We start from the raw sequence: 57,671 nt of genomic DNA, 5'->3' as shown, positions 1-57,671 counted from the left end.
AAGTCGCCGCGCGCGATCTCGGCGAATGCCGATCTGTCGATTCTCTTCATGATGGTCTCCTCCCTCTTCGCTTATTCGCTCAGCTCGTCGAGAACCTGCTGGGCGCTTCTGAAGCTGTCGATCGCCGCCGGCACGCCGCAATAGATGGCGACCTGAAGGAAGATTTCGGTGATCTCGTCGCGGCTGAGGCCGTTGTTCAGCGCACCGCGGACATGGGTGCGAAGCTCGTGCTGGCGGTTGAGGGCCGAGATCATGCCGAGGTTGAGGATCGATCGCTCGCGGCGGCCGAGGCCCGGGCGGTTCCAGATCTCGTCCCAGCAATATTCGGTGACCAGCTTCTGCATCGGCCAGCTGAAGGCGGTGGCCTTGTCCAGGGAGGCATCCACGTAGGAATCTCCCAGCACCTCGCGCCGCGTCTTCAGACCGCGGTCGAACGCTTCGCTGCGTTCGCGCGCGCCTTCCCCTTCGAAGTGGCGATCATCGCCCGCCCCGTTTGGCATGCCTGTTCCTCCGTTTAGGTGTTTTCCGGCTGGCCGAAGCTAGCCGACCTGCCTTTTGAGATAATCGTAGAAGCGGGTGTGATCGACGGCGCCGCCGAGCGTGCGCGCCGCATCGTCCCAGAGATCGGCGGTCTGCGTCAGCCCCTGCTGACTGAGCCCGAGAGAAACCGAAAGATTGGCCGCGGTGCGGATGTCCTTCGCCATCAGCCCGAGCGCAAAGCCCGAACCGAAGGTGCCGGAGAGGATGAACTGGTTCATCTTGACCTCCGTGGCGTTGTTCTTTCCGCTGGATGCGTTGAGCACCTCGACGACCTTCGCCTCGTCCAGCCCGAAGGCATTGCCCAGCAGGACGGCCTCCACGGCCGCGATGACGCCGGCGCCCGAAACATAGTTGTTGATCGCCTTCATCGCATGGCCGGCACCGACCGGGCCGCAATGGAAGATCCTGGCCGACATGGCTTCGAGCACCGGCCTGGCAGCCGAGAAATCGGCGTCGGCGCCGCCTGCCATGACCGCGAGCGTGCCATCGACGGCGCGCTTGACGCCGCCCGATACCGGGGCATCCACCACGCGCAGATGACCGGAAACGGCCTGCGCCAGCGATCGGGTTTCCTCCGGCGCGGAAGAACTCATTTCAAGAAGAAGCGCGCCCTTCGGCGCCTGGCGGTAGGCCTCGCCCTCGGTGAGGACATTGCGGACGACCTTGCCGTTGGACAGCATGGTGATGACGACGTCGCTGCCCGCCATGGCATCGGCGGCGCTCTTCGCGGCCTGACCGCCCTCGTCTACCAGTTTCTGCAGGGCGTCCGCGGACAGGTCGAAGCCGGCAACCTCGTAGCCGGCCTTCAGCAGATTGGTCGCCATCGGCAAACCCATCTGTCCAAGCCCGATAAAGGCGATACGCGCTGCCGTCTGCATCAAAACCAGTCCTCCCTGCTGCTGGAATTCTGATTAGCAGATTGTCTGACAAACTGTCAAAGAAAAATTTGAGCCGATACCCCCTCCTCCCGAGGTCACAGCCGTGAAATCAGCAGGCACGAAGCGGCTTTTGTGTCACGAAATCTCGATTATTGCCGCAAAAACAGCATCATACAAACCTGCCGAGTTTTTCCGCCATGCGGACGCCCGCAACCGCGCATTTGTGACGGCCTTGCACCGGCCGGCGACTCGCATTAGCTTTGAATCAGACAATCGTACCGCTTCGCTTGAATTCGATCGGCAAGGCTGATTAGTATGGGGCGACAACGACACAGGACTGACAATGGCAGATTCGGAACTGCAGATTGCACGACAGAGCGCGTCACTGCGGATACAGGTGGAAGACAGGATCAGGCAGGCCATCGCCAATGGCCGTTTCAAACCCGGCCAAAGGCTCGTCGAGCGCGAGCTCTGCGAAATGATCGGCGTCGGGCGGACCTCCGTTCGCGAGGCGCTGCGGCAGCTCGAGGCGGAAGGGCTGATCACCAGCTACCCGCACAAGGGCCCCGTCGTCAGCACCATCACCTATGACGAGGCGGCGCAGCTCTATACGGTGCGCGCATTGCTGGAAAGCTTCGCAGGCCAGCAGTTTGCCGAGAACGGCACCTATGAGGACATGGCCACGCTGCAGGCGGCGGTCACCGAGTTCGAGGCCGCGGCCGAAAGCGGCGTGGGAAGCCGGCTGATCGAGGCGAAGAACGCCTTCTACGACTGTCTCATGGACGGCAGCAAGAACGTGTTCGTGCGCCAGATGCTGACGTCGCTGCACAACCGGATCAACCTCTTGCGCATGACCACCATGACCCAGCCGGGCCGCCTTCGCCACAGCATCGCCGAGATCAAGGAGATCGCCGACGCGATCCTCCAGCGAAACGGGCCACGCGCCGCGGCCGCCTGCAAGCACCATATCGACATGGCCGCCAAGGTCGCCCTCGCCTACCTGCGCGACAACCCGCCGGCGGACGCGACGCAGGGGTGATTGTCTGATTATCCTACAACGCAGGCGAGCCCTGCCCGCCGCTTCCCGCGACTTGCAGGCACGCGATCCTATCGGCCTTGCAAAAGCGCCGTGAGCGCGGAAACGATCGTGTTGCGGCTGTAGGGCTTGCGCACGATCGGCACGCCGGCAAGGTCCTCCGGAAGCTGCGCATTTTCGCCGTAACCGGTCGCAAAGACGAAGGGAACGGCACGTTTGCGGAGCTCGGCCGCCACGGAGAAGGAGGTGGTCGGCCCGAGATTGATGTCGAGGATGGCAAGTTCCGGCGCCTGCACCTCGATCTGGGCCATCGCCTGGCGGGCAGAGCTGGTGGTGATCACTCTCGACAGGCCTTCATCCGCGAGCATGGCCTCGAGATCGAGGGCGATCAGGATCTGGTCTTCCAGAATGAGGACGGAAGGATCGGCTGCGCCCAATGCGTTCGCCGGGGCAGGCGCGCGCACCGCCGCCTGCGCCGTCGTCCTTGGTTTCGATGACGTCAGCTTCACATGCGCCGGCGGAATTCTGAAGGTCGCCACGAGCCCCGAAGGCTCGAACCGGATGATGCTTTCGCCACCGAGGTCATAGGGAACGCTGCGATCGATCAGCGCGCTGCCGAAGCCGCTGCGCGCGGGAACGCTGACGAGAGGGCCGCCCCGCTCGCGCCAGACGATCTGGCATAGGCCCGTGTCCGTCATCTCCCACGTGATCGCCACCTCGCCCGTCGGCACGGAGAGCGCACCATATTTGGCGGCATTGGTCGCAAGTTCATGGAAGACCAGCGCCATGACGGAGAACGCGCGACTGTCCAGCCAGACCGGCGGCCCGTCGAGAGCGACCGTGGATGCCTTGGCCCGGTAGGGCTGGAGCTCGGCTTCCAGGAGCTCGGCAAGTATGCCGCCGCCATCGCCGCGGACCACCTGGTCATGCGCGATGGACAGGGCTTCGATGCGGCCCTGCAGGGTCGCGACATACGCCTCCAGCGTGCTCTTGTGATGCTGGGGGCTCGTCACCAGGGACTTGATGACCGCCAGGATGTTTTTCACCCGATGGCTCAGTTCCTGGTTCAGCATGCGCTGGCGCACTTCGGACTTGCGCCTTTCGTCGGCCATGAGTTCGTTCTGCCGGAGCACGATCTCGACGATCGCGACACGGATGATCTCGGCGATCTCCCGTTCGGACTCGGTCCAGGACTGGGCCTGCGCCTTGACCGTCTCCTTCCAGATCGCAAAGCTCTTGCGCGGCGTGAGCCGGTCGCCGAGCGGCCCGACCTCGTAGGTCTTGTCCGGGTTGCCCGCCCAGTCGAGGGTCTGGACGAGTTCCTTGCGGAAGAAGAGAAGGCAGTCCGATCCCGTCTGCGAAAGCGGAACGGCAAGGACGCCGGAAACACGGTCGCTATAGGCCGCGGCCTCCGGCATCTTCTGCGACAGCGCATGGGTCGCCCAGATGCGGCCCTCCCCGACGCCCTGCACGAAATCGAGAAGAGCGGGCAGCGCGTCATCCGGCGGCGTGACGCCGATGCCGATCCACCGTCCATCGAACATCACGCCGATACCGTCGTTGGGAAGCAGGCTGGAAAACTCGTGAAGGCTCTGGCGCAGCAGTTCGCCGACATCCTCGTGGTGGGACGAAAGGATAAGGAAGCGATCGAGCGCCTCGCGGGTGCCGGCAACGGCCGCCACGCGCCGGCGCTCCTTCAGCGATTTCAGATGGAGGGAGAAAAACTCGCCGAAGATCTCCATGGCGACGCGCTGCGCCATGGGCAGCACGCGCGGCGAATAGTGGTGGCAGGCGATCAGGCCCCAGAGCTGGCCGTCGAGAACGATCGAGATGGACATGGAGGCGGCAACACCCATGTTGCGCAGATATTCGCAATGGATGGGCGACACGCTGCGCAGATGCGCGAAGCTGAGGTCGAGCGGCTCGCCCGATGCATCCAGCACCGGTTCGACCGGAACGCGGCTGCCGCTTGCGTCGGCAATGACGCGGATCGTGTTCTTCAGGTAGAGCGCACGCGCCTGCTGGGGGATGTCGCTCGCCGGAAAATACTGCCCGAGAAAGCTCTCCAGGTCCGCCCGCCTGGTTTCGCTCACCACTTTTCCCGAACCGTCGTGCTCGAAGCGGTAGACCATCACGCGGTCATAGCCGGTGGCGCCGGCAACGATCCGCCCCGCGCGCTGCACAAGGCGTTCGACCTCGGTGACATCGCTGATCCGGCCGATCATCTCGCGGGCGATATGCAGAGGCTGGCCGATGGAGGGCGCCGGCTCGAACTCGATGATGACCGCGGACCTGTAGTGATGGATGGCGATGTCCAGCACGCGTTCGCCGATGGCGACGTCCAGCATGAGCGCGGGCCGTGACGCCGAGCTGGTCGCAGCCATTGCGTTGCGCAGGTCATGCAGCAGCTTCGCGCCCAGGACGTCCGCGATGGCGCGACCGACAAGCCCTCCCGGATGACCCAGCATGCCGGCCGCATTCGCGGAGGCACGCTCGATCCTCGACAGGCTGATGTCGCAGGCGAGAAGGCACCCATGCGGCTGGATGGTGCCGGGGATGTGGATCGGCTCCCGGTCGCAGGTGCTGAGGTTTACACGGTCACTGGCAAACAACACGATCACTTTCAAAGCATCGCAGGGCAAGGTCGAAGACCTCGTTGGCCGACGCGGCCGCGCGTTCGATATCGAAATCCCGAGCTTCGTCCAACAATAATAGGAACGACTGCCATTGCGCGATATCATTTGACATAAGGGCGAGATGTCTTGCGCCGAAGTCGTCCCGCATCCCGAGCGCGGCGGCGCGCTGGCGCAGCACGCGCGCCCCGAGGGTGGATCCCTCCAGCACATAAAGGGCGCCGAGCAGCGCGCTCGGCTCGCCGAGGTCCATACCCGCCTTCATGGGACGCGTTGCCGCCAGGCCGAGATCGTCGGCATCCTGCGCCAAAGCTGCCGATACGACAGTCGGCCGCCAGGCCCATCCGGCGGGCCAGGCGGCGCCGGACACCTGCCCGTCCATCGTGGAGCGAAACGCGCCCAGCAAGCCGACATAGCGGCGATAGGAGGCCAGCGTATCGAACACGCCCACCGCTGCATCCAATTGTTCGTGGCCGTCGCGCGTGCGGTCTCTCAGTTCAAAGCGTCTTTTGCTGTAGGTCATCGGTCTCGTTCATCGGGATATGGAAATTGCCCTGCCGGATCGGGTTAACCGGGGCTTGAGGACAAAAAGTGGCGGCTACGCTTCACCGCCGATCAAATCCTTCACGCGCCGCGCGAGCGTTTCAGCGGTGAACGGCTTCGTGACGACCTGCATGCCACGCTCGAGATGACCGTGGTTGAGCACGGCGTTCTCCGCATATCCCGTGACGAAAAGCACGTTGAGATCGGGCCTTTTTCCCCGGACGACATCGGCAAGCTGGCGGCCGTTCATGCCGTTCGGCAAGCCGACATCGGTGACGAGAAGGCTGATTTCGGGGCGCGCTTCGAGGATCTTGAGCGCCGAAGGCCCGTCGCCGGCCTCGAGCACGACATAGCCGAGCTCCTCCAGCATATCGACAGCGACCATCCTGACGAGCGGCTCGTCGTCGACGACGAGGATGGTGTCCTGCGCGGCGGACATCGGCACGGCATCATTTTCCAAGGGCGGTTCCTCGTCCTGCTGTTCTGCGGCATGGCGCGGGAGATAGATGCAGACCATCGTCCCCCTGCCGACCTCCGAATATATGCGCACCGCGCCGCCGGACTGACCGGCGAAGCCGTAGACCATCGACAGCCCGAGGCCGGTTCCCTGGCCGATCGGCTTGGTGGTAAAGAACGGATCGAAGACCCGGGCGACGATCTCCGGGGACATGCCGGCCCCCGTGTCGCTGACGCAGAGGGAAACGTATTGTCCCGGCGACACGCCCCGCTGTGCCGCGGCCCGCTCGTCAAGCCATCGGTTTCCCGTCTCGATCGTCAGGCGCCCGCCATCCGGCATGGCGTCGCGGGCATTGATGCACAGGTTCAAAAGCGCGTTCTCAAGCTGGCCGACATCCACGAACGCCATCCAAAGCCCGCCGGCGGCAACGGTTTCCACCGCCACGCCCGGCCCGACGCTTCGGCTTATCAACTCCTGCATGCCCGCCACGATCCGGTTGATGTCGGAGGCCTTGGGATCGAGCGTCTGCCGGCGTGAAAAGGCAAGCAGGCGCTGGGTCAGCGCCGCCGCGCGCTTCACCGCCCCCTGAGCGCCGGCCAGATAGCGATCGATCTCGCCTATGCGCCCCTGCGCCAGGCGCGTCTTCATCAGGTCGAGGCTGCCGCTGACGCCGGCAAGGATATTGTTGAAGTCATGCGCCAGGCCACCGGTCAACTGGCCGACGGCTTCCATCTTCTGGGCCTGTCGAAGCGCTGCCTCGGTTTGCATCAGCGCCGTCGTCCGCTCCTCGACGCGCTGCTCCAGCGTATCGTTGAGGCCGCGCAACGCCGCCAGCGCACGGTCGCGCTCGGCCTCGACGGCGCGCCGGCCCTCAATGTCGATCACGACGCCGGGGAACTTCAGCGCCCTGCCGTCGGGACCGTGCTCGACGCGCCCGTTCGCCTCCAGCCAGTAATATTTCCCGTCCGCCCTGCGCGTGCGGAACTGGTGGGCATAGGCGCCGCCTTTCGAAAGCGCGTCCCGGATGGCGCAGACGAGCGGCTTGCGGTCGTCGGGGTGAACCGTCTCGGTAACATCGGCGAGGCTGAGGCCGGTATGGCCTTTTTCCGGATCGAGGCCGAAGGCTGCGGCGAAACCTTCATCGACCGTGAACCGATCGGACGGCACATCCCAGAACCATGTGCCGATGATGGCGCCCGCAGCCATTGCGAGCTGGACGCGCTGCACGTTGTCGCGCGCGCGGCTCTCGCTTTCCCGCAGCGCCGCTTCGGCCAGCCTGCGTGCCGTGACGTCGCGGAAAAGCACTGCGACCTGGCAAAGGGATTCCGGCTCGATGCGGGTGGCGGAGACCTCGATGAAGCGCCCGACAGCCTTGAATTCCTGCTCGAAACGAACCGGCTGGCCCGTGCGAAGCACGCCGCCATAGATTTCCAGCCAGACATCGGCATTGGCCGGCTCGATCTCCCGCAGGCGCTTTCCGACGATATCCGAAATTCCCGTGTGCCGCTCATAGCCGGTATTGGCCTCCACATGCACATAGTCGCTCAGGGGACCATGCGGCCCGTCCATGAAGCCGATGATGCAGAAGCCGTCGTCGATCGCCTCGAAGAGGGCGCGGTATCGCGCATGCGCGCGCAGCGCGTCCGCCTGCATGCCTTCGGCTTCCGCGTCGGCCTGCAGGCCGCGAAGCCGGGCGACCTCCCGCTCGAGCTCATCGCGAGACAACGACTTCAAATCCATGGACAAAACCTGCCTTCCGTGCACCGCTGCGCATAACATAGGACCCGTCCCCGAAATGCCAACGGCCCCGACGGTCGCCAAAACGACTTTCCTGGCGACATGGGCGGCGCCGGAAGCACGCCGCGCGTTGCGCTACGCCGAATCGCCCGGGACGGAGGCGGATGCCGGCAAGGCCGTGCTCCCCCGAAGCGCGCGACCCCGCCCTTGCGCAACGCCGGCGGGCCGAGCCGCTCGCAAAAGCGTCCTCGACCGCGGGAACCGGAATACAGGTCCCGCTGCGAAGCCGCGGAGTGGCAGGCGAGTCCGGCCCCGGAGGGACTGCCGCGCTTCGCCCACCAGAGGCAGGGCGGCTTGGGCGAAGCCGCCGCCGGCCGTGCGTCGCCGCTAGACGAGGCCGCGGCGCACGGCCTCGACCGCCGCTTCGGCGCGAGAGGAAATGTTCAGCTTGCCGTAGAGCGCCTTCACATGGTCGCGCGCCGTGTGCACGCTGATGCCCATCTCGCGGCCGACGTCCTGGATGCGCATGCCGAGCCCCAGCAGCGCCAGAGCCCGGGTTTCCTGCTGCGTCAGCTCCACGCTGCTCGGCGTCCCGATGTCGCGAAAATGCGCGATCATCCGCCGTGCGACGGCGGGAGAGAGCGGCGGCTCGCCGCGCCGGATGCGCTGGAGGTTGCTTTCGATCGCCTCGGGGTCGTCGTCCTTGAGCAGGTAGCCCTGCGCGCCGGCGGCGATGGCGTCGAAGAGCCGCCGGTCGTCGCCGTAGATCGTGACGACGACCGGCAGCGTCCCCGGATGATGAAGCGACAGCTCGCGGATGAGATCGATGCCCGAGCCGTCGGGCAGGCCGAGATCGACCAGCGCGAAGGCCAGCTCCGTTTCCTCGCAGCGGAGCCTGCGCAGGAAGGTCCGCGCCGACGCGAGATCGCAGCATGCCGTGACGGCGACATCCGGGAAGACGCGCGCGCAGACCCCGGCCAGCCAGTCGCGGACGGCGGAAAGATCCTCGACGATCATGCCCGCGACCCTCATGACGCGGCCTCCGCCAGCGGAAGCACGAGCTCGACGCGCGCGCCCCCATGCCGCGAGGCGCCGAGCGCCATCTCGCCGTCGAGCGCCGACACCCGCCGGCGCACATTCGCAAGTCCGCTTCCCCTCCCGCTCGCCGGACCCGTGCCGAACCCCGCGCCATCGTCCTCGAAGACGAGGCGCAGGCGGCCATCCTCGCGCGCGACCGTGATTTCGAGCCTGCGGGCCCCGGCATGGCGGATGACGTTGCTGACCAGCTCGCGATGGGCCGAAACGAGGTTCCGGTAGGTACGATAGACAAGGAACGGATCGCTCGCGCCGTCGTGCCGTTCGCTCCAGGCGAGGTCTATGCCCGCCTGGTCGAGCCGCTGGCCGGCCTCGTGCCGCAGGTCGGCCAGAACCAGCCCCAGCGCCTGCCTGTCGCCGGAGAGCCCGACGGCGATGGTCCTGACATCGGCCATCGCCTCGCGCAGCGCCTGCTTGATCTCGCCGGGCTCCTCCCGATGAAGCCCTGTCAGCAGGCGCGCGCCGACATCGTCGTGCAGGTCGGCCGCGATGCGGCGGCGTTCCTCCACCGCACCGCGTTCATAGGCGTCGCGGCTCGCCTCGACATGGCGCATGACGCCGACCAGCTGGGCCGCCACCTCGGCGTCGTTCGGTCCGAACAGCCCGCGCCCGCCCCGCGGGCGGCGCAGCAGCAGCGCCGGCGCGCCGGCAACCGCCGGCACGGCCAGCTCGAGCCCCTCGTGACGGATCGCCGCCGCGGCCACGGGCCGGTCGGCCGCCGCGCAGTCGAGCGGGTCGAACAGCCGCCCGAGCAGGCCCTGCCAGCGGGCGGCGCGCTCGCCGTCCGAGGAACCGAAGGCGACGTCGACCACCGCACGCAGCAGCGTGTGCCGGTCGAGCGTGCTGCGCGCGGCAAAGCGCCGGGCAAGACCGTCGCGCAGCGGCAGGTAGAGGAACGCCACCAGCAGCAGCGCCGCGCCGAGCGCGGGCGCGCGGTCGAGCGAGACGACATAGACCAGCAGCGCGTCGAGGCCGAGGAGCAGCACGGCGCCGAACGTGTAGAACAGGATGCGGAAGGCCCAGGCATCGAGTTCGAACAGCCGGTAGCGGACGACCGCCACCACGAGGCCGCCGTTCAGGAGGAGCGCGAAGGCGTAGGTGAGCACCTGCGGCGCACCGGCGGGCCGGCCCGCGAGCGCCGGCACGGCATTGGCGAGCACATACATGACGACGCCGATGGAAAGCGAGATGCCGAACCATTTGAGCGCCGTCCGGGCCAGGGGATCGCCGCGCGCGCGAAGATACTGGATGCCCGCCGCGACGAGGCTCCCGGCCAGCAGCAGCATGATGACCAGGTAGCGCTGGGTTGCCGGCGTTTCGAGGCCGATGCGAAGCACGTCGGCCAGCCAGGCCGCGGCCGGAACCGCCGCGACCAGCAGCACGGCCGCGCGCGGGACGAGCCGCCGCGGATGGATCAGGAACAGCACGAGGATCGATCCGGCAAAACCGAGCGCGCCGGCAAGGTTGAGCGAGGACAGGACGTGGATCACCCGGCCGTCGAGCGCCAGCTCGCGATAGATGAAGATGGCCGACGCCCAGGCCGTGACAACCGAGGCCGCGCTGGCAAGCGCCATCACCCGGACCGCGGGATCGCGGGGCTTGAGGCAATAGGCCCAGGTTCCGACGAGAAGACAGGCAAGGCCGATGAACTCCTGCAGCCAGAAGGCCGGCGGAAGGCTTGCAAGGGGGCGCGAGGCCGCCGGACGGACGGCAAGGACGGCACCGTCGGCCGCCGTCAGCCGGACCTCGCCTCCATCAAGCAGCCCCGCGATGCGGCTCTGCCGGTCGAGGAAATCATCGAAAGCGGCATAGGTGGGCGCGGTGTCCGGGTCTTCGACCATGTCGAAGGGCTCCAGCGGCACGAAAACGCCGGCCGGGTTTCCAATGGCGGTCAGAACCGTATCCGGGCGGATGCCGGCCGAAGGCCCGCCGGGAAACACGCCCACCACGCGGATACCCCGCTCGACCGATGCGTCGAGCTGAAGGCCGAGCCAGGGTTGCCGGAGCAGAAACGCCGCCGACGCCGCGATGAGGGCGATGCCGCACGCGAGCGCCGTCAGCATGACAACGGCTGGAGACGCGCTGCGCCTCAAATCAGGCCCCTTCTTCCCCACTCGAGCGGCGCAAGGCAGCCCCGCCCGCCGGTCCCCTCGCCGGGGAATTACGGCCGGCTTCCCGAAACGCTGCCCCAGACCGGCCAGAAATATTCCCCGAGACTATAGCCCGCCGGCAGGCCGAGGGCAAACCGGCGCTGCAGGATCCCAGCCGTATCCGCAGGCCGGACGGCGACCGGCCCTAGAACTTCATGCGCCAGTTTGCGGCGAGCCAGGCTTTCGTGCCCTGCGACCGGGAGGTGACATTGCCCATCAGCGACAGGGTGGAGCCGGCGATATCGGCCTCGAAGCCGGCGCCGGCGCGCAACCAGTTCTGCTTGTAGGCGACGCTGCCGAGATCGAAGGCATAAAGACCCGGCACCGCGCCGGTCACGTTGGCGCTCCTGCCCTCGAAGCGATGCACGCCTTCCAGCGTGCCGATGAGGCGGAACTCGCTCGACAGGGGATAGGCGACATCGAAGCCGTAGCGCAGCTCGGTCGACCCGTCGCACAGCTTGCCGAAGGAGGCCGGGAAGCCGCCGCCGGTCTCGCTATAGGCGTCGAAGCATCCCCGGACATAGGAGAGATCCGCATAGGGCGAAACGTAGTCGACCGCGTTTTCCCATTGCAGCCGGCCGCGCAGCCCGTAGCCGGAGGTGTCCGTGGAGCCGTAGGAGGTGTCGACCAGGCCACCGTTCAGATAGTTGCGCTCCATGTCCGCATGGCCCCACATGGCCGATGCGGTGACGGCGCCCCACAGACCGCCATTGCCCGTCGCATAGAGCTGCGCAAGCGCTTCCGCCTTCACGTAGCCGGCGGAAAGCTCCGCCTTGCCGCCGAGCGCCATCGCCTGGTCGAAGCGGCTGAAGCCGGCCACCGCGTTGATCTGCAGGCCGCCGAAATTGTGGCCGGCGCCGATCTCGCCGAGGCCGATGTCGCCGTCATCGAGGCCGCCCCAGTCGCCGCCGAGCCAGGTGATGGAGCGGCCGGGATCGGCACGGCGGTCGAGCGGCCGGCTTCCCGCGCCGTTGAGCAGCAGGTTGACATTGCCGAGCATGGCGGTGTTCGCCGCCCCGGCATCGGCCAGCGTTGCGTTGAATTCGTCGACGACGATGACGCCCACGCCGCCGGGATTCTGGCCGCCGGGGTTCTGGCCGCCCGGCGTCTCGCCGCCGGGATTTTCACCGCCCGGGTTTTCACCACCCGGATCCTCCCCGGCGGGGCTGCCGGCCATGCGGCAATCGTTCGGGCCGGTGCCGGTGCCGCGGGCGATGAACAGGGCACTCGGCGGTGCGCCCACCAGGCCATGGACGATGCCCGTCTCGCCCACCACGACGCTACCGTCGCAGTTGGCCGAGCGGGCGAGATAGGTCATGTCGGCGGCGATCACCGCGCCGCTGTCGCGCAGCCAGTCCTCCACGCTCTGCATCCCGGTCCCTTCCGTCCAGCGGAAGCCGCGATACGGGTCGTTGACAGCCGGCCCGGTGGAGGCCATGCCGACGATCACCTCTCCGTTGCCGGAAACGCCGTAGGCCACGGAAGCGGCCCTGTCGCTGCTGGCGCCGAGGTGGCCGAGCGAAAAGACCCCGGCATCGGTCCAGCGCACCGCCTGGATGCCCGTCCAGCCGACGATGACCGCGCCGTCGTCGGAGACGTCGAACGCCGCGGACGAGGCGGTATCCGGCAACAGCGGCAGAACCTCCGTTCCGAGGCCCTTCTTCCAGCGAATGGCCATGATGTCGGGATAGGTTCTCGTGCCGACGACGACCGACCCGTCATAGCTGGTGGCCATGGGATGCTGGTCGGCGAAATTACCGGGCAGCGCCTGCATGCCCAGCCCCTCCTCCCAGCGGAAACCCGTCATCGCATAGGCGCCGCCGCTGCTGCCGACCACGACCCTGCCGTTGCCGGAAATGGCCTTGCCCCTGCTCTCGTTGCCGGGCAGCAGGGCGCCGAGATCCTCGAAGCCGCCCGCCGCACTCCAGCGATAGGCGCGCGCCGACATGGCGCTCTCGCCCGAAACGAGCATGTCGGCCGTGGCGCTGCCGACGATATAGGCGCCGTCATTGGAGACACCGGTCGCCATGAAGCGGCCGAACAGTCCGGGATCGGCGAAAACGCTCATCCCGCCCGCCTGCGTCCACAGGAAGCCGCGCCCGTCGACATTGGCCGGATTGACGTGAGGATTGATCGTGCCGACGATCGCCGAGCCGTCGGCCGAGATGCCCCCGACGATGACGCTCTTGTCGCCCGGCCCCGCCACGCGCTCGATCTCCGCGGCAAGGGTCGGCGTCACCGCAGCGCCTGAAAGCATGGTACAGGCGAGCAGCCGGGCGACGATATGGCAGTTCATGGTTCCCCCTGTCGGAATGCGCAACGGGCGCGATGCCGCAAATCGGGAGCAATCTAAAGGGCCGGCGGAACGGCACCATCCCACGTTCGAGGGGGTACCGGCCCGGCTTGCGGGCGGAACGCGCGCCGTGCAGCGGTGCCCGCATCGGTGGTCGAGAGCGAAGGCATGCCCGACAATGGCCGGCAGCGCATCTTGCGGCCGACCCCGCTGCTTCTTGAGGAAGTCGGATGCTCCTGCATGGGTTTCCTGGAATCCGACGATGCCGTGCGCGACACCACCCGCGCGCAGCAGGTCCGGGTATCCGCCGACCAGCTCGCCTCTTCCCGGCGGTCCCGGCCATGGCGCAGTTCGATTGCGGCTATCCGATGGTTGGATTTCGAAAGATCGGACTTTGGATTCAGTGAAGGATCTGGCTGAGGAAGAGCTTGGTGCGCTCGTGCTGCGGGTTGTCGAAGAACGCGGCCGGCGCGTTCTCCTCGACGATCTGGCCCTGGTCCATGAAGATCACCCGGTTGGCGACCTGGCGGGCAAAGCCCATTTCGTGCGTCACGCACAGCATGGTCATGCCTTCCTCGGCGAGCGAGACCATGGTGTCGAGCACTTCCTTCACCATTTCCGGGTCGAGCGCCGAGGTCGGCTCGTCGAACAGCATGATCTTCGGCTTCATGCAGAGCGAGCGGGCGATCGCCACGCGCTGCTGCTGGCCGCCCGAGAGCTGGCCGGGATATTTGTGCGCCTGCTCGGGGATCTTGACGCGCTTCAAGTAGTGCATCGCGACCTCCTCGGCGTCCTTCTTCGGGATCTTGCGCACCCAGATCGGGGCGAGTGTGCAGTTTTCGAGGATCGTCAGATGCGGGAAGAGGTTGAAGTGCTGGAACACCATGCCGACCTCGCGGCGCACCTCGTCGATCTTCTTCAGGTCGTTGGTGAGCTCGATGCCGTCGACGAGAATCTGGCCCTTCTGGTGCTCCTCCAGCCGGTTTATGCAGCGGATCAAGGTCGATTTCCCCGAGCCGGAGGGTCCGCAGATGACGATGCGCTCGCCCTTCATGACCTTGAGGTTGATGTCGCGCAGCACATGGAATTCGCCGTACCACTTGCTGACCTTGATCATCTCGATGGCGATGTCGGTGCCGATGGCAGGCGCCTTGGCGGTTTGAGCGGACATCTGTAACTCAGGTGTCGGAACGTTTATTCGGCAAGCGCCGCGATTATGTCGTTCGCCGTCTGGATGACGGCGGGCGCCAGGCCGGTAATCCGGCCATCGGGCATCCGCTCCGCAGGTCCGGATACGCTGACGGCCGCGAAGACGCGACCGGAGGAATCGCGCACCGGCGCACCGACGCAGCGCAGGCCGAGCTCGATCTCCTCGTCATCAATGGCGAAGCCCTGGGCGCGCACCTTGGCGAGTTCGGCTGCGAGATCGTCGGCGTTGACGATGGTGTTCGCCGTGTAGGCGTGCAGGCCCTCGGCGACGATGCGGCGCACCAGTTCCTGATCCTGGAAGGCAAGGAAGGCCTTGCCGACGCTGGTACAGTAAGTCGGGGCGGCCTGGACGATGGTGCGGCTGGAGGCGACCATCTCCTCATGCTCGACGCAGACCATCTGGCTGCCGTCGAACATGTGGAAATGGATCACCTCGCCTGTGAGCTGCTGCAGCTTGGCGATGTGCGGATGGGCCCGCGTCGCGGTATCGAGGTTCGCAAGGACGCTGCTGCCGTAATAGAACAGCTTCAACCCGAGGCGGTATCCCTGCCGGCGACCGTCCTGGTCGAGCAGGCCGACCTCCCGCAGCGACGTGACGATCCGGTGCACCGTCGCCTTCGGCAGGCCGGTGGCGTCCGACATTTCCGCGATCGTCATCGTCGGCCGGGCGCGCGAGAAGCTGTCGAGGACGGCGGCCATCTTGCGCAGGGACTTCGCGCCGCCGTCGCGGCCTTCGCTCGCGCTGGAGATTTCGTCCCGTTCTGCAATCGATGCCATTGGATCTGCTTTCATGTTCTTTCCGATCTCACTGCCCCGAGAGAATCCGCCGGGCACGTCCCTCCAATTGGCGCGCGAACAGTTCTAGCAGAAAACACACGACAAAGTAGGTAAGCGCCAGCAGCGTGAACACCACGAAGGGCTCGTTGGTGCGGATCACGACCTCGCGGCCGAGCCGGGTGATCTCGCTGATCCCGACCACGGAAACAAGCGATGTATCCTTGATGATCAGGATCGACTGGCCGAGCAGCGACGGGATGATCGCCATCAGGGCCTGCGGCAGGGTGATATCCTTCAACCGGTGGAAGAGGCCGAAGCCGAGCGCGACCGCCGCCTCGCCCTGCCCCTTGTCCAGCCCGCGCAATCCGCCACGGATGATCTCGGTCATATAGGCGCCGTGCGACAGCGACAAGGCGATGATCGCCGTCGTCACCGGCCCGATGTCGATGTCGTATTGCGGCAAGCCGTAATAGACAAGGAAGATGAACATCAGGAAGGGCGTGCTGCGGAAAACATAGACATAGACGCTGACGAGGAGGCGGACGAGCCGGAACCGGGAGGAGGCCAGCAGTCCGCCGACGATGCCGATGAACAGGGCCGGAAAGAAGGCCGCCACCGTCAGCATCAGCACGATCGGCAGTCCGGTGATGATGAGCCCCAGTGCGTCGCGGGCGACGGATATGATGTCGATCATGGTCAGGCTCGCTGGTGTCTGGAAAAGCCGGCACGGCTTTCGTAGAGGTCGACGATCAGGTTCAGGACGATGCAGACCGCCACATAAATGGCGCAGCTCACCATGTAGGCCGGCAGGAACTGGTAGGTCTCGTTGCCGACGTCGTCGGCGGCCTTGGTGATTTCCAGGACCGAGATCGTATAGAGCAGCGACGTGTCCTTGATCAGTTGCACGAACTGCCCGGTGACGGCCGGCAGGATGGTTGGCCCGGCCTGCGGCAGCAGCACCTTCCACAACACCACCCTTTGGCGAAGCCCGAGCGACATCGCCGCTTCCGTCTGGCCCCGCGGAATGGCGTTCAGGCCACCGCGCACCATTTCGGCGATATAGGCGCCGGAATTGAAGGTCAGCGCGATCACGCCGGTCCAGAAGGCGCTAAGCGTCACGCCCATCGCCGGCAGGCCGAAATAGATGAAATAGACCTGCACCAGAAGCGGCGTGTTACGCACGAACGAGACATAGACGGCAACGGCACGGCCGATGAGGCCGCCTCTCGAGGCGTAGCGCGTGACACCGGCCAGCATGCCGACGACGAGCGCCATGCAAAGGCCGAAGGCGGCTGCCGTCAGCGCGTTGCGCAGGCCCTCCATATAGGTGTCTTCATATTGCCAGAAGAGATCGTAAGCGTCTGAGAACATGACGATGCCGCCTAGTGCCGGAGGATCTGGTCGAGAAAGGCCCGTGTGCGCGCCTCTTTCGGATGGGAAAAGAATTCGGCCGGCGGCCCCTTCTCGATGAGCTGGCCGCTTTCGAGGAACACGACCTCGCTGGCCAGTTCCCGGGCAAAACCCATCTCGTGGGTCACGACCATCATGGTCATGCCGGAGGTGACCAGCTCGCGCATGACCTGCAGCACCTCGCCGACCATTTCCGGGTCGAGCGCCGAGGTCGGCTCGTCGAAGAGGAGAAGCTCGGGATCCATGGCGAGCGCCCGGCAGATCGCCACGCGCTGCTGCTGGCCGCCGGAAAGCTGCACCGGATAGGCGGCGGCCTTTTCGCCGAGCCCCACCCTTTCCAGAAGCGCCATCGCCCGCTCGTTGGCTTCCTTACGGCTCCTGCCCAGCGCACGGCGCTGCGGCAGGGCGATGTTGTCGAGAACAGACAGATGCTGGAAGAGGTTGAAGCGCTGGAACACCATGCCGACCTTGCGATAGAGCTCCTTCGAGCGCATCGTCGAAAGGCTCCTGCCTTCGAGCTTGATGTCGCCGCTGGTCAGCGGGCCGGCAAGCCGGTTGATCGTCCGGATGAAGGTGCTCTTGCCCGATCCCGACGGTCCGCAGATGACCAGCACGTCCGACTTCTCGAACGCCAGCGAAATATCGCGCAGCGCATGGTGCTTGCCGAAATGGAAGTTGACGTCCCGCGCCTCGAAGAATGGCATCCCGAACCCCTCTTGTTTCAACCGGACCGACCCGGGCCATCCATCCGCGATGGCGGCCCGGATGGGTATCCCTTACTGCAGGGTGTGGCGCGTGCCGTTGTTTTCGGGGACATAGGCACCGATGCCGAGCAGCTCGACCAGCTTCTTGCGGTCTTCCGAGACGCCGCTGTTCTTCTCCAGGAAGTCCTTCTTCCAGGCCTCGCCGTCGACCCAGTATTTCTTCAGGGCGTCGAGCTCACCGCTTTCCTGGATCTTGGCCAGGAAGAAATTGAGATACTGCCAGGTGTAGATGTCGCCCGGGCGGACGGCAAAGCCCCAGGTATCGGCCGTGATCAACTGGCGCGGCTCCGACAGGGCCTCGAAATCATACTCGGCCTTGACGACGCCGAGCACGGCGAGGTCGTTGAGCGAGGCATCGACGCGGCCGGTCTTGAGGGCCTGGTAGGTGTCGACGTCGTTCGGATAGCTCTGCACGTCGGCCTGCGGGAAGAACTGCTTGGCAGCGTCCACCGCGTTTGTGCCGGCCTTGACGGCAAGGCGCTTGCCGGGCTGGTTCAGCTCTTCCCAGGACTTGTCCTTGTCTTCCGCCTTCACGATCGCCACGACGCCCGTCGAATACCAGCTTCCGGTCGTGAACAGGATCTGCTGGGCGCGCTTGAAGGTCGTGGACATGCTGGTCGCCAGGATGTCGGACTTGCGGCTGAGCAGGCCCGGAATGAGGCCGGCCCATTCGACGTTGCGCATTTCCAGGTCGACGTCGAGCTTGGCTGCGATCAGGCGGTCGAGGTCGACCGAAAAGCCGGCCGGGTTGCCGTTGGCGTCGCGGAACTGCCACGGCGCCGCCGACAGGTCGTTCATGATGACGATCTTCTTCGCCTTGAGGATTTCGCCGATCGTGCCGCGCGGATCGTCGGCCGCCGAAACGACGGTCGTGGCTGCCATCAGCAGGGCGCCTGCCCAGATTATCAGTTTTCTCATTCTTACGCGCTCCCATCCTGTTTTAATTCCGCAATGCGGATTATTTTGATATGACGAGGCGATCTACACACAATCTGAGAGAAACCGCAACCTTTCTGTTGACTGTTCCGAAATAATTTCATTATGTGGATGCAACACGGATCTTTATTCCATATTGCGGAATATGTAGTCCGTATAGCCGCCGGCGGGACACGCGGGATCGCCGGCCGCGCCTTGGGAGCATCGTGAGGGAGACATACATGGACTACAAGGATCCTGAATGGCCGATCGCCGGCACGCCGGAGCGCATCAGCCGGATCGAACTGAACCAGATCTGCGACATTGCCGACCTCGCGCGCGAAGACCCCGATGTCATCAAGCTGTGGATCGGTGAAGGCGACCTGCCGACGCCGGACTTCATCAAGGACGCCGCGGTCGCCGCCATGCAGGCCGGCCATACCCGTTACACCTATTCGCACGGCGTGCCGGCGCTGCGCGCGGCACTCGACCGCTACCATAAGCGCCACTGGAACGTGGATGTCGGCCCGAACCGCTTCAGCGTCACGGCCGGCGGCGTCCAGGCCATCATGCAGGCCTTCCAGGCGATCATCAGCCCCGGCGACGAGGTGATCGTTCCGGTTCCCGCCTGGCCGAACCTCGTCGAGATCATCGGCATCCTCGGCGGCACGGTCGTGCCCGTGCCCTATCGCACCACCGGCAGCGGCGGCTTCACGCTGGACCTCGACGACGTCTATGCCGCCGTCACCCCGAGGACCCGCGCGATCGCCATCAATTCCCCTTCCAATCCGACCGGATGGATCATGCCGAAGGAGCAGATGGTCGAGGTGCGCGATTTCGCCCGCGAGCGCGGCCTGTGGATCGTCTCCGACGAGGTCTATTGCCACTTCACCTATGACGGCACCATCGCGCCCTCCTTCCTCGAAGTCACCGAACCGACCGACCGCCTGCTGATCACCAACACCTTCTCGAAGAACTGGTGCATGACGGGCTGGCGCATCGGCTGGCTGATCTATCCCGAGGGCATGTCGACGGTGTTCGACAATCTCAGCCAGTACAACACCACCAGCGTCTCCACGTTCAGCCAGTATGCGGCGGTTGCGGCCCTCGATCAGGGCGACGACTTCATCCGCCAGCTCGTGGAACGTTCGGCGCGCGGCCGCGCGATCATCTGCGCGACGCTGGACAAGCTCCCGAACGTCAAGGTCTTCTGGCCGCAGGGCACCTTCTACTTCTTCTTTTCGGTGCGCGGCATGAACAGCGGCTATGAAATGGCCCGCCGCATCCTCAGGGAAGCCGGCGTCGGGGTGGCGCCCGGCTCCGCCTTCGGCCCGGGCGGCGAGCAATACCTGCGCGTCTGCTTCGCCGTCGATCCCGCGCTGATCGCCGAAGGCGCCTCGCGCCTCGAGGCCTTCCTGCGCGCCCAGGACAGCGAGGCGGCGTGATGAAGAAGCTGATCAACAGGACCGCCGACATCGTTCGCGAAATGCTGGAAGGCACCGTCGGCCTCAATCCCGGCCTCGCTCTCCTCGACACCGAAAACGTCGTCATCCGGGCAGGCCTGCCGGCTCCGGCCGATCGCCCGGTTGCCCTGATCTCCGGCGGCGGGGCGGGCCACGAGCCGGCCCATGCCGGCTATGTCGGCCACGGCATGCTGACGGCGGCGGTGACCGGCGAGGTCTTCACCTCGCCGAGCGTCGATGCGGTGCTTGCCGCGATCCGCGCCACGGCGGGGCCGGCCGGCGCGCTGCTGATCGTCAAGAACTATACGGGCGACCGCCTGAACTTCGGCCTCGCCGGCGAACTGGCGGCGGTCGAAGGCATCCCGACCGAACTCGTCGTCGTCGCCGACGACGTGGCGCTGGCCGGTCTCGTCCCCCGCGACCGGCGTCGCGGCATTGCCGGGACAGTCTTCGTCCACAAGATCGCCGGGGCGGCCGCCGAAAGCGGCAAGTCTTTGCAGGAGGTCGCGGCCATCGCCCGCGCCGCCGCCGCCCGCATCGGCACGATGGGCGTGGCGCTCGGCGCCTGCACCGTGCCGGCGGCAGGCAAGCCCGGCTTCGAACTGGCCGAGGACGAGATCGAACTCGGGCTCGGCATCCATGGCGAAAAGGGCGTCGAACGGACCGGCATCATGTCCGCCGACGCGCTGGTCGACCGGCTGGTCGAGACCATCGTCACCGACATGAAGATCGGGCGCGGCGCCCGTGTCGCGCTGCTGGTCAACGGACTTGGCGCGACCCCGCCGATGGAGCTGGCAATCGTCGCCCGCCGGGCGCTGGCCGTGCTGCGCGAAAAGGGCATCACTGTCGAACGCGCCTGGAGCGGCGATTTTCTGACGGCGATCGAAATGCCAGGCTGCTCGATTTCGCTCCTGCCGCTGCAGGACGGCGATGCCGAACTGCTCGACGCGCCGACCGGCGCGACGGCCTGGCCGGGTGGCGGCAAGGTGCCGGACGCCGCCACGGTCGTGAAGACGGATAACGTCAACGAGGACGAGTCCGCGCTCTGCGAGGGCGTGCCGTTCGACGCCGTCAGGCTGAAGGCGGTCGCGCTTGCCGTCGCCGCCGCGCTGGAGGGGGCGGAAGCCTATCTCACCGATCTCGACAGCCGCGCCGGCGACGGCGACCTCGGCGCCAGCATGTTGCGCGGCGCCCAGGCCGTGCGCGGACTGCCGGACACGGCCTGGGCCAATCCCGCCCATGCCTTCGTTTCGATCGGCCACGCGCTGCGCCGTGCGATCGCCGGCAGTTCCGGTCCCTTCTACGCCATCGCGCTGACCCGTGCCGGCCGGCACCTTGCCGGCGATCCGGATTTCGCGCCGGAGACCTTCATCGAGGCGCTGGAGATCGCGGTGGCCGCGATCAGCCAGATCGGCGGCGCCAGGCCGGGCGACCGCACCATGCTCGACGCGCTCCACCCGGCGCTGGAAGCCGCGCGCGCGGCCGCCGGCAGCGATCCGAAGTCGGCCTGGCGCGCCGCCGCCAAGGCGGCCGAGGATGGCGCCAGGGCGACCGAGACGATGAGCCCGAAGCTCGGGCGTGCCGCCTATCTCGGCGACCGCGCCGTGGGCGTCCCGGATGGCGGCGCAGCCGCCGTCGCGATCTGGATGCGGGCGCTGGCCGAAGCGCTCTGAAGCGATCCCCTTTTTTCAACCCGTTCACGGCGCCGGAGGCGGCGCCCTGGAATCACAGAACCGAACAGAACTCACAACAGGAGCATTGAAATGAACCTCGACCACGTCAACGGCATCATCCCGCCCATCGTCACGCCCTTCACCAAGGAAGGCGAGATCGACGAGGCGGCCTTCCGCAACATCGTCAAGTTCAACCTTTCCAAGAACGTCCATGGCGTCTGCGTCGGCGGCAGCTCGGGCGAAGGCCACACGCTGACCATCGAGGAATTCACCCGCCTCATGGAAATCTGCGTCGAGGAGGTCAACGGCAGGATCCCGGTTCTCGCCGGCATCATCGCCAACTCGACCCGCGAAGCCATCCGCCGCGCCAAGGCGATCTCGCACCTGTCGATCCAAGGCCTGCAGGTCACCCCGGTCCACTACGTCTTCAAGCCGGATGACGAAGCCACCTTCGCCCACTTCAAGGCGCTGACCGAAGCGACCGACATACCTGTTATCATCTACAACGTCGTGCCGTGGAACTATCTCAGCCCGGCGCTGCTCGTTCGCCTGATGAAGGAGCTGCCGGGCGTGCAGGGCGTCAAGCAGAGCGCCGGCGACCTCAAGCTGATGGCCGACCTCATGCTGAACGTTCCGGAAGGCTGCAAGGTCTATTCGGCGATCGACGCCCTGCTCTATCCGTCCTTCGCCATCGGCTGCCACGGCACCATCGCCGCCAATCCGGCGGCCGTTCCGGGCGTCTGCATCACGCTGTGGAACGCCGTGCAGCGCGGCGACCACAAGCTCGCCAGGGAAATCCACGAAGCCCTGCTGCGCTTCTGGAACACCATCTATGCCGACAACCTGCCGGCCAACATCAAGACCGCGATCCGCCTGCAGGGCACCGAAGCCGGCCTGCCGCGCATGCCGATGCCGGCGACGAGCGCTGCCCAGCTCGCCAATATCGAGCGCGAGCTGAAGAACATCCTGCGCTACGAGGACGTCTCGCAGTCGGCAGCCGCCTGACGCGCTTTGCGGGCGCCATGTCACGGCGCCCGCGTTTTGCGAAAATCCTCCCAGGCAAAAGCCCCGGCCTCGTTCAGGCCGGGGCTTTTGCCGTCGTGCGGGCCGTCACGCAGCCCTTGAAAGCGCGGGATCGAAGCGAAGCAGCGCTTCGAGGGCCGGCTTGATCTTCTCCTTCTGCGCCTGCGAGGCGGCGGGCATCGGATGGCGCGGCAGGCCGACATCGCCGCCCTGGAGCTCGAGGCAGTACTTGACGAGGGCGGGCAGGTTCTCGTGGCCCATCAGGTGCCAGAAGATCACCAGCTTGTCGTGGATCTGCTGCGCAAGCTCATGGTTGCCGGCCTTCACCGCATCCCACAGCGCAACGCACGGGCCGGGCGCCGCCGTCGGCGAGGCGGCCAGCGTGCCCTGGGCGCCGAACATGAAGCAGGGGTACAGCAGGTCGTCGATCGCCGCCAGGATCGACTTGCCCTTCGGCGCGCGGATGACCAGCTCGGCCGCCCGCGAAATGTTGCCCTGGCTCTGCTTGATGCCGATCACGCCCGGGATTTCCTCCATCATGCGGATGACGAGGTCGGCGCTCAAAAGGTTCCAGGGGATGACGTTGTAGATGACGAGCGGAATGCCGGTCTCCTCCCAGATCCGCTTGAAATATTCGAACATGGCGTCTTCGCCATAGTTGAATACGTAGTAGGTCGGCGTCACCTGCAGGGCCGCGACGCCGAGGTCCTTCAGGGCATCGGCCCGCTCCAGGACTTCACGGGTGGAATTGGCGATGATGCCGGCGACGACCGGCACCTTGCCGTTAACCTCCTCCAGCGTGGCCGCCGTGAGACGGCGAAGCTCCTGCGGGCTGAACGTATAGCCTTCGCCCGTGCTGCCGCCGAGGCAGACGCCATGGACCTTCTTGCCCAGAATGAAACGGGTATGGGCGCGAAATTTCTCTTCGTTGATATCGCCATTGGCGTCGAACGGCGTCACCAGGGCGGGGATGATCCCCATCAGTTCGTTTTTCATGTCGAGATGCTTCCTAAAACAGGCTGGTCGATCGGGCGTCTTCTGCGGGAGGCGGCACCTGGGCGCCGCCTCCCCGGGTTGCTATTCCAGCGTCATACGCGTGCCGCCGGTCTCGGCCGTGTAGTCCTGGATGCCGAGAAGGTTGACGAGGTCCTTGCGCTGCTGGGACACGCCGTCGTTCTTCTTCATGAAGTCCGCCTGCCACTGCTCGCCGGTGACCCAGTACTTGTAGAGGGCGTCGAGCTCGCCGCTTTCGTGGATCTTGGTCAGGAAGAAATCGAGATACTGCCAGGTGTAAACATCGCCCGGCCTGACCGCGAAGGCCCAGGTGTCCGTGCTGATCAGTTCGCGCGGCTCCTTCAGCGTGTCGAAGCCGTAGGAATCCTTGATCGCATTCAGGGCCGCCAGGTCGTTGAGGGCCGCATCGACACGGCCGCCCTTCAGCACCTGGTAGAGATCGATATCCGACGGATAGCTCTGGATCTTGGCATCGGGAAAGAACTGCTTGGCGACATCGACGCCGCTGGTGCCGGCCTTGATGGCGATCGTCCTGTCCGGCTTGTTGAGGTCTTCCCACGAGGTGACGCCGACGTCAGGCTTGACGATGGCGACCACGCCCGTCTTGTACCAGGTGCCGTTGGTGAACAGCACCTGTTGCGCCCGCTTGAAGGTCGTCGACATCGAGCTTGCGACGAAATCCGTCTTGCGCGACAGCAGGCCCGGAATGAGGCCGGCCCATTCCGTGTTGATCAGATGCAGGTCGACGCCGAGGCGGGCCGCGATCATCCGGTCGAGATCGATCGAGAAGCCGGCGGCATTGCCGTTGGCGTCGCGGAACTGCCAGGGCGCCGACGACAGGTCGTTCATCAGGACGACACGCTTGGCCGACAGGATCTCGCCGATCGTGCCGCGATTGTCGTCCGCGCCGGCGGCGATGCCCGCCGCCATGAGAATACCCGCCGCGGCGAGTGCGATTTTCCGAAATAACAACTCCCAGTCCTCCCTTGAAAGGATGTTACGATGAATGAATCGACCGCCAGCCGCCCCGGACGTCGCGTTGCCCGGAGGGTCCCAAACTGTATCGGCAAGAGAAAAGCGGTTACGATGCAGGCCCGATTATAGGAGCCGTGCAAAACGCCGCAAATTTTAAATACTATTTATAATCAATAGCTTGAATTTTTCGCATTGCGATATCGTCCCATTTTCCGGGACGTGCCGGCGAGAATTCTTGCGGCCCTCCGAGAATTCCGACACAGTCGCGAGATGGGGAGGCATGACGATGACGGACGTTTCGGAGAAGGGCAGCAGCGCGCCCGAAAAGATGTTGCGCGTGCTCGACTGCTTCACCCTGAAGGAAGGCCAGCTGACGCTCTCGGACATATCCGAACTGACCGGAATGCCCCGTTCCACGGTGCATCGCTGGGTCAGCGTGCTGAGAAGCACCGGGCTTCTCGACCAGGACTGCAACGGCGAGCGCTATCGGCTTGGCGTGCGGCTGATCCATCTCGGCAACAGCGCTCTTGCCAGCATGGACATCGCGCGTGACGCAAGGCACGTGCTGGAAGCGCTCAGCCGCAGCGCCGGTGCGCGCAGCCACCTCTGCATCTTCGACGGAAACCAGATGATCTTCGTCACCCGCACGATCGGCGGGCGCGCCGGGCGGTTCAATTCCACCACGACGATGGAAAGCTCGCCCTGCTATTGCACCAGCGTCGGCAAGGCCGCCCTTGCCTTTCAGCCGGAGGAAACGATCGAGCGGATCATCCAGCAGGGCCTGAAACCCTATACCGTCAACACGATCACCGACCCGGAGCGCCTACGAAGGGACCTGCGCCTGACCCGCGAGCGAGGCTACGCCGTCAACAATGGCGAAATGGAGCTGAGCGAACGCTGCATCGGCGCCCCGGTGCGCAACGCGGCCGGCAGGGTGATCGCCGGCCTGAGCATCACCGACGGCCATCGCAAGATCACCGACGAAAAGATACCCCATTACGCACAGCTCGTCGTTCGGCATGCGGACCTGCTGTCAATCCAGCTCGGCTATGCACTCCGGTTCTAGAAGGAGAACGGAGCGGTCGGAAATCCGCCCCGTTGATGTCAGGATAACCGCATTGGGCGGAATACCGAAAAGGCGCCAACGTCTGCCGCCCGCCGTCAAGCGGTGGCATTCTCGGCCCGGCCCGGAAATCCTCCGACGGCGAGCAGCGCCCCCGTGCCGTTGACGGGTGCGTGAACAAGTGATCGAATTCGGCTCGCCTCTGCGCTGCGGAACACGCACGGACGTTACGAGCCGGACGCCAGCCTGCGCGTCGTCCGTCTTCGCTTGTGATCCCACGGCGAAAGCCTCTTGATCCTCGCGCGGGGATACCAAGCGTATCATTCACGAATGGAAAACCTGGCCTCGAAACCGTCCTGACGCCCTTCCCGCGGAGAGAACAGTTCGAGCCGGCCGCCCGTGCCGGCGGCGATCGTCTTTGCAATGGCGAGGCCGAGGCCTGCCCCCTTCGTCAGGGATTGGCCTCGTTCGAAGGGTTGGCTGATCCGCGCAAGCGTCTCGTCAGGAACGCCCGGGCCGGCATTCGCGACCCGCAGGATGCGCTGTTCCGACAATGTCACGCGAACCGGCTCGTCTTTCGATCCGTGCTTGAGGGCGTTTTCGATAAGGTTGCGCGCCAGGATGGCGAACGCATCCGCATCGATCATCGTGAATACCGGCGCATCGGGCAGTTCCAGCTCGATGCGGCCCGTGGGGGCGGCGTATCCACCGAAATCGCCGGCGACCATGCGAAGAATGGCGCCGATATCCACCGGCCTTTCCGCAAGCAGGCGGCCGCCTTCGGCCCTTGCCAGTTGCATCAGCTTTTCCGTCAGGCGGGAAAGGCGCAGCAGGGCGATCTGCATGTCCTCTGCGCGTTCGCGCGTGGCCTCATCCGGCGCCTCGGCGATCATCCGCTGTGCTTGTGCAAGCGCCGCCGCCACCGGTGTCCGCAGTTCATGAGCCGATTTCGCCGCCAGGCTGCGTTCGGCCTCAAGCGTTCTTTTCAGCCGATCCAGCAGGCGGTTGATGGCCCTGGCCACCGGGCCGATCTCCGAGGGCAGATCATCCGCGGCAATGGGTGCGAGATCGCCCCCGCCCCGCGCCTCGATCTGCGACCGGAAGATCCGCACAGGCGTCATGGAGAGGCGAATGACCGCCCATGTGCCGGCCAGGCTCAGGGGAATGATCGCAAGCAGCGGCAGGCCGAGCCCCAAAAGGATGTGCGCGGCAGTCATGCGGCGATGCGCCACCGGTTCCGCGATCGTGATGGTGAGGTTCCCCTGGAGGGCGGCATCCGAATAGAGGCGGTGGGTCGGGGTGTTTGCGAACCCCATGCCCGAAAACGGCGGAAATATCGCGAGATCGGCGCTGTGGGAGCGCAGCAGCACTTTGCCGGATGCGTCGCGCACGACATAGGTGAAGTATTCGTCATGCTGGCGCAGCGTTGCCACGCGCTGTTCAGTATCCTCGCCGTCGCGGTCGATTATATCGAGTGCCGCCAGGGGGAGGATGCGTTGCGCCGTCTCCTCGAGCGCGCTGTCGAACACCTCATCCATTTCCTGGCGCAGCATCTGCACCGTGATGATGGCGGCCATCGCCCACAGCAGGGTCATGCCCAGTCCAAGCCACAGGGAAAGACGCCATTGCAGGCTTCGCGGCCGTATCACCTGGCGCTCCCGAGCCGGTATCCGATGCCGCGGACCGTATCGACCACGCGATAGCCGAGCTTTTTCCGCAATCTGCTCACATGAACTTCGATCGTGTTGCTCTCCACCTCGTCGCCGAACGCGTAAATATGGTCCTCAAGCTGCGACTTGGTCATCGCGACCCCCGGCCGCTGGAGGAACGCCTCGAGCAAGGTCCATTCCCGCCCCGTGAGATCGACAGGCCGGCCACCCCGCATCACGGTCCTGGCGGCGAGATCGATGCGCAGATCGCCGACCTCGACAAGGGGATTGGGATTGCCGCTGTAGCGCCGTGCCACGGCGTTCAGGCGCGAGGACAGTTCCAGGAGATCGAATGGCTTGACCATATAGTCGTCGGCGCCCGCATCGAGGCCCTCGATGCGGTCCGAAATCTGGTCGAGCGCCGTCAGAATGATGACGGGCGTCACGCTGCCCTCCGCCCTCAGTTTTCTCAGAAAGCCTATTCCCAACCCGTCGGGAAGCATCAGGTCCAGGAGGACCAGGTCGTAAGCCACGCTCCGCAGGTGCTCGCGGGCCGCGTCCAGCCGCGTCACCCAGTCAACGCAATGGCTGCCGGCGATCTGCTCGCGCACGGCCTTTCCGAGAATCGCGTCGTCTTCGATCAGCAACACTCTCATTCAGGGACCACCAAGCCTCTCGCCTGCTCTGCCTATCGACCGAAGCTGTCGGTTTGCTGAAGCCATGCCCGGCATCGCTTCAGGCATTCGTCAGGAAAGATTGCCATGGTCCCGCCGAGAGCACGTTGACCGGGAGCAATCGGATGATGAAGCACATCGCGGCCGGAATGATCACCCTGGCGCTGGCCGGGCATGGTGTCGCGCAGGCTGACGACGATTGTCACGTTTCGATGGACCGGTGGCAGCCGCGCGAGGCGGTCGAGACGATGGCCGCGGCGCGGAACTGGACGGTCACCCGGATCAGGATCGACGACGGCTGCTATGAAATCCGCGGGACGGATGAGTCCGGCCGCGCCTTCAAGGCGAAGATCGACCCGGCCACGCTCGAAATCGTCAGGTTCAGGCACCGGGACAGCGATGACGACCGCCGCGGCAGGCACGCCATCACGCACGGATGAGGGCGGCGCTCGGCAAGACACTTTCAAGCATCCTGTCCGGGACGACCGCCGAAGGCTGTCCCGAAACAGATCGCACCACATCGCCGCGATCAGACGACGCGGATATCCCAAGGAGCTTTCGTCAATGTCCAGCAATCCCGCCCGCTATTCCAAAGGCATGATCGTCATCCACTGGCTCAGCGCCCTCCTGGTTTTCGGGGCATGGCTGACATCCACGGGTGGCCGGCACATGGCTGAAAACCCGCCCTTGCTGCATTTTTCGCTCGGACTGGCGGTGCTTTTGCTCGTCCTGCCGCGGCTGGTCCTGCGGGTTGCGGGAGGAGTGCCGGAAGTGGTGCAGCCCGGCGGGTGGCTTGCCGTTGCAGCCAGGTTCGGACATGCCGTGTTCTACCTGTTCCTGATCTGTCTGCCGCTGAGCGGCTGGTATGCGGCCTCGCGGCTCGGCGTTCCGGTCTCGTTCTTCGGCATCCCGCTTCCAGCCATCGCCGAACGCGTCCAGGGCGCCCCGGGCCCTGTCGCGGAACTCCATGAGAATGCGGGCACGATCATCCTCTATCTGGCCGGCCTGCATGCCGCCATCGCCGTCTGGCACCAGTTCAAGCTGCGCGACGGCACGCTTCAGCGCATGTCCCTGCGCTGAACGGCGATATACGCACCACCTGAGGCTCGCTCGACAGAAACAGGTCACCCATCACGGCTTCCTTCACCGCAAACCGTGAATCACGCGACGATCCAGATTGATGGGTCCCAAGCCTCGGCCGCTGGCCTGCCCATGGACAAAACGGGAGGGATGGTTATTTCTGCCCTGAAGAACAATGGTGCGACGAGCAGTCCTGATGAGCCAGAACGCCGAAGAATTTGCCCTCAGACTGCAGGATGTCAGCCGCGCCTTCGGGCAGACCCCTGCCGTCTCCGGCATATCGCTCGACATTCGCCGCGGCGAGGTGGTCTCGCTGGTCGGCCATTCCGGCTGCGGGAAGTCCACCTTGCTGCGCATCGTCGCGGGTGTCGAAACGGCAGATGGCGGGCAGATCTTTCTCGGCAACCGCCAGGTCAACGGTCCGCGCACCTTCGTCGAGCCCGAGGCGCGAAACGTCGGCTTCGTCTTCCAGGACTACGCGCTCTTTCCGCACATGACCGCGCGCGACAACATCTTTTTCGGCCTCAAGCGGCTGCCACGGCAATTGGCAGAGGCCCGCTTCGCCGAAGTGGTCGAGCGCGTGGGAATCCAGCACCTCGTCCATCGCTTCCCGCATACCCTTTCGGGCGGTGAGCAGCAGCGCGTCGCGCTCGCGCGTGCCCTTGCGCCACGCCCCGCCATCGTCTTGATGGACGAGCCGTTCTCCAATCTCGACCAGGGCCTGAGGGAGAAGGTGCGCACGGAAACGCTGGCGCTTCTGAAATCGCTCGGGACGACCGTGATCATGGTGACGCACGACCCGCAGGAAGCGCTTTCGGCGGGCGATCGCGTCGTGCTGATGCGGTCCGGCAGGATCGTCCAGGAGGGGTCGGCCCATGACCTGCACGACCGTCCGAACAGCGCCTATGCGGCCGAGTTCTTCTGTGCCTTCAACAAGGTTCCCGGCGTCTATCGGGACGGAAGGCTCACCACCGCGATCGGCAGCTTCCCGCAACAGCTCGACCTGCGGCCGGATAGCGCCGCGACGCTGTTCATCCGCCCCCAGTCGATTGCGGTATCGCTGCACGACGGCGACCTGCCTGCGCGGATCGAGCAGCGCGTCTTCCACGGCGAGATCGAGCAGCTTGTCCTTCGCGTCCAGGGGCTGGAGGCGCCGCTCAAGGTCCGCACGATGGAGCGCTTGCCCGACGGCGTGTCGGACGTGCGGATTTCCGTGCAGGCCGACCGCGTTCTGACCTTCTGACGGCGCGGGCCGGACGATCACGGCCCATCAAGTTTGCGTGATCTCGGCAATAAATTCCTCGGGAAACTTGACTAATCAAATCAGGAAATGATGCAAGGGTGTCGCGTTCCTAAAGGAGGGTCTTATGAACTCGCACGCCGCCCTGGCATCCACGTTTCTCGCAGCTTCGCTTCTGGCCGTTCCATCCGTTGCCGCTGCCGCCGAAATCAACGTCTACACGACGCGCGAACCGGCGCTCATCGCGCCCCTCCTCGAGGCCTACACGAAATCGACCGGCACGAAGGTCAACACCGTGTTCCTGAAGGACGGCCTTCCCGAGCGCGTCGCGTCGGAAGGCGAAAGCTCGCCTGCCGACATCCTGATGACCGTCGACGCCGGCAACCTCGTCGACCTCGTGGACAAGGGCCTCACCCAGCCGATCCAGTCCGAAGTGCTGGACGGCGCCGTCCCCGCGCAGTTGCGCGACGCCGGCGGCAACTGGTTCGGCCTTTCCTATCGCGCCCGCGTCCTCTATGCCGCCAAGGATCTCGACCTGGCGTCGTTCAACTACGAACAGCTCGCCGATCCGGCCTGGAAGGGCAAGGTGTGCATCCGTTCGGGCCAGCATCCCTACAACACGGCTCTCTTCGCAGATTACATCGCCCACCACGGCGCCGAGGAAACCGAGAAGTGGCTGGCCGGGGTCAAGGGCAACCTGGCGCGCAAGGCCGGCGGCGGCGACCGCGACGTCGCCAAGGACATCCTCGGCGGCATTTGCGAGATCGGCATCGCCAACTCCTACTATGTCGGCCTGATGCGCTCGGGCAAGGGCGGCGAGGAGCAGGTTGCCTGGGGCGATGCGATCAAGGTCGTCCTGCCGACCTTCAAGGACGGCGGCACGCAGGTGAACATCAGCGGCGCGGCGATCGCCAAGCACGCGCCGAACAAGGACGAGGCGGTGAAGCTGCTCGAATACCTCGTTTCCGACGAGGCACAGAAGATCTATGCCGAGGCCAACTACGAATATCCGGTGAAGGCCGGCGTGGCGAGCGATCCGATCATCGCCTCCTTCGGCGAACTGAAGATCGACAGCAAGCCGCTGTCGGAGATCGTGGGCCACCGCAAACAGGCCAGCGAACTCGTCGACAAGGTCGGCTTCGACAACTAGGGAAACGAGGAAGGCGCCCATCGGGCGCCTTCTTTCCGCACAGCATGGTTCAGCCGGCCTCGACCAGCCCCCAAATCGACCGATCCGCGAAACGCCCGGGCAGCGGCTGGCTGACGTTCGCGGGCGTGATCGCGCTTGTCGTCCTCCTGCCCATCGCCGGCTTGCTGCTCGAGGCGGCCAAGGGATCGTCGGGCCTGTGGAGCCATCTGTTTTCGACGATCCTGCCCGCAGCGATGGCGGATACCGTCATCCTGCTGGCCGGCGTCGGCCTGGTCACGGCGGTGATCGGCACCACCACGGCCTGGCTGGTGACGGCCTACGATTTCACGGGCCGGCGCGTGCTGGAATGGGCGCTGCTGCTGCCGCTTGCCGTGCCGACCTATATCATAGCCTATGCCTATCTCGACATCCTGCATCCGATCGGCTCCGTGCAGGGAGCAATCCGGTGGATGCTGGGCCATGACAGCCCGCGCCAGTTCCGCCTGCCCGATATCCGGTCGATGACCGGCTGCATCCTGCTCCTGGGCTTCGTGCTCTATCCCTATGTCTATATTCCGACGCGCGCGATGTTCCTCACGCAGTCGGCAAACCTCATCGATGCGGCCCGCACGCTCGGCGTCTCCCGGCGCGCGGTGTTCTGGCGCGTCGCGCTGCCGCTGGCGCGCCCGGCCGTCGCGGTGGGCATCAGCCTTGCCCTGATGGAAACGCTGAACGACGTCGGCGCGGCCGAATTCCTCGGCGTGCGCACGATGACGGTTTCGATCTACACGACCTGGATCACCCGCTCCGATCTGCCGGGCGCCTCGCAGATTGCGCTGGCGCTCCTGCTGATCGTCGTGGCGCTGGTGGCGCTGGAGCGGTGGGCCCGGCGCCGGCAGCGTTATGCCAGCGACGCCCGGCGAAGCCCCCAGCTCGTCCTGCAACGGGTTCCGGCCTGGAAGGGGGCCTTGTTCCTGTGCGCCGGCGCCCTGCCCGTGCTGCTGGGCTTCGGCGCGCCTGCGGTCTACCTGGTGACGGAAGCCTGGAAGCGATACCAGTTCGCCGGCCTCTCGCCGCGTATCCTCAGCGAGGCGGCAAGCACCATCACGATCGCAACGACCGCGACTGTCGCGACCGTCGGTTTCGGCCTCATCGTCGCCTATGCCGCCCGCGTGCGGCCCGGCGCGAAATCCTCCTGGCTGCTGCGGCTCTCGACGCTGGGCTATGCCGCCCCCGGCACCGTCGTGGCGATCGGCGTGCTGATCGTGCTTGCCGGGCTCGACAGATTCATCGACAGGTCAGCGACGGCGTGGCTGGGCATCTCCACCGGCCTGCTGTTCATAGGATCGGGCACCGCGGTGGTCTATGCGCTCGTCGTGCGGTTCCTCGCCATTTCCGCAGGCGGTATCGAAGCCGGGCTCTCGCGCATTCCCGGATCCCTGGATCAGGCGTCGCGAACCCTCGGTCAATCCACCTCGGGCACGTTCTGGCATGTCCACCTGCCGCTTTCGAAAACCGCGATTTCCGCCGCGGGGCTTCTGGTTTTCGTGGACTGCGTGAAGGAATTGCCCGCAACGCTGCTGTTGCGCCCCCTCAATGTCGAAACCTTTGCCACCCACCTTTATGGTGAAGCGGCCCGGGGGACCTATGAGGAGGCTTCCCTTGCCGCCCTCGCGATTGTCGCGATCAGCATATTGCCGGTGATACTGCTGTCCCGCGTGGGGCGCGGCCGGGTCGCGCAGCCCGCCGTCGGCCCGGCAGGCGTGCTCTCGTGAGCCGGCCTGCAAGGTCGCTGCTTCGACCGGCGCCACGCCGGCCGGATTCGGTGGGCAGGCCCGGCAACACAGAAAATATTTGCGATCCCTGTCACCCGAACAAGCCATGATCCAAATTACGCCGCGTGGACATCCTAGAGCGGACACGGAAGGCAGGTGGATCCATGCGTCGACTGATTGATTTCGCTCCCGGCGCGCCCGGCATTCCCGCCCGGTGGACCTCCAGCGCCAAGAGCGGCGTGGGCACGGCGCTCTCGCCGCAATCTCCCGTCTGGTTCACGCTCAGCCACGGCATCCTCAACGAAATCTACTATCCGCGCGTGGACAGCGCCTGCACGCGCGATTTCGGCCTGCTGGTCACGGGTCCCGCGGGCTATTTCTCCGAGGAAAAGCGCGACTGCATCACGATGACAACGCGGCAGGCGGACGGCGTTCCGGCCTTCCATGTGGTCAATACCGCCCGCGACGGTCGATACAGCATCGAAAAGGATGTCGTCAGCGATCCGGCCCGCCCCTGCGTCCTCCAGCGCATCACCTTCAGGCCGGCCGAGGGCGCGGTCGGCGATTACGGCGTCTTCGCGCTGCTGGCGCCGCATCTCACCAATGCCGGCATGCAGAATTCGGCCTGGATCGCGGACTATTACGGCGCGCCGTTGCTGATGGCCTGCGGGCGCTCGCGCTATCTGGCGCTGGCGGCTTCCACCCCCTGGAAAGCACGCTCCGCGGGCTATGTCGGCACCTCCGACGGATACCGGCAATTGCGCGAACACGGCACGCTGGACCCGTGCTACCAGCGCGCCGACGAAGGCAATGTCGCGCTGACCGGCGAGATCGGCCTGACCGCCGACAACCCGACCGTCGTGCTGGCGCTCGCCTTCGGCCAGTCGGAAACCGAAGCCGCGGCCACCGCGCTCCAAAGCCTCGATGCCGGCTTCGACGTGGCGCAGGATCGCTATCGCGAGAACTGGCACCGCTGGCAGCACGGTCTCGTCGGGCTCGACCGCCCGCATGCGGGAAAGGTCAATGCCTATCGCGTGTCCACCGCCGTGCTGGCCGCCCATCGCGCCGCCGACCGCGCGGGCGCCGTCGTGGCGAGCCTTTCCATCCCGTGGGGCGACAACAAGGGCGACGACGACCTCGGCGGCTACCACCTCGTCTGGCCGCGCGATCTCGTCGAGACGGCGGGCGGTTTCCTGGCCGCCGGCGACAGCCGGGAAGCGCTGGCCATCCTCGACTATCTGCGCGAAGTCCAGCTCGCCTCCGGCCACTGGCCGCAGAACCTCTGGCTGGACGGGCGGCCCTACTGGCCCGGCGTGCAGATGGACGAATGCGCGTTTCCCATCCTGCTCGCCGACCTGCTTCACCGCCACCATCATCTGGCCGGCCGGCATCTCGACCGTTTCATGCCGATGATCCGCAAGGCGGCCGGCTATCTGGTCGCCAACGGCCCGGCGACCATCCAGGACCGCTGGGAGGAGGACGGCGGCTACAGCCCCTTCACGCTGGCCGTCGAGATCGCCGCCCTGCTTGCCGCCGCCGACCTGATCGAGGCGGATGGCGACCCGGATGCCGCCGGACACCTGCGCGAAACGGCCGATTGCTGGAACGAGCAGATCGAGAACTGGACCTTTGCCTCAAGGCCGAACATCTGCGCGGCGGCCGGCATCAAGGGCTATTACGTGCGCATCGCCGGCGCGGCCGCGACGGATGTCGCCGCCGCCGCGGACGGCCAGACCGCGATCCGCAACCAGGTTCCCGAAAAGGCCATGCTGCCGGCCTGGGACGTGCTGAGCCCTGATGCGCTGGCACTGGTGCGGTTCGGACTGCGCAGGCCGGACGATCCGCGCATTCTCGATACGATCAAGGCGATCGACCACGCGCTCAAGGTGGACTTGCCGCAGGGCCCGCTCTGGTACCGCTACACCGGCGACGGCTACGGCGAGAAGCCGGACGGCGGGCCGTTCGACGGCATCGGACAGGGGCGTGCCTGGCCGCTTCTTTCCGGCGAGCGCGCCCATTACGAGCTGGCGGCCGGCCGGCGCGATCGCGCCGAGGCCCTGCTGGCAACGCTGGAGGCCTCCGCCGGGGTCGAGGGCCTGCTGCCCGAGCAGAGCTGGGACGGCCCGGATGTTCCCGCACGCGAACTGGCCTTCGGCCGTCCGTCGGGCAGCGCCATGCCGCTGGTCTGGGCGCATGCCGAGCATATCAAGCTGCTGCGCTCGCTCGCCGACGGCGCGGTCTTCGACATGCCGCCGCAGACGGTCGAACGCTATATCCGCCGCCGGACACCCGCCGCCCTGCGCATCTGGCGCCCCGACAACAGGATCGCGACCATGCCGCGCGGCAAGATCCTGCGGCTGGAACTGAATGCGCCGGCGCTGGTACACTGGAGCCTCGACGGCTGGGGCACGACCAGCGACAGCCCGACGCGCGAGACCGCCTTCGCCACCCATGTGGTGGACCTGCCGACGGCCGGGCTTGCGGCCGGAGGGTGCATCCTGTTCACGTTGCTGTGGCTGGGTTCGCAGCGGCGCTGGGAAAATAGCGACTACGAAATACGAATTCCGGGCGAATGAACACCTGAAACGGAGCTGGCATACGCAACTGGGAATGATCGGGCTGGGCCGCATGGGCGCAAACATGGTGCGGCGCCTCACGAAGGCCGGACATCGATGCGTCGTCTATGACGTCAATCCGCAAAGCGTGGCGGCGCTGGTCGCCGAAGGCGCGACGGGCGCGGAAAGCCTGGACGACCTCCTCGCGAAACTCACGCCCCCGCGCGCCGTCTGGCTCATGCTGCCGGCCGCCATCACCGGCGGCATCGCCCGGGACCTCGCCGCCCGCATGGAGGCCGGCGATACGCTGATCGACGGCGGCAATTCCCACTATCGCGATGCGGTCGATCTCGCCGCCGAGTTTTCCGCGAAGGACGTCTCCTTCGTCGACGTCGGCACCAGCGGCGGCGTCTGGGGGCTGGAGCGCGGCTACAGCCTGATGATCGGCGGCCCCGACGCGGCGGTCACGCGGCTCGATCCCATTTTCGCGGCGCTGGCGCCCGGCGCGGACGGAGCGGGCGGAAAAGCCGGCACGGCGGACACCGCGGCACAAGGCTATCTCCATTGCGGCCCGTCGGGCGCCGGCCATTTCGTCAAGATGGTCCATAACGGCATCGAATACGGCATGATGGCCGCCTATGCCGAAGGGCTGAACATTCTGAAAGCCGCCAATGCCGGCAACGAGGCGCGCCCGGCCGACGCGGAAACCGCCCCCCTCGCCCAGCCGCAATATCACAAATTCGACATCGACCTCGCCGCCGTCACCGAAGTGTGGCGCCATGGCAGCGTCATCGGCTCATGGCTGCTCGACCTGACGGCCGGCGTCCTGAAGACGGACCCGACGCTTGCCGGTTTCGATGCCCGCGTCTCCGATTCCGGCGAAGGGCGCTGGACCCTGCAGGCGGCGGTGGAAACTGGCGTGCCGGCGCCGGTGCTCTCCTCGGCGCTGTTTGCACGCTTCAGCTCGCGCGACAACGACGAATTCGCCAACAGGCTGCTTTCGGCCATGCGCTTCGCCTTCGGCGGACATGGCAAGGCGAAATAGATCGAACGGGTGGAGACAGTCATGAGCCAGAACAGGTCGGACGCGCTGGTGGTCTTCGGCGCAAGCGGCGATCTCGCCCACAGGATGATCCTGCCCTCGCTGTACCAGATGGTGCGGCGCGGCCATCTGAGCGAACCGGTCATCGGCGTCGCGCTCGACGACTGGGACGCGGACAGGCTGGCAGAGCGCGCCCGCGACGGCATCCTCACGCAGTTCGGTTCGGTGGACGAAGCCGTCTTCGCAAGGTTCAAGAGCCTGCTGCGCTATGTCGGCGGCGACTACAAGGCCGCCGCGACCTTCGAAAGGCTGCGCCAGGCGCTCGGCGGCGCGACCCGGCCGCTCTACTACCTCGCCATCCCGCCTTCGCTGTTCGGCACCGTGATAGAAGCCCTCAAGGCCGCCGGCATCGCCGGCCACGCCCGCCTGATGGTGGAAAAGCCCTTCGGCCGCAATCTTGCGTCCGCACGGGCGCTCAACGAGGAACTGCTCTCCGTCTTCGAGGAGCAGTCGGTCTTTCGCATCGACCACTATCTCGGCAAGGAGGCGATCCAGAACCTGCTCTATTTCCGTTTCGCCAACACCTTCCTGGAGCCCGTCTGGAACCGCAACTACGTGGAGAGCGTGCAGATCACCATGGCCGAGGATTTCGGCGTCGGCGGTCGCGGCCGGTTCTACGACGAGGTGGGCTGCGTGCGCGACGTGATCCAGAACCATCTGGTCAACGTGCTTCTCCTCCTGGCCATGGAGCCGCCCGCGACGAGCGATTCCGACGATCTCAGCGACGAGAAGGTCCAGGTGCTGAAATCGATCCGCCCCCTGCGGGAGGAGGACCTCGTCCGGGGCCAGTTCGACGGCTACCGCGACGAGCCGGACGTGGCCGCGGGCTCGCCCGTGGAGACCTTTGCCGCCGTGCGGCTCTTCGTCGACACATGGCGCTGGAAGGGCGTTCCCTTCTACATCCGCGCCGGCAAGAACCTGCCGGTGCGCGCCACCGAGGTCGTCCTGCGCTTCAAGCGGCCGCCTATCGCGGTCTTCGACGACACCGACGCCGCCGACGCCAACTACGTGCGCTTTCGGGTCGGCCCCGAGGTGCTGATCGGCATCGGCGCGCGCCGCAAGGCTGCCGGCAGCGAAATGATCGGCGAAGACGTGGAACTGGCCGCCGTCGACAGCACGGCGGACGACATGCTGCCCTACGAGCGGCTGATCGGCGACGCCATGAACGGCAAGCGGCAACTGTTCACCCGGCGGGATGCCTCCGAGCTCGCCTGGCGTGTCGTCGATCCGGTGCTGGACCTGAAAACCCGGCCCGCGCCCTATGCGCCGCACAGCTGGGGACCGGAAGAGGCGATGAGCGGCTTTGCGCCCCCCGGCGGCTGGGTCGATCCGGAGGCATGACGGAAAAGCACATGGACGATCACAGGCAACCCGTCGTGCTTTCCGTCGACATCGGCGGATCACATGTCAAGATCCTCACAAGCGCGGGCGGCGAGCCGCGCCGCGTCGTCTCCGGCCCGGACATGGATGCGGCCGCGATGGCCGATGCCGTCGAGCAGCTTGCGCAGGGCCTGCCGTTCGACGTCATCTCGATCGGCTATCCCGGGCCGGTGGTGCACGACAGGATCGTCGCCGAACCGCACAATCTCGGCCGTGGCTGGGTCGCCTATAATTTCGCCCGCCGCTTCGGCAAGCCGCTGAAGATCGTCAACGACGCGCTCATGCAGGCCGTCGGCAGCTACGACGGCGGGCGCATGCTGTTCCTCGGGCTTGGAACCGGCCTCGGTGCGGCCATGATCGTCGACAACGTGGCCCAGCCGCTGGAAATCGCGCATCTCCCCTACCGCAAGGGGCGGACATTCGAGGACTATCTCGGCAATGCGAGCCTCGAAAGGCGCGGCCGGAAGAAGTGGGAGAAGCACGTCTGCGCCGCCGTGGAAAAGCTGACGCAAGCGCTCGAGCCCGACTACGTCGTCATCGGCGGCGGCAATGCCGAAAAGCTGCACAGCCTCCCCGAAAAGTCCCGCCGCGGCGACAACATGAACGCCTTCAAGGGCGGATTCGCCCTCTGGCTCGATCGCAACCTTCGCGTATGAGCCAAGTTCGAGCCGGCAGAGCGCAGTTCAGCCATGGCGGCGTCCACCCGATCACCGCAATTGGGATCGATGGAAAGGGCCCGCCGTCAGGCGAGTGAGATCAGGAACTGCGAGACCGGAGCTAAAACCAACCCTTCAGCTTGAACCAGACCAAGGGAACGACGGTGCTCAGGATTATTGCGGCCCAGGCATAGGGATAACCCCAGGACCAATCGTACTCGGGCATGAATTTGAAATTCATGCCATAGATCCCCGCAACCAGCGTTGGGGGAATGCCGGCGATGGAGACAATCGTCAAGACCTTGATCACATCGTTCTGGACGATGCCGATAAGCCCGACGAGAGCGTCGAGAACGAACTGGATCTTGTTCGCGAGCTGCTCTTCGTACTCGGTCAGCGAATGAATGTCCTGGTGCAAGCTGGCGATGGCGGATTTGGGCCCTTCCGTGAACCAGCCGCCGCAATTCTGCTCGGTATAGGCCACGACGCGCGCCAGGCCCTGTATGCCGTCCCGAACCTCCGACAGCCTGTCACCGAGCCGGCCGACCTGGCGAAGTTGTACCCGCAGGAGCCTGTTGGAGCGGGCCGCATGCCGGCCGCGCGTATCGTCGGCATGAAATGCATCGACGGCCAGGACATTCAGTTCCCCGGCCAGGCGTTCGAGCATGTCCGCGACCCGGTCCACGATCTCTTCGCAGAGGAGGACAAAGACGTCGAGGCTCGATTTCGGCACTTCCGGTCCTGAAGAAAATTTGTCGGCAACAGCATCGAAGGTCGCCAGTGCCATGAAACGAACCGTGATGAGCCGGTCGCGCGACAGGACGAACCCCAATGGCGGCGTCGCCGGGCTTTGCTCAGGATGAATCGCAGCAGACGGCGTGCTCATATAGAGCACGCCGTGTTCGTTCCTGAGGCGACGCGAAACCTGTATCTCGCTGAGCGCTCCCATGGAGGGAAGCGTCGCGCCGGTCATTTTCTCGATTTGTGCAACCTCATCGGCGCTTGGATCGAAAGCGTCTATCCATAGAGGCGCAGCGGCACCACCCGCTTCCTTCGCTCGTGTTGGATCGCTATCGGTGGGATAGAAGCGCAGCATCGCCAGTCACTCCAAAACAGCACGCATCATCATTCATATCGGCTCCGCCAAGTCTGGCCGGCATCTTTGCGGGGTTGTCTCCGCCGCGTGCCTTGGGAGCAAGAATACATGAATAAGGAAGCCTGGAGCTGGCGGCACTCATCGTTTGTCATCGCATAGCGGCGCTTCGATGCCGTCAGCTATTGACCAATGCGCCGCCTTTCGCGGATTCGATGAGTTTCTCAAGGACTTCGACATTGCGAAGCGCATCCGACGGATCGTATCGCGGGGTCGCGCCATCGAGCACGATGCGACCCATTTCTTCGAATTCCGCCGCGAAGGAATTGAAGGCCGGGAACGTCTCGGTCTGCGGCTCGACGCCGTCGAGGAAAACCTCGTCGCCGAAGCGGTGGGTCAGAAGCCGCGTGAAGGGTTCCCCGCGCATTCCCGTCCCCTGCAGGCTGATCCAGCCATCCGTGCCGACGATCTCGATCTGGCTGAGCGGATTGATATGGTCGAACGAAACGGAGAAGATCGACGTGCGCCCGTTTCCGAAGTCGAGAAGCCCCGAGGTCGTCGTGTCGACGCTCTCGCCCGGCCTGATCCATTGCGTTGCGAAGACGCCGGCCGGTTCGGCGGCAAAGATGAGCCGGCTCATGTTGACCGCGTAGCATCCCATGTCCCAGAGCACCCCGCCGCCCGCCGCCGGATCGAAGCGGATGTTGTAGTTGTCGTAGTGCTGCTTGAAGCCGAGCGTCACGCGAGCGAGGCGGACATCCCCGATCGACCCGGATCGCGCAAGCTGCAGCGCCTTCAGCCAGCGCGGCGCAAAGCGATACATGAACGCTTCCATGACCACGCGATCGGCCCGCTTCGCCTCGGCGGCGATCGTCTCGACATCGTCCCGCGAAAGCGCGAGCGGCTTTTCGCAGAGCACATGCTTGCCGGCCTTTACGGCACGGATCGTCCATTCGGTGTGCAGGTGGTTGGGAAGCGGGATATAGACCGCATCGACCTGCGGATCCGCCAGTAGCGCATCGTAGGAGCCATACGCCTTTTGCGCGCCCCAGCGAACGCGGTCGGCCTCGGCCACTTCGGGCCTGCGGCTGGAAACCGCGGCAAGTGTCGCGTTCCCGGCCGCCAGGATGCCCGGGATGGCCGCCTCGTTGATCCATGCGGAGCCGAGAACGCCCCATCTCAGTTGCTTCTTGTTCATCGTCATCACCACACCGTTGTTCCGCCATCGACCACAAGATCTTCGCCCGTCACGTAGGAGGCCGCATCGCTCAGGAGAAAGACGACGGGGCCTGCGATTTCTTCCGGGCGCGCGAGGCGTCCAAGCGGCGCGTCCTTGGCATAGACGGACATCAGGTCGCGCATGTCCGGCCGGTCGTTCATGGGAGTCAACGTTACACCGGGACTGACGGAATTGACGCGAATGCCGCGACCGCCCCATTCCGCGGCGAGGCATTTCGTGAAGTGCCGCACGCCCGCCTTGGAGGTGTTGTAGTTCACCTGCGACAGGCCGCGATTGGCGATCGTCGCCGACATGGACGCGATGTTGACGATGCGCCCGCCGCCGTTGCGCAGCATGGCGCGGCCCTCCGCCTGGCAGGAAAAGAAGACGCCGCCGAGATTGACCTGCAGCACTGAGTCCCATTGCTCCGGCGACATGTCTTCCGCCGGGCCGGTCTTGGTTATGCCGGCGGCATTGACGGCAAGGCTCAGGGGGCCGAAGCGGCCCTCCACGGCTTCGATGGCCTTCGCGAGGCTCTCCGGGCTCGACACATCGACCTCGATGGCGACGGCGCGGTCTTCCCCGACATCCGCGACCACCTCATGAATGCCACGGTTGCCGGGGATGTCGCCGCAGCCGACAAGCGCGCCCGAGGCGACGAGCGCCTCGACGATGCTGCGGCCGATGCCGCCGCCTGCACCCGTCACGAAGGCGACCCGCCCGTCGAGGCGGAACTGCGGGGGCTGAATGGACCTGGTCATGCCTTCTCCTTTCCGCGTGCGATCGTCCGCCGGACGGCCTCGGCCACCTTTTCCGGCGTGAAGCCGAAATGAACCTGGAGAACCTCACCCGGCGCCGACTCGCCGAACCGATCGATTGCGACCGTCTCCCCGGCATCGCCGACGAGGTCACGCCAGCCGAACTGGGTTGCCGCCTCGACGCTGACGCGGGCCTTGAGCGACGGCGGCAGCACCGCGTCTCGATAGGATTGCGGCTGCTCCAGGAAGATTTCCCGGCATGGCGTGGAGACGATCCTCAGGGCGACGTCGTCGCCAAGCCTTTCACGGGCCGCAAGCGCGAGCGCCACCTCCGAGCCCGTCGCGATAACGATGGCTTCCGGCCTCGTTCCGCCGGGAGGATCGCAAAGCACATAGGCCCCCCTTGCAGCGCCGCTGCCGTCCGCGAAGTGGCCGGTGCCGCGCTTCAGCGTCTCGAGATTCTGCCTGGAAAGCACGAGGCATGTCGGCCGGTCCCTGCTCTCCACCGCCGACCGCCACGCCCAGACGGTTTCCGTGGCATCCGCCGGACGGAACACGTTGAGGCCGGGCATGGAGCGCAGGACGGCCAACTGTTCGATCGGCTGGTGCGTCGCCCCGTCTTCGCCCATGGCGATGGAGTCATGGGTAAGGATATAGATGACCGGCAGCCGCATGATGGCGGCAAGCCGCATGGACGGCAGCATGTGATAGCAGAATTGCAGGAAGGTCGCCGCATAGGGGCGCGTCAGCCCGTGAAGCGCGATCCCGCTCGTCATCGCCGCCATGCCGTGCTCGCGCACGCCATAATGGATGTTGCGGCCATAGAGCGCGACGTCGCCATAGGCCTTGGTGCTGTGGACCGCAGGCGCGAAGACCGCCTCGCCCCGCACGCTCGCATAGGTGGATTCATCGAGGTCCGCCGCCCCGCCCCAGAGCTCCGGCATCAATGGCGCGATCGCATTGAGGATGCGACCGGACGCCTTTCGCGTCGAAAGCGTTTCGCCGGGTTCGAAGTCCGGCAGCGCGTCAAGCCATCCATCCGGCAGGGCTCCCGCTTCCAGCCGGGAAAGGAGAGCGGCGTGTTCCGGCTGACGCGACCGCCAGCGCTCCATCGCCCGCGTCCAGTCCGCGTGGCGTTGCCGGCCGCGGGCGACAGCCCGCCTCGTATGGCCGAGCACGGCCTCCTCGATGACGAAGGTTTTCTCCGGATCAAAGCCGATGGCCCGCTTCATGCCCGCCACCTCCTGCGCACCCATCGGAGCCCCGTGGATCGCGCCGGTGTTCTGCTTTGTCGGCGCCGGCCAGCCCATGATGGTGCTGAGACGGATCAGCGACGGCTTTCCGGTTTCCGCCTTGGCCGCCTGGAAAGCCTCGTTCAGGGCCTCGACATCCTCCCGGTAGGTCGTGCCGTCGATCGTCGGGCCGCGCCAGTCGACATGCTGGACATGCCAGCCCATGGCGGCGAATTTGGCAAGTGTGTCCTCGCTGACCGCGATGACGGTGTCATCGTCCGCGGAAATACGGTTGTCATCCCACAGAAGCACGAGATTGCCGAGCTGCAGGTGACCGGCAAGGGCCGCCGCCTCCATGGCGACCCCCTCCTGCATGCAGCCGTCGCCGGCAAAGACCCAGATCGTATGGTCGAACGGACTTTCCCCTTCCGGCGCCCCGGGGTCGAGGAGCCCCCTCTCCCGCCGGGCCGCCATCGCCATGCCGACCGCGGATGCAACGCCCTCGCCGAGCGGTCCCGTCGTCATTTCGATACCGTTGGCGCGGTCGAGTTCGGGATGGCCCGGGGTTTTGGAATGCAGCGTGCGGGTCGCCTTGAGGTCCTCCAGCGTCATCGGGTAGCCCGTGAGGAAGAGCTGGATGTAGAGGGTCAGCGACGAATGTCCCATGGACAGCACGAAGCGGTCGCGGCCGAGCCATTCGGGATTGGACGGATCGTGGTTCATGACACGGCTGAAGAGCAGATGCGCCGCCGCCGCCATGCTGATCGCCGTTCCGGGATGCCCGCCCCTGGCATTCTCCACGATATCGGCGACGAGGGCGCGGATGGTGGCGACAGCCCGGTCGTCGAGGTCGCTCCAGTCGAAACTCTCCGCCGCGGGGGCGATGGCATTGCTGGTCATGGACATGGCACTTCCCTGCTGGTTCTGATGTCTGATCGGGTCTGGTGGTCAGGAGATCGCGCCGGTCATGATGGCGACGGCCTCCGACATGGTGTGGGTCTGGGGCGTCACGGTCGCGGCGCACCGGCCGAGCCGCTGGATGTGAATGCGGTCGGCGACGGCGAAGACCTGCGGCATGTTGTGACTGATGAGGATGATCGAGAGCCCGCGGTCGCGAAGGTCCCGGACGAGCTGGAGGACCTGTTCGGATTCGCGAACGCCGAGCGCTGCCGTCGGCTCGTCCAGCACGACGACGCGCGAGCCGAAAGCCGCCGCCCGCGCCACGGCGACCGCCTGGCGCTGCCCGCCGGAAAGGCTTTCCACGGGCTGCGTGACCGATTGGAGCGTCGAGATGCCGAGCGCCTCCAGATGCTCGCGCGCGATCTGCCGCATCCGCTTCTTGTCGAGCCGGCGCAGGACCGTGCCGAGCACGCCCGGCAGCCGCAGTTCCCGCCCGATGAAGAGATTGCTCGCGATGTCCAGCGCCGGCAGCATGGCAAGCGTCTGGTAGACCGTCGCGATCCCGGACTTCTGCGCGTCGAGCGGCGTGCGGAAACGCACGGGCTCGCCGTCGACGAGGATGTCGCCGTCATCCGGCTGGAGCGCGCCGGAGAGCGCCTTGATCAGCGTCGACTTGCCGGCGCCATTGTCGCCGATGATGGCGAGCACCTCGCCCTTCCACAGTTTCAGGCTGACGCCGTCGAGGCCGACGACATGGCCGAAGGTCTTGACGAGGTTGCGGACCTCGATGACCGGTCTGCTCTCCTCGGCCATCACGCACTCGCCTTTCTGATCCACTGGTCGAGCGCGACCGCGACGATGATCAGGATTCCGACGGCGAGCGTCTGGTAGAGGACGTCGAGGCCCGCGAGCGACAGCCCGTTGCGGAAAACGCCGACGATGAGCGCGCCCAGAAGCGTGCCCCAGACGAGGCCGCGCCCGCCGAAGAGGCTGGTGCCGCCGATGACAACGGCCGTGATCGAGTCGAGATTGGCATCGACCGCACCATTCGGACTGACGCCGTTGATACGTCCCATGAAGATCCAGGCCGCGAAGACGGTGATGGCGCCCGCCATCATGTAGACGGCGAGAAGGACGCGCTCGGGGCGGAGCCCGACCAGCCGGGACGCCTCCACGTCGTTTCCGACGGCATAGATGTGATAGCCGAAGGCCGTGTTCTTCAGCATGTAGGCGACGAGCGCATAGAGCCCGAGCATGAGCGGGATGCCGTAGCTCATGTTGACGTCGAACAGGCGGAAATAGGAGCCGGTCCAGGTGAGCGCCGGCGGGAGAGCCGTGCCCCGGGTGGTCAGGCCATCGGTCGTGAGAATGGACAGCGCATAGAAGATGCTGAGCGTGCCGAGCGTCACGATGAAGGGCGGCAGCTTGATCTTCGTGATCAGCAGTCCGTTGAGCCCACCCGCGACGATGCCCGTCAGAAGGCCGACCGCGAGGCAGGCAGGACCGCTCCAGCCGAGGATGAGATGGGCCTTCGCCATGGCCACCGTCGAGAAGATCATCACGGCGCCGATCGACAGGTCGATGCCCGCCGTCAGGATGATCAGCGTCTGGGCGATCGCGAGCGTGCCGACGATCGAGACCTGCTGGAAGATCAGCGAGAAATTGGAGAGGCGAAAGAACCGCTCGTTCGTCAGTCCGAAGACGAGGCCGGCGAGGAGAAGCACGATGGCCGGGCTAATCGCCGGGTTCTGGTAGAGGAACCGCCGAAGGTTCCCGAGGGCGCCGAGATCGCGGTGGGCGAAATCCTTCGCGGTGCGATAGGTCTGCGCCGTTGCGGCCTTGGCCGTGGCGTCCGTGCTGTTCATCCTGCCTCCTCCTTGTGTCATGACCGGCCCCGTTCGCCGGGACCGGTCGCCATCATCGCGGCTCGGCTCAATTGCCCCAGCAGATCTTGGCCGCGTCGTCGGAGGTGATGCTCTTCACGCCGTCGACCGGCTTGTCCGTGATGAGCTCGACGCCGGTGTTGAAGAAGTCGCGGCCTTCGCTCGTCCGAGGCTTCTCGCCGGTCTCGATCAGCTTCTTGATCGCCTCCACGCCGAGCGACGCCATGCGGTAGGGATATTGCTGGCTGTCGGCGCCGATCACGCCTTCCTTGATGAGCCGCACGCCCTCGCAACTGCCGTCGACCGTGACGAGGACGACATCCTTCTCCTTGCCGGCGGCCCGCAGCGCCTCATAGGCGCCGGAAGCGGACGGTTCGTTGATGGCGTAGACGAGGTTGATGTCCGGGTTCTTGGAAAGGCAGTTTTCCATCGCCGTGCGTTCCGGCGGCGTCATCGTGCCGCTTGGCATCGACGGCCTGACATTCAATCTCGAAGGAACGCTTGCGCGCACTGCGCCCGAGGCGATTTCGAACGGCCCCGCGTTCCTGTCCGACCTGACGCGCGCATCTGCTCGGCTCGCCTATCCCGTGATCCGTTCGCGCAACTTCATGCTCAACGTCAAGGGCGTGTTCGATGCCCAGGACGAGACGCTTTCGCTGCGCAACGGCAACGGAATTACCGTTTCGCAGGATCGGCTGCGCGTGCTGCGCGCCGGTGCGGATTTCTCGTGGTACGCGCCCGGCGACGCGTTCGTCTTCGGCAGTCTTACGGGGTCTTTCGGCATTGACGGGTTCGGCGCTCGCAACCACAGTGACGCGATGGCCAGCGGAATACCGCTGTCGCGGCAGGGTGCGGATGCGGATTTCCATAAGCTGGACTTCATGCTCGGCTATCGTCAGCCGGTTGCCGAGCATCTGGTCCTCGACTTCAAGGCCAGAGCGCAAACCTCCTTCGGCGAGCCATTGCTCAATGCAGAGCAGATAGGCCTTGTCTCTCCGGGCGGCCTGTCCAGTTTCCCGCTCGGTTCTGTCCAGGGCGACTCCGGCTTTGCTCTGCGCTGGGAAGCGCAGTTTCCGTTTGTGACGGCGGTAACTCTGCCCTTCGCCGTGCCCGACTTTCCCAAGCAGCAGGGAACGGGTTTGCCGCAAGGCTCTGGAACAAGCGGCGCACTCTATATCTCGCCCTATCTGTTCGGTGCCTATGGAGGCGTCAAGCTCTACGAGCCGACAGCGCTGGAGCGCGGTTTTTCGCGGGGCGCCGCTTACGGTGTCGGTCTCAGGCTCGGGGTGGCCGGGCAATCCAGCTTCAACAGTGTCACGCTGAACCTCGAATATGGCCGCGCCGAACGCTTCGGAAACGGCACAAACGATAACCGCTTCACGCTTTCAACAGCGTTCCAGTTCTAGGGGCCGTCGCCATGTTTCGTTCGCAGGATCGCGGATTTGCCGCTCATCAGGCCAGAATGGTCGCTCTGCTCGCCTCGACGGCGCTGATCACAGCCAACTCCGGTTTCGCTCAATCCCTGCCGACCGGTGGCCAGGTCGCGGCGGGCAGCGCCACGATCGGCACGAATTCGAACGGCGCGCTCACCATTAACCAGTCGAGCGGCAGCGCCGTCATCAACTGGCAGAGCTTCAACATTGGCCAAGGCAACAGCGTCACCTTCGTCCAGCCCAACGTCTCTTCAGCGATCCTCAACCGCGTCACCGGCGGAACGACGACGTCCATAGCGGGACAACTCAACGCCAACGGTCAGGTCTATATCGTCAATCCCAACGGCATCGCCATCACGTCCACCGGCACGGTCGACGCGGGTGCCTTCGTCGCCTCGACACTCGGCATTTCCGACCGCGATTTCATGACCGGTCAGCGGGCCTTTACGGGCAACGGCGCCTCCGCCTCGGCGACCAACGCCGGCACGATCACCATAAACCGCGGCGGCTACATGGCGCTGATCGGCGGCTCGGTGGCGAACTCGGGCACCATCAACGTGCCGCTGGGCAAGGTGGGGCTGGGTTCGGGCGAACGCGCGACGCTTGATGTTTCCGGCGATGGCTTCCTGCAGGTCGCAATACCGACGGAGGCGCAAGGCACGGATGCGCTGGTCAGCAACAGCGGCAGAATTTCCGCTGATGGGGGCACAGTGCAACTGACCGCGGCTGCTGCTCGCACCATGGCGCGTCAGGCAGTCAATATGTCGGGGACAATCGAGGCGAATACGGTCGGGGGCAGGAGCGGCGATATCATCCTCGGCGGCTCGGACGGCAAGGTCGCGGTGTCCGGCAAGATCAGGGCGTCCGGCAAATCTAACGCCGGTGGGAAGGTCGCAATTACGGGCCGCGACCTCAAGCTCAAGGGCGCGCAGATCGATGTCTCGGGTAGAACCGGCGGCGGTACGGTCAAGGTGGGCGGTGACAGGCAGGGCAAGGGCACGCTTCAGCGCGCCGAGGTTCTGGACGTGGACTCCAGAACCCTCATCAATGCCGACGCGACCTGGATCGGAAACGGCGGCAATGTCGCGCTGTGGTCCGACAACGCTACCAGCTTTGCGGGGACCATATCGGCGAAAGGCGGTGCCGTTTCCGGCAATGGCGGCGATGCGGAGGTGTCGGGCGAGGCGCTGCTCTCCTACACGGGCTTCACCGACCTGAGAGCGGCAAACGGCTTTTTCGGCACATTGCTGCTGGACCCCTACAATGTCACCATATCCAGCGGTGCAAGTAGCAATGTCTCCGGCTTTACCGCTACCGGCAATGACAGCGTCATCGATGCAGCCACGCTGTTGACTGCGCTTTCCGGTGCGAACGTCGTCGTCTCCACCGGCTCTTCCGGAAGCCAGGCAGGCAACATCACGGTTGCCGCGCCCCTTTCGTGGAGCGCGGGAACGACGCTCACGCTGAATGCGGCGAACAGCATCTATGTCAATGCTCCGATTACCTTCGGCGGCGCTGCGGGGGCGGGTCTCAATCTCTACGCGGCCGCTGCACTTGCCATCAATGCGCCGATTGCGGTGAAGGGCGCGGGTGCCGTCGCGCTCACGCACGATACGTCCTTGCCGACCAATCTGTCCTTTGGTCTGGCAGGATCAGGTTTTTCTGGGAGCTTCACCTACCTGAATGCGAGCGGCAATGTGCAAAGTGCGTCGCCGGGCAATCAGAGCCTTGCGATCAACGGCGATGCCTATACCCTGATTTACTCGATGGCCGATCTGGACGCCATCGACGGGACCAGCGCGGCGACGGGCAACGCTGTCACGACCTACGGCGCAGGCCTTGCCGGCAAATATGCGCTGGCGTCCAATCTCAATGCCGCCGGCACCACCTATACCGCCGGCCTGATTGCGAGCGGAGGCACGACCGATGCGTTGCCCACCGCCTTCTCCGGAGCGTTCGAGGGCCTTGGCCATACGATCAGCAATCTGACGATCAGCGGGACGACAAACTATCATGTCGGCCTCTTCGGTTATTCCACCGGCGCCGTGCGCGATGTCGGCCTGACCGGCGGCAGCGTTTCAGGCTATTACAACGTCGGCGGGTTGGTCGGGTACAATAGCGGCTCGATAGCGCAATCCTATTCCGGCATTGCGTCGGCAACCGCCAGGCAGGGTGTCGGCGGGCTGGTCGGTATCAACGTCGGGCAGGGCGCAATCACGCAATCCTTTGCGACCGGCGCCGCCTCGGCGAAGTATTGGTTCGGCGGGCTGGCCGGCAGGAACGAGGGCGTAATCAGCCAGTCTTATGCGACCGGCGCTCTTACCGGCTGGGGAACCGAACTTGGGGACAGCTACTATGGCGGCGGGCTGGTCGGATACAATACCGGCACGATCCGCCAGTCCTACGCAACGGGCTCGGTGACCTCCGGCCCATACGGCTACCACTATGGCGGCCTTGTCGGGCAGAATGGCGGCTATTCCGGGCAGAACGTCGACGGAGTAATCGACCAATCCTACGCGACCGGCGCTGTATGGGGCGGCAACGGCAACTACATTGGCGGATTGGTTGGCACCATCTGGTCCGGCTCCGTCACCAACAGCTATTGGAATACGCAGACAAGCGGACGGTCGAACGGCGTCGGATGGTATGCGGAATACTATACCGGTCCCGTCATCGATACCGGCCGGACCACCGCCCACATGCAGGATTTGTCGAATTTCGCCACCAATTATGCCGGCTGGGATTTCAACAATGTCTGGGCGCCGCCCAACCAGGTCGGACAGAACAACAACTCGGCCACCGCATATTATCCGCAGCTTTACGTACTGAGTCATGTCGTCGCCGTTGCGCCGGGCGCGATCACGACGGTCTACGGCAATGGTGCGCAGACACTCCCGGCCCAGTATTACGGCTTGCGCGCCGGCGATACCATTACGTCGCAAGCGACGACTGCCGGCCTTACCACCACGACGCCCGTCGGCACCCACACGATCTCCGGCACAGGAGCGGGCGCATCCAACGCGGCCTATCGGTTCGTCTACATGCCCGCTCAGGTCACCGTGACGCCACGGCCTCTGTCGCTTTCCGGCACCCGGACCTATGACGGCACGACCAATCTCGCCTCGACGATCTTCAGCCTCTCGAACCTGGCCAATGGCGAGTCGCTGACGCTCTCCGGTTTGGGCGCAATGGGCGACAAGAATGTCGGCAGTGGAAAATCTATTTCGCTCGGGACGCTGCTTCTAGGCAATGGTAATGGCGGCCTGGCATCGAATTACACTCTTTCGGGCGGTGCCCATAGCGTGGATATCGCCAAGGCCACGCTGACCCTGACGGGGATAACCGCCAGCAACAAAACGTATGACGGTACGACGGCGGCGGCTATGGCCAACGCGGGAACCCTTGCAGGAATAGCCCTTAACGACGAGGTCTCTTTCAGCTCCTTAGGCGCAAATTTTGCCGATAAGGACGTCGGTATCGGCAAGACGGTCACCATAAGCGGCATAACGCTGTCGGGCGCGGATGCAGGCAACTATATGATTGCATCGACGGCGACCGGAGCGGCCGACATCAGTCAGCGGGTTCTGAACCTTTCGGGAAACCGGGTGTATGACGGCTCTGCGGATCTTGCCGCATCGATCTTCACACTCGGCAACCTTGTCAACGGCGAACAGCTCACCTTGTCAGGCGGCGGGTGGATGAATGACAAGAATGCCGGCAGCGAGAAGGCTTTCTCCTACGGTTCGCTGGCAATCGACGATGGTGCGGGAGGGGTCGCGTCCAACTATACTCTCCTCAATGGCGTGGGCAGGGTCGATGTCGCCAAGGCCCAGATCGCGGCGGTAAGCGGCATCACCGCTTCGGGCAAGACCTATGACGGCACCGCTTCTGCGACGCTGGACACATCCGGCGCCACCTTCGGCGGCATGATTGCCAATGATGACCTGACGGTCGGCAGCGCCAGCGGCACATTTATCGACAAGAATGCCGCAACCGGCAAGGCGGTCACCATAAGCGGCATAACGCTGTCGGGTGCGGACGCGGGCAACTACGCGCTTGTCTCCGACACGGCGATGACCACCGCCACTATCGCCCGGGCCCAGATCGCGGCGGTGGGCGGCATCACCGCTTCGGGCAAGACCTATGACGGCACTGCTTCTGCGACGCTGGACACATCCGGCGCCACCTTCGGCGGCATGATCGCCAACGATGACCTGACGGTCGGCAGCGCCAGCGGCGCGTTTGCCGACAAGAATGCAGGGATGGGCAAGGCTGTCACCATAAGCGGCATAACGCTGTCGGGTGCGGACGCGGGCAATTACACGCTTGTCTCCGACACGGCGATGACCACCGCCACTATCGCCCGGGCCCAGATCGCGGCGGTGGGCGGCATCACCGCTTCGGGCAAGACCTATGACGGCACTGCTTCTGCGACGCTGGACACATCCGGCGCCACCTTCGGCGGCATGATCGCCAACGATGACCTGACGGTCGGCAGCGCCAGCGGCGCGTTTGCCGACAAGAATGCAGGGATGGGCAAGGCTGTCACCATAAGCGGCATAACGCTGTCGGGTGCGGACGCGGGCAACTACACGCTTGTCTCCGATACGGCGACGACCACCGCCACTATCGCCCGGGCCCAGATCGCGGCGGTGGGCGGCATCGCCGCTTCGGGCAAGACCTATGACGGCACCGCTTCTGCAACGCTGGACACATCCGGCGCCACCTTCGGCGGCATGATCGCCAATGATGACCTGACGGTCGGCAGCGCCAGCGGTGCGTTTGCCGACAAGAATGCCGCGATCGGCAAGGCGGTCACCATAAGCGGCATAACGCTGTCGGGTGCGGACGCGGGCAACTACACGCTTGTCTCCGATACGGCGACGACCACCGCCACTATCGCCCGGGCCCAGATCGCCGCGGTGGGCGGCATCGCCGCTTCGGGCAAGACCTATGACGGCACCGCTTCTGCAACGCTGGACACATCCGGCGCCACCTTCGGCGGCATGATCGCCAACGATGACCTGACGGTCGGCAGCGCCAGCGGCGCGTTTGCCGACAAGAATGCAGGGATGGGCAAGGCTGTCACCATAAGCGGTATAACGCTGTCGGGTGCGGATGCGGGCAATTACACGCTTGTATCCGGCACGGCGACGACCACCGCTGACATAGGCCAGCGCGTTTTGAATCTTGCGGGCGGCAGGGTCTATGATGGCTCGATCGATCTCGCAGCTTCGATCTTCACGCTTGAAAACCTCGTCAGCGGCGAACAGCTGACCTTGTCAGGTGCGGGATGGATGACCGACAAGCACGCAGCTCAGGGCAAATCCGTATCGTTCGGGTCGCTGACTCTGGGAGACGGTCAGGGAGGTTTGGCCTCGAACTACACGCTGGCCGGCGGGGTGGGCCGGGTCGATATAGGCAAGGCCGTGATCTCCTCCATTGGCGGCATCATCGCCGGCAACAGGGTGTATGACGGTACGGCGAACGTGACGCTCGACACATCGGATGCATTCTTCAGCGGGATGATCGCCAACGATGTTCTGGCGGTCGGCAGCGCAAGTGGCGCATTTATCGACAAGAATGCCGGGACCGGCAAGACGGTCAATATCGGCGGCCTGACGCTGACCGGCGCAGATGCAGGCAATTATGTGCTTGCCTCAGCAACGGCTACGGCTACCGCCGACATCGGCAGGCGCGCCCTGACTGTCGAAGCCACTGCCCTGGATAGGGTCTATGGCGACACCAATCCCGCGCTGACCTATACAAGCAGCGACCTTCTCGGCAATGACACGTTGACAGGTGCCCTCTCAACAACTGCGGACAAGTTTTCCGGCGTTGGCGTCTACGCGATCACGCAGGGCAGTCTTGGCAACACCAACTACGATATCAGCTATACGGGTGCGGATCTGACAGTGAGCACACGTCATATCGATGTGACCGCAAATTCGTTCAGCCGGTTTTACGGGCTCGCCAACCCCTCGCTGGGCTGGACCGTCGGTGCAGCGGGACTGGTCAATGGTGACGTGCTCTTAGGAAATCTTGCGACGACCGCAACGACCCTCAGCGCTCCCGGAGACTATGCGATTACGCAAGGCTCATTGCACCCGTCCGCCAACTATACCATGAACTTCATTTCGGGCGTGCTGACGGTAGAGCAGGCAGTGAGAACCGAACCCGGTTCATTGTCCGGTTCTCTCATACAGCCATTGGACGTGGCTCGCTTTCTACCAATCCACACGGCGGCTTCAAACCTGGCCCAAGGTGCCGATGGCGGCGTGCTGATCGCCGACCCCCGGTTCGACGGCACGGTGATCTGCCTTGCCGAAAGTGCGGGGGGCTGCGCCGTGCTCGCCTCTCAAAGCGCGCAGTAGCCACAACTTTGCAACGCCGACAGACATAAGGAGTGCCATATTGTCAGTGATCAGCCTTGTTCGCGTCTTCGGACGCTTGACGGTCTTCGCGGTCTGGGTCGCATCCGGTGTCATGTGCTCCGCCCTGTCGAATGCTGCGGCAGTGGACCTTCCCGGCGGTGCGTCATCGCTCAGCGAAACCCATAAGGACTGGATGGTTTCCTGTGCTCAGGACCGCGCGGCCACGCGCTGCGTGATTTCGCAGGTTCAGACGCGGCAGGATGGCCAGCGCGTGTTGGCCGTCGAACTGAATGCTCCGGATGGCGACACGGTTTCCGGCATGGTCATCCTGCCCTTCGGCCTGGCGCTGGATCCAGGCGTGACGCTGCAGATCGACGACAAGCCCGCGATGCCGGCATTGCGGTTCCGCACCTGCCTTCCTGGCGGTTGTCTTGTCACGATCGCTTTCGACGCGCCGGCACTCACGGCGCTCCGCGCCGGCGGGGCGTTGAAGCTTGTCGCCACGGCGGACGGCGGCGGGGCGGTTCCGTTCTCCGTTTCGCTGCAGGGCTTTGCTGCGGCGCTCGATCGCGCAACGGCACTGGTGCGCTAAGGGCTCAGTGAGCGGCTCGGCGATCTGGAACCGATCGATCAAGGAGGACATTCGTGATTACCGGAGCACACGCGCTGAAGCCTATGACCTCAGTTGCGGCCACGGTTTCATGGAGACGCACGAGGCGCTGGCGCGAGGCCGCCCAGCGCGAGAGAGAGGTCCGGGCGCCCAAGCCGCCATGGCGTCCTCGGCGAGCAGGGCTTGAATGACGGTACCGACGCCTTTCGTCCGGACCTTTGGCGCCGCGGTCCTCAGCGTCTGAGGAACAGCGCCACCATGGCGCCGCCGAAGAGATGGACGCCGAGATGATTGAAGGCGCTCAACATGGCGAAGAGGTCGCCGTCGACAGCCAGTTCGCGGGTACTGTAAATGGCGGCGGGAAGGGCCGAGACGAGCAGCCCGAGGCCCGACAGGGCGAACAGGCGCGTCCCGATGTCCCCGCTGCGCATCGCCCATATCCAGGCCCCGATGGCAAAGCCGGCAAGCCCCGAAACGAGCTGCACCCAAAAAACCGGCGGCAGCGCCCGGACAGGGCGGGCGCGCGGATGGACCTCAAGCGCGTGCGCCTCGGCGGTCTCGTCGTTGACGACATGGAGGGTGAGGACGGATTGCTGCAGAAGAGCGGCCAGCTCGCTCTGCCGCGCGAGGAACGCCGCCGCCTGCGCGTAGCTCTCAAGGCCGTCAGGCTCCTCGACAAGGTCGCTGCCCCGCAGCAGGACGGCCGAACGACCGTCCGCGTTGCCGCCCGGCCCGATTCCGGCGAGCCGGAAACCGGGCGCGGCCTCGGAGCTTGCGGCCGGGCCGTCGCGCGCGATATCGGTCAGGATGACGGCATCGCCGGGGCCTGCGCCCAGCGTCAGCCCCAGCCAGGGGCGCGACGTGGCGACAAGGACCGCCAGCGCCGATGCCGCGATGCAGACCACCATCACAATGAACATGGAGACGCTCGGGGAGAACCTTCGCCACGCGCGGGCGCCAGGGGCGAGGAGAGCCGCGTTGCCCGGGGTCATGACTGGACCGCCGCCTGCTTTACCTTTGCTCTGTTCAATCCGATCTCCCCACCCTCCGCGCTATCGGGAGCGCCGCGCATGCAGCAACGGCCACTTGCCGGTTCGTCATTCATGCCGGCGGCGGTCACACAAAGCGGCCCGGCGGATCCCCCGGCCCGCGGCGGGCGGCCTGCCTATCGGCCGATTCCGGGGCGGCTTTGCACGGGTGGAATGAGAAGACATTCCGGCATCCGTCAGGCGAGGCGACGATGGATGGCCTCGCGGGTCGCCTCCGCCCGGGTCGAGATGTTGAGTTTCTGGTAGATGACCTTCACATAGCCGGCGACGGTGTGCGGCTTCAGTCCCAACCGCGCGGGCACCTCACCTCACCGCAACGCTGACCGCAACCGCGATAATTCTTGTCGGTCCGTTGAGCTTTGCAGGGCCCATGGGACCGCATCTGGCACGGCTTTGGGGATTTCAACGAGCAGGACTACATCTTGTCGCCTCGTCATCGACGGGAGGACTGATCCTGATGACGGCGGACTGGATTGGCCGCAACATCGTCTTTCCGTTCCAGGTCCCCGCAGGTCTGTTGGCGGCCGTCGTAGGAGGGCCCTTTCTTTTGATAATGATAGCGAGGCGATCTTGAATACGCCGGCAGACAATGGATTTCGACGAATGACCGTCATTGGAGCCAGGCGCCTCGCGCCTCGTCTGCAGCGGCTGAGATTGGCGGGACAGGATCTTGGCCGCTTCGACGTACTCACCAATCTCCATATCCGCCCTTACGTGCCCGCGCGGGCGGATATGGGAAACAAGCATCCCTTGCCATCGCCCGTTCTCGATAAAAACGGGCGCCCCGGCTTGATGGACCATCACCGGACTATGTCGCACGCCACTACGCGATCCGCCGGATCAATGTAGACGGCGGATGGATGGATGTAGATTTCGTGCTGCACGATGCGCCCCGCCCAGCCGCCGATTTCGCGCGGCGGGCGAAGGTCGGCGGCGTCTGCGGTATTTCCGGGCCTTGCGGATTGGGCGCCAAGCCAGCGCAAAACTATCTACGCGCCGGCGACGAGGCCGCATTGCCGAACGTCGCCGGCATGCCGGGTCGGCTGGTAGAGACCCTGTCCGGCGGAGAACGTCAGCGGACTTGGCTCGCCATGCTGGTCGCGCAGGATGCCGTGTACCTGCTGCTCGATGAACCGATATCCGCACTGGATATCGGTTCATCAAATGGAGGTTCTGTCTCTCGTTCACGAGCTGGCTCTGCCCAAGGGATCGGGCATTGTTGTCGTTTTGCACGGCATCAACATGGCGGCTCGCTTCTGCGACCAGATCATCGCCCTGCATTCTGGCCGCGTCATCGCTCGTGGCGCTCCAGCCGACATATTGGTTGCACCGTCCGGCGGCTACCCGATCGCCTTTCTGCGATAGATGAGCGAGCTTGCAAAATGCCATGGGGAGAACAGGCCCCGAGAGAAAGAGGCGATTGGGCACGGCGAAAAACGCATCTGATGCACCTCTGCAACCGCCCCGGCGGTTCATCTGCAGCCCGGAGATGAATATCATCGGCGCGGCGCCGGACGACAACCAGGCCGCTCTGGTCACCGAGCCGCGTGGCTCGAAGACCTTCGTCCATCTCGATCTACCCGAAGGCTCTCTCGTCGCTTGCGCGCCGTCCGAACGCACCTGTCATCCCGGCGAGGGCAAGAGCGTGCGGATATTCGACACCGCCACAGAAAAACCTCTCGCACTAAAGACTGCGGAGGCCCGCGACCCTGAGCTTGCGGGCCTTCACCGTGATCGTCGTAGGGCGATCTTCACCATCACACCGAATTCGATGCTTTCGCGCCGGAGAATTCCTCCATTGGCACCATGCTATTCAGATTGCCTTCTGCAAATGCGGCAGGATTTCGAAGAGGTCGCCGACGAGGCCGTAGTCGGCGACCTGGAAGATCGGCGCCTCCTCGTCCTTGTTGATCGCGACGATGACCTTCGAGTCCTTCATCCCGGCAAGGTGCTGGATGGCCCCCGAGATGCCGCAGGCGATGTAGAGCTGCGGCGCAACCACCTTGCCCGTCTGGCCCACCTGCCAGTCGTTCGGCGCATAGCCCGCATCGACGGCCGCGCGCGAGGCGCCAACGGCCGCGCCGAGCTTGTCGGCGACCGGAAGGATGACTTCCTGGAACTTCTCCGACGAGCCGAGCGCACGCCCGCCCGAGATGATGATCCTGGCAGACGTGAGCTCCGGACGGTCGGACGAGGACAGCGCGTCCTTGACATGCGTGGAGAGGCCCGGGT

Annotated in this window: 47 protein-coding genes and 3 pseudogenes (1 of these 50 running past the window's edge); 21 read left to right on the top strand and 29 right to left on the bottom strand. The window is 65.3% G+C overall.

Annotation, left to right across the window (positions count from 1 at the left end; genetic code table 11):
- The 3 genes in view from L0976_RS09675 to L0976_RS09665 are tightly spaced (at most 39 nt apart) and all read right to left on the bottom strand, a layout consistent with a single transcriptional unit that may run on beyond the window.
- Positions 1 to 50: the start of a hypothetical protein gene (locus tag L0976_RS09675; RefSeq protein WP_203320110.1), read on the bottom strand. It extends 334 nt beyond the left edge of the window; the window shows 50 of its 384 coding nt (coding positions 1–50); the start codon lies at positions 48 to 50; its stop codon lies off the left edge, out of view.
- Positions 51 to 71: 21 nt separating this feature from the next.
- Positions 72 to 500, bottom strand: coding sequence for a carboxymuconolactone decarboxylase family protein (locus L0976_RS09670; RefSeq protein WP_203320109.1), 429 nt, complete (start codon positions 498 to 500; stop codon positions 72 to 74).
- 39 nt (positions 501 to 539) lie between these two features.
- Positions 540 to 1,418, bottom strand: a complete 879-nt coding sequence (locus L0976_RS09665) for an NAD(P)-dependent oxidoreductase (protein WP_234187108.1) — start codon at positions 1,416 to 1,418, stop codon at positions 540 to 542.
- A 103-nt stretch (positions 1,419 to 1,521) separates the two neighbouring features.
- Here L0976_RS09665 and L0976_RS09660 point away from each other — a divergent pair, with 103 nt between their 5' ends.
- Positions 1,522 to 1,728, top strand: coding sequence for a hypothetical protein (locus L0976_RS09660; RefSeq protein ID WP_234187107.1), 207 nt, complete (start codon positions 1,522 to 1,524; stop codon positions 1,726 to 1,728).
- 33 nt (positions 1,729 to 1,761) lie between these two features.
- Positions 1,762 to 2,457, top strand: coding sequence for a GntR family transcriptional regulator (locus L0976_RS09655; RefSeq protein WP_203320107.1), 696 nt, complete (start codon positions 1,762 to 1,764; stop codon positions 2,455 to 2,457).
- A gap of 68 nt (positions 2,458 to 2,525) precedes the next feature.
- On the opposite strand, the gene L0976_RS09650 is transcribed toward L0976_RS09655, so the two are convergent.
- From L0976_RS09650 to L0976_RS09595, 12 genes are all read right to left on the bottom strand, one after another.
- Positions 2,526 to 5,066 (bottom strand): HWE histidine kinase domain-containing protein, encoded by a 2,541-nt coding sequence (locus L0976_RS09650; RefSeq protein WP_234187382.1) that lies wholly within the window; start codon positions 5,064 to 5,066, stop codon positions 2,526 to 2,528.
- Positions 5,053 to 5,610, bottom strand: a complete 558-nt coding sequence (locus L0976_RS09645) for a biliverdin-producing heme oxygenase (protein WP_234187106.1) — start codon at positions 5,608 to 5,610, stop codon at positions 5,053 to 5,055. Before L0976_RS09645 ends, L0976_RS09650 begins: the two co-directional genes overlap by 14 nt.
- A gap of 75 nt (positions 5,611 to 5,685) precedes the next feature.
- Positions 5,686 to 7,827, bottom strand: a complete 2,142-nt coding sequence (locus tag L0976_RS09640; RefSeq protein WP_370643621.1) for a response regulator — start codon at positions 7,825 to 7,827, stop codon at positions 5,686 to 5,688.
- Positions 7,828 to 8,211: 384 nt separating this feature from the next.
- Entirely contained in the window at positions 8,212 to 8,856 is a 645-nt protein-coding gene (locus tag L0976_RS09635; protein ID WP_234187104.1) for a response regulator transcription factor, read from the bottom strand.
- Positions 8,853 to 10,982, bottom strand: a complete 2,130-nt coding sequence (locus L0976_RS09630; protein WP_234187103.1) for a sensor histidine kinase — start codon at positions 10,980 to 10,982, stop codon at positions 8,853 to 8,855. The genes L0976_RS09635 and L0976_RS09630 overlap by 4 nt, the downstream gene beginning before the upstream one ends.
- Before the next feature lie 232 nt (positions 10,983 to 11,214).
- Positions 11,215 to 13,365 (bottom strand): autotransporter domain-containing protein, encoded by a 2,151-nt coding sequence (locus L0976_RS09625; protein WP_234187102.1) that lies wholly within the window; start codon positions 13,363 to 13,365, stop codon positions 11,215 to 11,217.
- A gap of 397 nt (positions 13,366 to 13,762) precedes the next feature.
- Positions 13,763 to 14,533: an amino acid ABC transporter ATP-binding protein gene (locus tag L0976_RS09620; protein WP_234187101.1), complete on the bottom strand. Its 771-nt coding sequence runs from the start codon at positions 14,531 to 14,533 to the stop codon at positions 13,763 to 13,765.
- Between the two features lie 23 nt (positions 14,534 to 14,556).
- Complete coding sequence (locus L0976_RS09615; RefSeq protein ID WP_234187100.1) at positions 14,557 to 15,348, bottom strand: IclR family transcriptional regulator; 792 nt, start codon at positions 15,346 to 15,348, stop codon at positions 14,557 to 14,559.
- Between the two features lie 28 nt (positions 15,349 to 15,376).
- On the bottom strand, positions 15,377 to 16,042 hold the full coding sequence (locus tag L0976_RS09610; protein ID WP_203320100.1) for an amino acid ABC transporter permease: 666 nt from the start codon (positions 16,040 to 16,042) through the stop codon (positions 15,377 to 15,379).
- Between the two features lie 2 nt (positions 16,043 to 16,044).
- Positions 16,045 to 16,719: an amino acid ABC transporter permease gene (locus tag L0976_RS09605; RefSeq protein WP_234187099.1), complete on the bottom strand. Its 675-nt coding sequence runs from the start codon at positions 16,717 to 16,719 to the stop codon at positions 16,045 to 16,047.
- Positions 16,720 to 16,730: 11 nt separating this feature from the next.
- Positions 16,731 to 17,462 (bottom strand): amino acid ABC transporter ATP-binding protein, encoded by a 732-nt coding sequence (locus tag L0976_RS09600; protein ID WP_234187098.1) that lies wholly within the window; start codon positions 17,460 to 17,462, stop codon positions 16,731 to 16,733.
- A gap of 72 nt (positions 17,463 to 17,534) precedes the next feature.
- A complete protein-coding gene (locus L0976_RS09595; protein WP_234187097.1) occupies positions 17,535 to 18,440 on the bottom strand; it encodes an ABC transporter substrate-binding protein in 906 nt (301 codons plus the stop codon).
- Between the two features lie 239 nt (positions 18,441 to 18,679).
- Between L0976_RS09595 and L0976_RS09590 the strand changes: the two genes are divergently transcribed.
- From L0976_RS09590 to L0976_RS09580, 3 genes are all read left to right on the top strand, one after another.
- The gene (locus tag L0976_RS09590; protein WP_234187096.1) at positions 18,680 to 19,882 is read left to right on the top strand and encodes a pyridoxal phosphate-dependent aminotransferase; all 1,203 of its coding nucleotides are present in this window, start codon (positions 18,680 to 18,682) and stop codon (positions 19,880 to 19,882) included.
- The gene (locus L0976_RS09585) at positions 19,882 to 21,573 is read left to right on the top strand and encodes a dihydroxyacetone kinase family protein (RefSeq protein WP_234187095.1); all 1,692 of its coding nucleotides are present in this window, start codon (positions 19,882 to 19,884) and stop codon (positions 21,571 to 21,573) included. The genes L0976_RS09590 and L0976_RS09585 overlap by 1 nt, the downstream gene beginning before the upstream one ends.
- 90 nt (positions 21,574 to 21,663) lie before the next feature.
- The gene (locus L0976_RS09580; RefSeq protein ID WP_234187094.1) at positions 21,664 to 22,578 is read left to right on the top strand and encodes a dihydrodipicolinate synthase family protein; all 915 of its coding nucleotides are present in this window, start codon (positions 21,664 to 21,666) and stop codon (positions 22,576 to 22,578) included.
- A gap of 105 nt (positions 22,579 to 22,683) precedes the next feature.
- On the opposite strand, the gene L0976_RS09575 is transcribed toward L0976_RS09580, so the two are convergent.
- Together L0976_RS09575 and L0976_RS09570 are read right to left on the bottom strand one after the other, a co-directional pair.
- Complete coding sequence (locus L0976_RS09575) at positions 22,684 to 23,592, bottom strand: dihydrodipicolinate synthase family protein (RefSeq protein WP_203320093.1); 909 nt, start codon at positions 23,590 to 23,592, stop codon at positions 22,684 to 22,686.
- Between the two features lie 81 nt (positions 23,593 to 23,673).
- Entirely contained in the window at positions 23,674 to 24,582 is a 909-nt protein-coding gene (locus L0976_RS09570; protein ID WP_234187093.1) for an ABC transporter substrate-binding protein, read from the bottom strand.
- Positions 24,583 to 24,871: 289 nt separating this feature from the next.
- Here L0976_RS09570 and L0976_RS09565 point away from each other — a divergent pair, with 289 nt between their 5' ends.
- Positions 24,872 to 25,651, top strand: coding sequence for an IclR family transcriptional regulator (locus tag L0976_RS09565; protein WP_234187092.1), 780 nt, complete (start codon positions 24,872 to 24,874; stop codon positions 25,649 to 25,651).
- Between the two features lie 317 nt (positions 25,652 to 25,968).
- Here L0976_RS09565 and L0976_RS09560 read toward each other — a convergent pair whose 3' ends face one another.
- Complete coding sequence (locus L0976_RS09560) at positions 25,969 to 27,297, bottom strand: ATP-binding protein (RefSeq protein WP_234187091.1); 1,329 nt, start codon at positions 27,295 to 27,297, stop codon at positions 25,969 to 25,971.
- On the bottom strand, positions 27,294 to 27,953 hold the full coding sequence (locus L0976_RS09555) for a response regulator transcription factor (RefSeq protein ID WP_234187090.1): 660 nt from the start codon (positions 27,951 to 27,953) through the stop codon (positions 27,294 to 27,296). Before L0976_RS09555 ends, L0976_RS09560 begins: the two co-directional genes overlap by 4 nt.
- A gap of 143 nt (positions 27,954 to 28,096) precedes the next feature.
- Here L0976_RS09555 and L0976_RS09550 point away from each other — a divergent pair, with 143 nt between their 5' ends.
- The 9 genes from L0976_RS09550 (at position 28,097) to L0976_RS09510 (ending at position 38,888) form a co-directional block, all read left to right on the top strand.
- Entirely contained in the window at positions 28,097 to 28,411 is a 315-nt protein-coding gene (locus L0976_RS09550; RefSeq protein ID WP_234187089.1) for a PepSY domain-containing protein, read from the top strand.
- Between the two features lie 124 nt (positions 28,412 to 28,535).
- On the top strand, positions 28,536 to 29,051 hold the full coding sequence (locus tag L0976_RS09545) for a cytochrome b (protein WP_234187088.1): 516 nt from the start codon (positions 28,536 to 28,538) through the stop codon (positions 29,049 to 29,051).
- Positions 29,052 to 29,247: 196 nt separating this feature from the next.
- Complete coding sequence (locus L0976_RS09540) at positions 29,248 to 30,294, top strand: ABC transporter ATP-binding protein (RefSeq protein WP_234187087.1); 1,047 nt, start codon at positions 29,248 to 29,250, stop codon at positions 30,292 to 30,294.
- Between the two features lie 124 nt (positions 30,295 to 30,418).
- Positions 30,419 to 31,441, top strand: a complete 1,023-nt coding sequence (locus L0976_RS09535) for a Fe(3+) ABC transporter substrate-binding protein (protein WP_234187086.1) — start codon at positions 30,419 to 30,421, stop codon at positions 31,439 to 31,441.
- A gap of 44 nt (positions 31,442 to 31,485) precedes the next feature.
- Positions 31,486 to 33,195, top strand: coding sequence for an iron ABC transporter permease (locus L0976_RS09530; RefSeq protein WP_234187085.1), 1,710 nt, complete (start codon positions 31,486 to 31,488; stop codon positions 33,193 to 33,195).
- A 164-nt stretch (positions 33,196 to 33,359) separates the two neighbouring features.
- Positions 33,360 to 35,771, top strand: a complete 2,412-nt coding sequence (locus tag L0976_RS09525; protein ID WP_234187084.1) for a glucan 1,4-alpha-glucosidase — start codon at positions 33,360 to 33,362, stop codon at positions 35,769 to 35,771.
- Positions 35,772 to 35,805: 34 nt separating this feature from the next.
- Positions 35,806 to 36,795: a phosphogluconate dehydrogenase (NAD(+)-dependent, decarboxylating) gene (gene gnd / locus L0976_RS09520; protein WP_234187083.1), complete on the top strand. Its 990-nt coding sequence runs from the start codon at positions 35,806 to 35,808 to the stop codon at positions 36,793 to 36,795.
- Positions 36,796 to 36,816: 21 nt separating this feature from the next.
- Positions 36,817 to 38,193, top strand: coding sequence for a glucose-6-phosphate dehydrogenase (zwf, locus tag L0976_RS09515; RefSeq protein ID WP_234187082.1), 1,377 nt, complete (start codon positions 36,817 to 36,819; stop codon positions 38,191 to 38,193).
- A gap of 11 nt (positions 38,194 to 38,204) precedes the next feature.
- Positions 38,205 to 38,888 (top strand): ROK family protein, encoded by a 684-nt coding sequence (locus L0976_RS09510; RefSeq protein ID WP_234187081.1) that lies wholly within the window; start codon positions 38,205 to 38,207, stop codon positions 38,886 to 38,888.
- A 121-nt stretch (positions 38,889 to 39,009) separates the two neighbouring features.
- Here L0976_RS09510 and L0976_RS09505 read toward each other — a convergent pair whose 3' ends face one another.
- The 7 genes and pseudogenes from L0976_RS09505 to L0976_RS09475 all read right to left on the bottom strand — a co-directional run.
- Positions 39,010 to 39,984 carry a magnesium transporter CorA family protein gene (locus L0976_RS09505; RefSeq protein ID WP_203320071.1) on the bottom strand — a complete coding sequence of 325 codons (975 nt, stop codon included), beginning with the start codon at positions 39,982 to 39,984 and terminating at the stop codon, positions 39,010 to 39,012.
- Positions 39,985 to 40,159: 175 nt separating this feature from the next.
- Positions 40,160 to 41,179: a Gfo/Idh/MocA family protein gene (locus L0976_RS09500; RefSeq protein WP_234187080.1), complete on the bottom strand. Its 1,020-nt coding sequence runs from the start codon at positions 41,177 to 41,179 to the stop codon at positions 40,160 to 40,162.
- 5 nt (positions 41,180 to 41,184) lie between these two features.
- Positions 41,185 to 41,961 carry an SDR family oxidoreductase gene (locus L0976_RS09495; RefSeq protein WP_234187079.1) on the bottom strand — a complete coding sequence of 259 codons (777 nt, stop codon included), beginning with the start codon at positions 41,959 to 41,961 and terminating at the stop codon, positions 41,185 to 41,187.
- Positions 41,958 to 44,096, bottom strand: a complete 2,139-nt coding sequence (gene tkt / locus L0976_RS09490) for a transketolase (RefSeq protein ID WP_234187078.1) — start codon at positions 44,094 to 44,096, stop codon at positions 41,958 to 41,960. The genes L0976_RS09495 and tkt overlap by 4 nt, the downstream gene beginning before the upstream one ends.
- Positions 44,097 to 44,138: 42 nt before the next feature.
- Positions 44,139 to 44,903 carry an ATP-binding cassette domain-containing protein gene (locus tag L0976_RS09485; protein ID WP_203320067.1) on the bottom strand — a complete coding sequence of 255 codons (765 nt, stop codon included), beginning with the start codon at positions 44,901 to 44,903 and terminating at the stop codon, positions 44,139 to 44,141.
- Complete coding sequence (locus L0976_RS09480; protein WP_203320066.1) at positions 44,903 to 45,955, bottom strand: ABC transporter permease; 1,053 nt, start codon at positions 45,953 to 45,955, stop codon at positions 44,903 to 44,905. The genes L0976_RS09485 and L0976_RS09480 overlap by 1 nt, the downstream gene beginning before the upstream one ends.
- A gap of 67 nt (positions 45,956 to 46,022) precedes the next feature.
- Positions 46,023 to 46,412: pseudogene (locus L0976_RS09475) on the bottom strand (substrate-binding domain-containing protein); the annotation flags it as partial.
- Here L0976_RS09475 and L0976_RS09470 point away from each other — a divergent pair.
- The 3 genes from L0976_RS09470 to L0976_RS09460 are packed head-to-tail and all read left to right on the top strand — an operon-like array spanning position 46,372 to position 54,372.
- Positions 46,372 to 47,379: a hypothetical protein gene (locus L0976_RS09470; RefSeq protein ID WP_234187394.1), complete on the top strand. Its 1,008-nt coding sequence runs from the start codon at positions 46,372 to 46,374 to the stop codon at positions 47,377 to 47,379. The pseudogene L0976_RS09475 and the gene L0976_RS09470 sit on opposite strands and share 41 nt — an antisense overlap.
- An 11-nt stretch (positions 47,380 to 47,390) precedes the next feature.
- Complete coding sequence (locus L0976_RS09465) at positions 47,391 to 53,780, top strand: YDG domain-containing protein (protein ID WP_234187077.1); 6,390 nt, start codon at positions 47,391 to 47,393, stop codon at positions 53,778 to 53,780.
- Positions 53,781 to 53,826: 46 nt separating this feature from the next.
- On the top strand, positions 53,827 to 54,372 hold the full coding sequence (locus L0976_RS09460) for an invasion associated locus B family protein (protein ID WP_234187381.1): 546 nt from the start codon (positions 53,827 to 53,829) through the stop codon (positions 54,370 to 54,372).
- A gap of 251 nt (positions 54,373 to 54,623) precedes the next feature.
- Here the strand turns inward: L0976_RS09460 and L0976_RS09455 are convergent, their stop codons facing one another.
- On the bottom strand, positions 54,624 to 55,310 hold the full coding sequence (locus L0976_RS09455; RefSeq protein ID WP_234187076.1) for a hypothetical protein: 687 nt from the start codon (positions 55,308 to 55,310) through the stop codon (positions 54,624 to 54,626).
- Between the two features lie 305 nt (positions 55,311 to 55,615).
- A complete protein-coding gene (locus L0976_RS09450) occupies positions 55,616 to 55,741 on the bottom strand; it encodes a hypothetical protein (protein ID WP_370643620.1) in 126 nt (41 codons plus the stop codon).
- A 17-nt stretch (positions 55,742 to 55,758) separates the two neighbouring features.
- Between L0976_RS09450 and L0976_RS09445 the strand changes: the two genes are divergently transcribed.
- The 3 genes and pseudogenes from L0976_RS09445 to L0976_RS09440 form a co-directional block, all read left to right on the top strand.
- Entirely contained in the window at positions 55,759 to 56,013 is a 255-nt protein-coding gene (locus tag L0976_RS09445; protein ID WP_370643642.1) for an iron chelate uptake ABC transporter family permease subunit, read from the top strand.
- Positions 56,014 to 56,260: 247 nt separating this feature from the next.
- Positions 56,261 to 56,389 (top strand): annotated as a pseudogene (locus L0976_RS28755) (siderophore-interacting protein); the annotation flags it as partial.
- 87 nt (positions 56,390 to 56,476) lie between these two features.
- Positions 56,477 to 56,804 (top strand): annotated as a pseudogene (locus L0976_RS09440) (ATP-binding cassette domain-containing protein); the annotation flags it as partial.
- Between the two features lie 448 nt (positions 56,805 to 57,252).
- Here the strand turns inward: L0976_RS09440 and L0976_RS09435 are convergent.
- Positions 57,253 to 57,671 (bottom strand): electron transfer flavoprotein subunit alpha/FixB family protein (locus L0976_RS09435; protein WP_234187074.1); only part of this gene is annotated, 419 nt, incomplete at its 5' end.

The sequence above is a fragment of the Shinella sp. NM-101 genome (genome assembly GCF_021401195.1).
Classification (GTDB): Bacteria; Pseudomonadota; Alphaproteobacteria; order Rhizobiales; family Rhizobiaceae; genus Shinella.
Note: the sequence above shows the minus strand (reverse complement) of the source record. Positions and strands in the feature narration are given on the sequence as shown.

Bases quoted from the DNA above. Each gene is read 5' to 3' on its own strand.
- L0976_RS09480 (WP_203320066.1), bottom strand. From the start codon at position 45,955: ATGAACAGCACGGACGCCACGGCCAAGGCCGCAACGGCGCAGACCTAT.
- L0976_RS09535 (WP_234187086.1), top strand. From the start codon at position 30,419: ATGAACTCGCACGCCGCCCTGGCATCCACGTTTCTCGCAGCTTCGCTT.
- L0976_RS09465 (WP_234187077.1), top strand. From the start codon at position 47,391: ATGTTTCGTTCGCAGGATCGCGGATTTGCCGCTCATCAGGCCAGAATG.
- L0976_RS09595 (WP_234187097.1), bottom strand. From the start codon at position 18,440: ATGAGAAAACTGATAATCTGGGCAGGCGCCCTGCTGATGGCAGCCACG.
- L0976_RS09565 (WP_234187092.1), top strand. From the start codon at position 24,872: ATGACGGACGTTTCGGAGAAGGGCAGCAGCGCGCCCGAAAAGATGTTG.
- L0976_RS09590 (WP_234187096.1), top strand. From the start codon at position 18,680: ATGGACTACAAGGATCCTGAATGGCCGATCGCCGGCACGCCGGAGCGC.
- L0976_RS09615 (WP_234187100.1), bottom strand. From the start codon at position 15,348: ATGGCATCGATTGCAGAACGGGACGAAATCTCCAGCGCGAGCGAAGGC.
- L0976_RS09495 (WP_234187079.1), bottom strand. From the start codon at position 41,961: ATGACCAGGTCCATTCAGCCCCCGCAGTTCCGCCTCGACGGGCGGGTC.
- L0976_RS09580 (WP_234187094.1), top strand. From the start codon at position 21,664: ATGAACCTCGACCACGTCAACGGCATCATCCCGCCCATCGTCACGCCC.
- zwf (WP_234187082.1), top strand. From the start codon at position 36,817: ATGAGCCAGAACAGGTCGGACGCGCTGGTGGTCTTCGGCGCAAGCGGC.
- L0976_RS09550 (WP_234187089.1), top strand. From the start codon at position 28,097: ATGATGAAGCACATCGCGGCCGGAATGATCACCCTGGCGCTGGCCGGG.
- L0976_RS09655 (WP_203320107.1), top strand. From the start codon at position 1,762: ATGGCAGATTCGGAACTGCAGATTGCACGACAGAGCGCGTCACTGCGG.
- L0976_RS09545 (WP_234187088.1), top strand. From the start codon at position 28,536: ATGTCCAGCAATCCCGCCCGCTATTCCAAAGGCATGATCGTCATCCAC.
- L0976_RS09500 (WP_234187080.1), bottom strand. From the start codon at position 41,179: ATGAACAAGAAGCAACTGAGATGGGGCGTTCTCGGCTCCGCATGGATC.
- L0976_RS09505 (WP_203320071.1), bottom strand. From the start codon at position 39,984: ATGCTGCGCTTCTATCCCACCGATAGCGATCCAACACGAGCGAAGGAA.
- L0976_RS09635 (WP_234187104.1), bottom strand. From the start codon at position 8,856: ATGAGGGTCGCGGGCATGATCGTCGAGGATCTTTCCGCCGTCCGCGAC.
- gnd (WP_234187083.1), top strand. From the start codon at position 35,806: ATGATCGGGCTGGGCCGCATGGGCGCAAACATGGTGCGGCGCCTCACG.
- L0976_RS09630 (WP_234187103.1), bottom strand. From the start codon at position 10,982: ATGCTGACGGCGCTCGCGTGCGGCATCGCCCTCATCGCGGCGTCGGCG.
- L0976_RS09640 (WP_370643621.1), bottom strand. From the start codon at position 7,827: ATGGATTTGAAGTCGTTGTCTCGCGATGAGCTCGAGCGGGAGGTCGCC.
- L0976_RS09470 (WP_234187394.1), top strand. From the start codon at position 46,372: ATGTCCGGGTTCTTGGAAAGGCAGTTTTCCATCGCCGTGCGTTCCGGC.
- L0976_RS09540 (WP_234187087.1), top strand. From the start codon at position 29,248: ATGAGCCAGAACGCCGAAGAATTTGCCCTCAGACTGCAGGATGTCAGC.
- L0976_RS09485 (WP_203320067.1), bottom strand. From the start codon at position 44,903: ATGGCCGAGGAGAGCAGACCGGTCATCGAGGTCCGCAACCTCGTCAAG.
- L0976_RS09610 (WP_203320100.1), bottom strand. From the start codon at position 16,042: ATGATCGACATCATATCCGTCGCCCGCGACGCACTGGGGCTCATCATC.
- L0976_RS09665 (WP_234187108.1), bottom strand. From the start codon at position 1,418: ATGCAGACGGCAGCGCGTATCGCCTTTATCGGGCTTGGACAGATGGGT.
- L0976_RS09575 (WP_203320093.1), bottom strand. From the start codon at position 23,592: ATGAAAAACGAACTGATGGGGATCATCCCCGCCCTGGTGACGCCGTTC.
- L0976_RS09605 (WP_234187099.1), bottom strand. From the start codon at position 16,719: ATGTTCTCAGACGCTTACGATCTCTTCTGGCAATATGAAGACACCTAT.
- L0976_RS09525 (WP_234187084.1), top strand. From the start codon at position 33,360: ATGCGTCGACTGATTGATTTCGCTCCCGGCGCGCCCGGCATTCCCGCC.
- L0976_RS09530 (WP_234187085.1), top strand. From the start codon at position 31,486: ATGGTTCAGCCGGCCTCGACCAGCCCCCAAATCGACCGATCCGCGAAA.
- L0976_RS09555 (WP_234187090.1), bottom strand. From the start codon at position 27,953: ATGAGAGTGTTGCTGATCGAAGACGACGCGATTCTCGGAAAGGCCGTG.
- L0976_RS09455 (WP_234187076.1), bottom strand. From the start codon at position 55,310: ATGTTCATTGTGATGGTGGTCTGCATCGCGGCATCGGCGCTGGCGGTC.
- L0976_RS09510 (WP_234187081.1), top strand. From the start codon at position 38,205: ATGGACGATCACAGGCAACCCGTCGTGCTTTCCGTCGACATCGGCGGA.
- tkt (WP_234187078.1), bottom strand. From the start codon at position 44,096: ATGTCCATGACCAGCAATGCCATCGCCCCCGCGGCGGAGAGTTTCGAC.
- L0976_RS09585 (WP_234187095.1), top strand. From the start codon at position 19,882: ATGAAGAAGCTGATCAACAGGACCGCCGACATCGTTCGCGAAATGCTG.
- L0976_RS09645 (WP_234187106.1), bottom strand. From the start codon at position 5,610: ATGACCTACAGCAAAAGACGCTTTGAACTGAGAGACCGCACGCGCGAC.
- L0976_RS09620 (WP_234187101.1), bottom strand. From the start codon at position 14,533: ATGTCCGCTCAAACCGCCAAGGCGCCTGCCATCGGCACCGACATCGCC.
- L0976_RS09600 (WP_234187098.1), bottom strand. From the start codon at position 17,462: ATGCCATTCTTCGAGGCGCGGGACGTCAACTTCCATTTCGGCAAGCAC.
- L0976_RS09670 (WP_203320109.1), bottom strand. From the start codon at position 500: ATGCCAAACGGGGCGGGCGATGATCGCCACTTCGAAGGGGAAGGCGCG.
- L0976_RS09625 (WP_234187102.1), bottom strand. From the start codon at position 13,365: ATGAACTGCCATATCGTCGCCCGGCTGCTCGCCTGTACCATGCTTTCA.